This is a genomic window from Sphingomonas leidyi, from assembly GCF_011761945.1.
Taxonomy (GTDB): Bacteria; Pseudomonadota; Alphaproteobacteria; order Sphingomonadales; family Sphingomonadaceae; genus Sphingomonas; species Sphingomonas leidyi.
Genome location: NZ_JAASQV010000001.1, coordinates 1,973,079 through 2,030,749 on the forward strand (window position 1 = coordinate 1,973,079; position 57,671 = coordinate 2,030,749).

Consider the following 57,671-nt stretch of genomic DNA (forward strand, 5'->3'; position numbering starts at 1 on the left):
CCCTCCGCCGCGCCGTCACCCTATTCCGTGCGCTCGGGGGCGGCTGGCAGCCCTTGCCGAGCGCCGCCTCACTTCCCGGGGAATGATGATGAAACGGCCCCTGTTCGTCACCGCCATCGCACTGACGCTCTCCGCTTGTGCAAAGGAAGCGCCTCGCGCCGACGAGGCGGAAGCGCCGCCGACCGTCGGGGTCTTCCGCGTGGCGCTTCGGCCGATCAGCGCGGGTGTCGATGTTTCGGGAACCATCGTCGCGCGCGAGGAAGCTGCGATATTGCCCGAACTGTCGGGCTATCGGGTGCTGCGCGTGCTGGCCGATGAAGGCGATCAGGTGCGTCGCGGCCAGCCGGTGGCGCTGCTCGACGGCGCGTTGCTCGCCAGCGAGGAGGCGCGCCTCAGAGCGCAACGCACCAGCGCGCAGGTCGCGGCGGAACGCGCACGATCCGAGCATCTTCGCGTTGCGGATCTCACCGGACGCGGCGTGATCGCCGACGAGACGATCGTGCAGCGCGGCTTCGAAGCGCGCGCCGCACAGGCGCAATTGCAGTCGGCGCAGGCCGCCCTGCGCGAGATCGTCGTCCGCCGCGGCCGGCTGACGCTGCGCAGCCCCGTATCGGGGGTCATCGTCCAGCGTTCCCTGCGCCCCGGCGACGTCGCCGGGACGGGCACCGAGCCGCCCTTCCGCATCGCCCGCGACGGCCTGTTCGAACTCGACGCCGAAGCACCCGAACACCTCCTGTCCAGGCTCGCACCCGGCGCGACCGCCACCGTTACCCTGGCATCCGGCAGGCGACTGACCGGCACCGTCCGGCGGCTGGGCGAGCGGGTGGATCCCGCCACCCGTCTCGGCCGGGTCCGCATCCTCCTCCCCTTCCATCCCGGGCTTCGCCTGGGCGGCTTCGCCACCGCTTCGGTTGCGGGCGAAGCGCGGTCGGTCCGCTCGGTCCCGCTACGGGCACTCTCCTATGAGGGTGGGCCGTCGGTGATGACGGTGGACAAGGCGGGCCGTGTCGCGCGCGTGCCGGTGCGCACGGGCGCGCGGGGCGGCGGAATGGTGGAGCTGCTGGACGGGCCGCCGTCCGGCACGCCGGTCCTGCTGGGTGGAGGCGCCCTGGTCGTCCCCGGGCAGATCGTCAAGCCGGTGGAAGGCCAACCGTGAGCGTCGCCATTTCGGCCTGGTCGATCCGCAACCCGATTCCGGTCTGCGTCCTCTTCGCCCTTCTCACCCTGGCCGGCATCTGGGCGTATCTCGCGCTGCCGGTCAAGCAATTGCCCGACACCTCCTTTCCGATCGTCGCCGTCAACGTGACGCAGAGCGGGGCGGCCCCGGCGGAGCTGGAAACCCAGGTCGCCCGCGCGGTCGAGAATGCGGTTGCGGGCATTCCGGGGGTGAAGCACGTCTTCTCCGCCGTCACCAATGGCCATTCGGCCACTCTGGTCGAGTTCAGCATCGGCGAGAACCAGCAAAAGGCGATCGACGAAGTCCGCACCGCGATCGACCGCATCCGGGCGGACCTGCCGCGCGGCATCGATCCCCCGGTGGTCGAGCGGGTCGATATCGATGCCGTTCCGGTGCTGACCTATGCGGTCGCCGCTCCGATGTCCGACGTCGACCTCTCCTGGTACATCGACGACCGTGTCGCCAAGACGCTCCAGGCGGTTCCCGGCGTCTCGTCGATCCGCCGGCTGGGCGGTGCCAATCGCGAGATCGTCGTCTCGCTGCTGCCCGACCGCCTGGCCGCCTATGGACTCACCGCCTCGCAGGTCAGCCAGGCGCTACGCACCGCGCTGGGCGACAATGCCGGCGGCAGGGTGGAACTCGGCAAGAGCGAGCAGGCGGTGCGCGTCCTCGCATCGCCGCGCAGCGCCGAAGCCCTCCGCGCAGTCGAGCTGCCGCTCGACGGCGGGCGCAGCGTGCCGCTGTCCGCCGTGGCCGAAGTGGGCGACGGCGGCATCGAACCCCGATCCTTCGCGCGGCTCGACGGGCGTCCGGTCATCGGTTTCGAGATCATGAAGACCAAGCCCGCGAGCGACATCCGTGTCGAGGATGCGGCAAATGTCGCGATCGAGCGGCTGGCGCGCGAGAGCGGCGGCGTCCGCTTCACGCGGATCGTCTCCAGCGCGGACGAGACGCGCGCCGAATTCTCCGCGACGATCGAAGTGCTGGTCGAAGGGATGGCATTGGCGGCGCTCGTCGTCTGGCTGTTCCTGCGCACCTGGCGTTCGACGCTGATCGCGGCGGTGGCCATGCCGATCTCGCTCCTTCCCACCTTCGCGATCATGCTCGCACTGGGGTTCACGCTCAACCTGGTCTCGCTGCTGGCGCTGACGCTGGTGATCGGCATCCTCGTCGACGACGCCATCGTCGAGATCGAGAATATCGAGAAGCGGATCGAAGGCGGCGAGAGCCCCTATCGCGCATCGATGATCGGGGCGGACCAGATCGGCCTTGCCGTCATTGCCACCACCTTCGCGATCGTCGTGGTCTTCCTGCCGGTCTCGCTGATGGGCGGCATCGTCGGCCAGTATTTCCGCGAGTTCGGCATCACGGTCGCCGTCGCGGTGCTTTTCTCGCTGCTGGTCGCCCGCTTGCTGACGCCGCTGATGTGCGCCTATCTGCTGGTGCCGGCGCGAACGCCGCACGCGCGCAAGCCGATGCCCGGCTGGTATCGCCGCATCCTCGATTGGGCGCTCGATCATCCCGGCCTGTCGATCCTGCTCGCCTTCCTGTTCTTTGCCGGCTCGCTCGGGCTGGCTTCGCTGCTGCCGACGGCTTTCATCCCCGAGAGCAATCCGAAGACCATGGTCTTCAACATGGCGGCGGCACCGGGATCCACTCGCGCGGACCTCGACCGGGCCAGCGCCGAGGCGACGCGGATCCTGAAGGGGCATCCGGACGTCGCATCCGTCTTCACCCGCTTCGGCGGCGAGGCGATGCACAATGGTTCGCTGACCGTCGTCTTCAGGGAGGATCGCGCCGGCACCGCGGCTGGCTTCAAGCGCCGGATGGCTCCCGCGCTACGCGCCATTCGCGACGTTCGCATCACGCCGGGGGGCCAGAGCGGCACCGGCGCCGATCTCGAAGTCATTCTGGTCGGCAGCGATCCGCAGGCATTGGAGGCAGCCGCCCGGCGCATCCGGCACGAGATGCAGGGAATCGCCGGGCTGCGCAACGTGCGCGCCGCCGAGCCGCCTTCCTCCGCCGAACTGGTGATCCGGCCGCGCCTTGCCGAAGCGGCGCGTCTGGGCGTTACTGCCGAGGCCATCGCCGACACCGCGCGGGTCGCGACGATCGGCGATATCGACGCCAATCTGGCCAAGCTGCCGATCGATGGACGCAACCTGCCCGCCCGGGCGCTGCTGCCGGCCGCCGCGCGCCTGGATCTCGAGACGATCGCCGGACTGCGCGTGCCGGTCGCAGGCGGCGGCACGACCCGGCTGGACGCGGTTGCCGATATCGGCTTCGAGGCCGGCCCCGGCCGCATCGAACGCATCGACCGCGAACGCCGGGCAACGATCCAGGCGGATTTCTCCGGCCTGACCCTCGGCCAGGCGACCGATGCGGTGGCAGCGCTGCCAGGCATGAAGGCATTGCCCGCCGGCGTGCGGCAGCAGCTCTATGGCGACAGCGAGGCGATGGCCGAACTGTTCGGCGGTTTCATCGGCGCCATGATCGCCGGCGTCGGCATGATCTTCGCGGTGCTGGTCCTGCTGTTCCGCTCCTTCTTCAAGCCGGTCACGATCCTCACCGCATTGCCGCTCGCGGTCGGCGGCGCGTTCGCGGGCCTGTTGCTGGGCGGGTTCGCGCTGTCGCTGCCGGCGATGATCGGGTTCCTGATGCTGCTCGGCCTGGCCGCGAAGAACTCCATCCTGCTGGTGGAATATGCGATCGAGCGCGAACGGGACGGCGTGCCGCGCCGGGCCGCGCTGGTCGAGGCCTGCCACGAGCGCGCCCGGCCGATCGTGATGACGACCGTGGCGATGGCGGCGGGAATGGTGCCGACGGCCCTGGGCCTTGGCGAGGGATCGGAGTTCCGCCAGCCCATGGCGGTCGCCGTGATCGGCGGGCTGATCACCTCCACCGCGCTGTCGCTGGTGCTGGTGCCGGTCGTATACGAGACGATCGACCGGCTGGAGCGCTGGCTCGCTCCCAAATTCGGCCGGCTCGTCCGGCAGCCCGATCCTCGGGAAGTGGCCGCCCTCGAGGCTGGGGAAGTCCTGCCGGCGGCGGTGCCGACCCGACCATGACAACGGCATCGGCCCGCTCGACGGAACCACCATGTGCAGCGGGCGCGACATTCTTCATGTCCTGACGATAGGGGGCGAAATTGCGACTGCTTGTTCTGGGTGCCGGCGAAGTCGGCCGGGCCTTCGCCAGGGCCGTGAGGCTCTTCCACAGCTTCTCCGACGTCACCATCGCGGACCTGTCGGAAGACGCGGCCGCGCGGGCGGCCTCGCTGTGCGGTGCGCGCAGCATGAAGGTCGACATCGAGGATGCGGCCGCGCTGGGCGCGATACTGCGCCAGCACGACATCGTGGTATCGACCGTCGGCCCGGCGAGTCGCTTCGCGGTGCCGCTGCTCCGCCAGGTCATCGCGGCCGGTTGCCACTTCGTCGACGTGACCGACGATCCCCTGCCCACGCTCGACATGCTGGCGCTCGACGCAGCGGCCAGCGCGGCCGGCATCACTGCCATCATCGGCTGCGGCGCCAGCCCCGGCATCGCCAACCTGCTGGCCGTGCACGCAACTTCCCAGCTCGATCGGGTCGACCGCCTGATCACCATCTGGGGCAGCCGTGGCGACGAGAAGGAAAGTCCGGGCAATGGCGTGACCGCGGCGCTGCGGCACTGGGTCGAACAGATCAGCATGCCGATCCCGGTCTGGCGCAATGGCGGAATCGTCAGCGCCCGACCGCTCGAACGGGTCGAGGTGAACTATCCGGGAATTGGCCGCGTCTCCACGCGTCTCGTCGGCCATCCGGAGGCGATCACGCTGCCGCGAAAATATCCATCGCTGCAGGAATGCCTCAATGTCATGGATTTCTCGGGCTATGTGAACGCCGCGCTGGCAAGGGCCGCTCGCGGCATCCGCACCAGGGGCCTGACCATCGACGAAGCCGCCGCCCGGCTTGCCGCCGCGCTGGACGAACAGGGCGGCCGCTTCCGGCCGAGGGATGCGACGTCCTATATCTACCATGGCATCGCGGATGTCGTTCGAGGCAAGAAATGGCTTCCACCTCTCAGCGCGGTGGCGGAAGGCTGGCAGGGACGAAGGCAGATGGTCGTCGGCGCGGCATTGAACGGCGTCATCCCCGGCGGAACGGGCTTCCTGACGGCGCTGCCGGCGGTGATCGTGGCGGACATGATCGTCGGGAGAACGATCAAGCGATCCGGCGTCGCAACGCCCGAGCAACTGGTCGATCCCGAAGCCTTCTTCTTCGCAATCTGGCCATTTCTCATCGACGGCCAGGGCGCACCGCTGTCGACCGACGAACCCGCGATAGCCGTGACGACCGCAACGACATCTTCCCCGATCCGCCGATCCCGCATCGCCAATGCCCGAGAGTGACCGGCGCGAGACCGTCGCACCGCGATCTTCGGGGACGCGTCCTAGCGCAGGCCGTCAAGCTCCGCGGTTCGCCTGCTGCGTTTCCACTGCGCGATCGCCTCGCGCAGCGCGCGTACCCGTCCGGCGTCGGTCCGGTTCCGCGGTCCGCGCGCGAAGCCGAAGCCCAGGGCATCGGGATGCGGCGCCGGCCCGGGGCAACTCGCCGATGCATGGACTTCCCGGACGCCCGTATGCTCGAGCAACCAGGCGACATTGTCCGAAGTGATCCCGGATCCGGCGATGATGGATAGATGCTCTCCGGCCGCCTCGACCATCGCGGCAAGCGTCGCTGCACCGTCGATCGCCCGGGGCGCGCCACCTGAGCTCAGGATCTTGTCGTAGCCGAGTGCGGCGACGCGCCGCACGGCCTCGACCGGGTCCGCGACGAGATCGATCGCGCGGTGCAGCACGATCCGGACATCGCGCGCGGCTTCGCGAAAGCGTGCCAGCGCATCATAGTCGAGCCCGCCCTGCGGCCGCGTAGCGCCGAGGACCACCCCGGCGATGCCGCACCACGCGCCCAGGCGGATCTCCTCCCGCATCAATGCGATCGCCGCGCCATCGAGCACGAAATCCCCACTGACCGGCCGGATCATCATGTGCACGGGGCACCCCGTCGCGACCGCCCGCTCGACGAGCGCCGCGGACGGCGTCAGGCCACCCAGTTCGAGGCTCGCGCAGAGTTCGAGGCGATCGGCCCCGCCGGCCACCGCGGCATCGATGCCGGACACATCGTCGACGCAGATTTCCAGCAGCATATTCATGGACGGCCCCGACGCCGAGGGGGCGCACCCGCCAACGCGACCATCATCGCCTGCCGAACGCTCCGATATCCGCGATCGCCAGTTCGCGGGCCGGCACCGCCACCGCCTCGAAGACGAGACGAAGGAAGCGCGCGGGCCTGCCGCTCGAAAGCGCGATCCGCTGGGTTGCCAGCGCATAGGCGATGTTGGAGAATTCACCCTCGCCTCCCGCCTCCCAGGTTCGACCATCGAGACTGGTATCGACCCGATAGCCCCGGGGCGGCGCGGCATCGGCACTCGGCTCGCGGGCGGGCGTCAGCGTGAACCCGGCAAGCGGCTGCACCGCGCCCAGATCGATGACGATTTCGGCCGGGCGGCCCGGCGTCGGCGCGGGAACCGTCCAGAGCGAGCTCGCATCGTCGTCCAGCAGGCGCCGGGGATCGCCGCCGGCGCTTGCCCGGACGATCGTCCAGCGCGCGCGCGACAGGATCGACGGATCGCTCGGCGCGATGGCCGCGAGCCGTGCGGGCGCGACCTGGCGGAAGAGCGCGACTTCGCTGATCGCCGGACAGACCGGGGCATCGAGGATGCGCAGCCGGATGCGGCGCGCCGCGATCGGTTCGGAAAGCCGGATCAGGCGCTGCGCTCCGATGCAACTGTGGCTCGCCAGCGTCTGCCAGCGCCCCCCGATCTCGGCATCGACCGCGAAGCTGGTCACGCGGACGCCGAGCGGCAGATATTCGCGCAGCCGGATGAGGTCGAACACGGTGCCGGGCGCGAGATCCAGCGTGAGGACCGGAGTCCGCACCGCGTCCGGCGTCGACCAATAGCTGTTCCGATCGCCATCGAGCACCTTGCCGGCGCCGAAGGCCGCACCCCGCTCGTCGCTGGCATGCGCGACCGCCCCCTTGGCCAAATCGCGTGCGAAGGTGGCGCGCATGGCGTTACCAAAGGCGCGCAGCGACGCCAGGTCGGCGGCGGGGATCCGTCCGCTCCGGTCGGGCGGGATGTTGAGGTTGAGGTTGGTCCCGCGGCCGACGGACTCGTCATAGAGGCGGATCAGTCGCTCCGGATCCTTGACCTTGCCATCCTCGTCCGCATGATAGAACCAGCCCGGCCGTATCGAGACATCGGTCTCCGCCGGCCACCAGAGCGGCGCGCCCCGGACGCCGGAATTCCCCTCCGACTGCACATAGGGATGATCGGGCATGGTCGGCCAGCACGGATCGCCGGCGACTCCCTTCTCATTGCCCACCCAGCGCACATCCGCGCCCAGGGGATCGAAGGTGCAGGCCATGGGCTGATACCGGTGCACCAGCGCGACGATCGAGAGCCAGTTGTAATAGGCGGGCGCATCGATCTTCCGGGCCTCGCGCGCGCCGCCATAATAGCCGTCCCCGCCATTCGCCCCGTCGAACCAGAATTCGAAGAGCTCGCCATAGCGCGTGCACAGCTCGACCACCTGCTTGCGGAAATAGTCGATATAGGCCGGACGGCCATATTCGGCATGGTTCCGGTCCCATGGCGAGAGATAGATGCCGAATTTCAGCCCTGCCCGCCGAACCGCGCCTGCAAGCTCGCCGACGATATCGCCCCTGCCGCCCTTGTACGGCGCGTTGCGGATGCAATGCTCGGTCAGCATCGTCGGCCACAGGCAGAAGCCGTCATGGTGCTTCGCCGTCAGGATCAGGCCGCGCATCCCCGCCGCCTTCGCCGCCGCGGCGATCTGATCCGGATCGAAGCCCGACGGATCGAACAGGCGCGGGCTCTCGTCGCCATAGCCCCATTCCTTGTCGGTGAAGGTGTTGATCGAGAAATGGACGAATCCGAACATCTCATGGGCGTGCCAGGCGAGCTGTCGCGGCGACGGCGTCGCGCCCCAGGGCGCGGGCGGTGCGACCCGGCCCCGCGCCCCGACCGGCACCGCCGCCATCAGCAATCCCATGCCCGCAAGACCGCGGCGGGTGAGGTCGGTCATCTGTCAGGGCCCTTTCGAGAATGGCGCATGCGAGTGCGCGACCAAGCCGGCATCCGGGCTCATGCCGGGAACTTGCCGCCGGACGGCGGGCGATCCTTTGGCGCGCGCCCGAACGCGGGATTGGGCTTCGCGCTCATCGTGAAGCGCAGCGTTCCGCCCCGGACGAGATCGGCATGCGAAATCCAGCTCTTCGACCAGGGACGGCCGTTCCAGCTGACGGCGTGCACATAGGGCGTCGCCGCCGAGTTGCCGGGCGCCTCGATGGTGAGCGTGCGGCCCTGGGCCAGGGCGATGCTGGCGCGCGCGAAGAGTGGCGAGCCGAAGACATAGACCGCCTCGACAGGGTCCACGGGATAGAATCCCAGCGCCGAGAATATGAACCAGGCGCTCATCTGGCCGCAATCGTCATTGCCGATAATGCCCTTCGGCGCGTTCTGGTACATTTCGGTGCAAAGCCGGCGAACCATTGCCTGCGTCTTCCAGGGCGCGCCCGTGAACGCATAGAGATAGGGCGCATGCTGGTCCGGCTCGTTGCCATGGGCGTATTGCCCCACCAGCCCCGCAATGTCGGGCGGCGCATTCGCCGGCAGGGTCGACGGTGCGTCGAACAGCGCATCGAGCTTCGCTTCGAAGGCGGCATCGCCCCCCATGTGCGCGATCAGCCCATAGACGTCGTGCTGGTTGAGGAACGTCGCCTGCCAGCCATTCGCCTCGGTATAGTCGCGCCACCAGGGCTTGGGCATGTGCCCGAGCTGGATCGGATCATAGGGCTGCCACCAGCTGCCATCGTCGAACCGCGGACGAGCGAAGCCGATCTTGCCGTCGATCACGTTGCGCCAGTTCCCGGAGCGTCTGCGCAGCCGCTCCGCATCCTCCCCCGCCCCCACCGCGCGCGCGAGATGCGAGGACGCCCAATCGTCATAGGCATATTCCTGGGTCCGGCTCACGCTCTCGAAGACCTTGTCCGCCGGCACATATCCCTTGGCATCGTACAGGTCGCGGCCGAGGCTGTTGTCCTTGTCGGGCGCGGAGAAGTCGAAGCTGCGACGCCGGATCGCCGGCCATGCCGCGGCATAATCGGCGGAAATGCCCTTGGCCTGTGCCTCGGCGAGAGGCACCACGCCGTGCCAGCCGATCATGGTGCCGGTCTCCTTGCCCTGGAGCGGCCAGACGAGCGGGCCGAAGGGCGACTGCGCCGTCTGGCGGATTAGATCGTCGACGAAGTGCTTGCTCCGCTCCGGCGCGACAAGCGTGAGCAGCGGCAGCTGCGCGCGATAGACGTCCCAGAGCGAATAGCTGCTATAGGCAGCGGCATCGGCCGGCACTTGCTGGATCTTCCCGTCGAGCCCCGGATAGCGGCCATCGACGTCGGAAAGCAGCGTGGGCGCCAGCAGCGCGTGATAGAAGGCGGAAGCCATGACCACGCGCTGGTCCGGCGTGCCGCCCTCGACCGCGATCCCGCCCAGAGCCGCATTCCACCGCGCCGCCGCCGCGTTCCGCACCCGATCGAAATTCCAGTGCGTCGCGTGCGGCGCCAGGTTCGCCCGGGCCCCGGCGACGTCCACCGCCGAGATCCCGCAGCGGATCAGGATCGGCGCCGCGCCGGCATCGTCATAGAACAGCGCCGCCTTGACGCGCTTGCCGGCGACACGCTCGGCGCCGGCCGGCTGCTCGGCATCCTCGTCGCCATAGAATGCGATGCGATCGGGCTTGCGGGAGAATTGCATGGCGAAGAAGATCCGCCGCCCCTTGGCCCAGCGGAACACGCGGCGGCCGCCGGTAAGCGTGCCGTCGGCATCGAGGGCGAGATGCGCGTCGTCGACGAGCCACCCCTGGTCCGACTTGTCGCGAATCATATGCGACAGGTCGATCAGGATATGGCCGGGGCCCTTGGGGAAGCTGTGGCGATGCCAGCCGGTGCGCTCGGTGACGGTGAGCTCCGCCTGCACGCCGCTCTCGAGCGTCACCCGGTAATAGCCCGGCTCGGCATGCTCGGCGGAGAAGCGCTGGCGATAGCCGGCATCCGGATCGGCGAGCGGGCCCGGCAACAGATGCAGCGGCCCCCGGGTCGGCACCACGAGCACGTCGAGCATGTCGCCGATGCCGGTGCCCGACAAATGCGTGTGGCTGAAGCCCATGATCGAGGTGTCGCTGCGATGATAGCCCGAGCAGGTATCCCAACGCTCGACATCGGTGTCCGGCGAAAGCTGAACCATGCCGAACGGCAGCGTGGCGCCGGGATAGGTATGGCCATCGCCGCCGGTGCCGATGAAGAGGTTGGGCGTTGCCGGCGCGATCGCCGGGGCGGGCGGCAAGGCCGCGGCAACGGTCCCCAGGGCAGTGCCGGCGAAAAGCTGGCGGCGCGACAGGTTCATAGCGGTTCCTTCAATATCTGCGGGCGCACATCCGCCAGATGAACGATCAGCTCGCCGAAAAGGCCGTTGGCCCAGGCGAACCATTTGCGCGTGAAGATCGAGGGATCGTCCTTGTCGAAGGCTTCGTGCACGAAGCCGGTATCCGCATCCGTGTCGCGAAGCGTCTTCAGGCATCGCCGGATCGTCGCGTCATCCCTCGCGCTCAGCGCGCGGACGATCAGCGACATCGGCCAGACCTGGCCGCTTCCGACATGCGGCCCGCCAATGCCTTCGGCGGCGCGCCCCTTGAAGAACCAGGGATTGGCCGCGCTCCATGCCGCATCCGCCGTCCTGCGCCACAATGCGTCGTTCGGCTTCGCGCAGCCCAGATAGGCCAGGCCCGAAAGCGACGGGACATTGGCATCGTCCATGAAGACCGCATTGCCATAGCCATCGACTTCATAGGCCCAGACGCGCCGGCCGTCGGGCAGGCGCATGGTGCCATGCGCGCGCAAGGCGGCGGACACTTCCACGGCAAGCGCCAGGGCTTCGGCCGCGAGCGCAGGATCGGGGCGCGCTTCGGAACATAGCTCCGCCAGTTCGCGCAGCGCGGCAACTGCGAACAGGTTGGACGGGATCAGGAAGGGATAGAGGCAGGCATCGTCCGACGGACGGAAGCCGGAGTGGATCAGCCCGATCGGCCGCGTGGGATTGCCGGTGCCCCACAGCAAGGTCTCGGTCGGCTGCGGCGCCTGGCGGCGAAAGCGATAGGGGCCCGGATTCGACTTGCGTTGCTGCTCGCGAAAGGTGCGCACGATCGCCCGCATCGCCTGGGCCCAGGTCGCATCGAAGGGGCGCGTATCTCCGGTCGCGCGCCAATATTGATGGCCCAGCCGGATGACGTAGCAGAGCGAATCCACTTCCCATTTCCGCTCCGCGACGCCCGGCTTCATCTCGGTATCGTCGTCGACGGCCCAGGAAAGGCTGGTCCGCGCCAGCGGATCCTCCATGAACGCATTGGCATAGGGATCGATCAGCACCGACCGCGCATGCCGCGCGATCAGGCCGCGCAGGAGCATGGCGAGCCTGGCATCCTCCCTGGCCAGGTGGAGATAGGGCTTCATCTGCGCCGAGGAGTCGCGCAGCCAAAGGCAGGGGATGTCCCCGGTCACCACGAAGCTGTCCTGCTCGCCGGCACGCATGACCGTCGTGTCGAGCGTATTGGGCCAGGCGTTGGCGAACATCCAGGCGAGCTTGGGATCGCCGATCCGGGACGACACGCGCGCTATCTCGCGTTCCACCGCCGGGCTCGTGAAGCGACGCTCGCTTATGGGAGGGCGTTGCGAGGCGAAGGACGGGGCCATGGCCCAGGACGGGCGCGGCGCGGCGAACGCCAACCCCGCGCCAAGCATGCTGCGCCTGTCCATCATTTCGGGAGTTCCCGTGCACTGCCCGAAAGGATCGCCTCGACCCATTGCCCGGGTCCGTCGCCGGGCTGGCCGCCGCCGATCCAGACACGATATTTCCCCGGCAGGACGCGCCGGGTGCCGTCGCGCGCGACGCTCGACAAGCCGCGCGGATCGATCGCCAGGGAAACCGTCCGCCCCATGCCCGGCGCGAGCGACACGCGCGCGAAGCCAGCGAGCTGCCGTTGCAGGACGGGATCGGTCATCGTCGGCGCTTCGTCCTCGGCAGGCGGCACGACATAGGCCTGAACCACTTCCTCGCCCGGACGGCTCCCGGTATTGGCGACCCGGACGGTGACGGTCACGGGCTCGCCGGCCTTGCCGGCCCGCGCCGCGGCCCCGGAATAGTGGAACCGGGTGTAGCTGAGGCCATGGCCGAAGCCCCAGAGCGGCTGCCCGGTGAAATAGCGATAGGTACGCTCCTTCATGCCGTAGTCGATGAAGGCAGGCAGGTCGCCGGTCGAACGATAGAAGGTCACCGGCAGGCGCCCGCTGGGATTGTTCGCGCCGGCCAGCGTATCGGCCAGCGCCGTTCCCCCCGCTTCGCCGGGATACCAGAGCGCGAGGATCGCATCGGCCTGGCTCGGGTCCACCGACACGGCGCTGCCGCTCGCCAGGACGAGCACCATCGGCTTGCCGGTCGCCCGGATCGCCTCGACCAGGCGCGCCTGGGGCTGGGGCAAGCCGATGTCGGTGCGATCGCCGCCGACAAAGCCCGGCACCTGGACCTGCAGCGCCTCGCCTTCGAGATCGGGCGAGAGGCCGACGACCACCACTGCGACTTCCGCCGCCCTTGCCGCCCCAACCGCTTCGGCCAGCAGCGGCTCGGCCGGCGGCAACCAGAGGAGACGGATGCTCTCATCCTCGCTGCGATGATCGAGTTCGAGCGCGATCGGCTGGGGCGATCCGTCGCTGTCGATCGTCAGCTCCACGCGCCCCTTGGGCAGCGCTCCCGCATGGAGCACACGCCCGCCCAGGGCGAGCGTGGCCGTGTCGTGCAGCGTGCAGTCCTTCCAGCACTGGGCCTGGTCGAGCACCAGGCGGTAGCGGCCGGGGCCCGGCGGCGCGAAGCGCCCGGTCCAGCGGCCGCGCCAGCCGGTGACCGGAACGCCGGGGCCGGGCGCGGCGCGGTTGAGGTCCAGGTCGATCCTGGGTTCGGTGCGTGCCAGGACCGTCTTGCCATCGACCTGATATTCGGCGTGCAGGTCCCGCAGCGCGGTACCCGGCATCACCACCGGCGCGCCCTCCGCGAGGATCGAGCCCTGCGCATAGGAGACGCTGGCGAAGCGCTGCCGCAGGCCGGCCAGCGGCGTGACGGGATCTGCGGCGGTGCCGTGATAATTGCCCTGCAGCACGCCCAGATCGTCGGCATTGGCGCCGATGACCGCCAATCGGGTACGCGGATCGAGCGGCAGCAGCCCATGTTCGTTGCGCAGCAGCACGATCGACTTGCGCGCCGCTTCGAGCGCGACCGCGCGGTGGCCCGGCGTCGCGACTTCTTCCGGCCGGATGGCGGACCAGGGCGAGTGCGCGCCAAAGGCAATCCCCAGGTCGCGCCGCGCCGACAGAACCCGGACGAGGGCGCCATCCACTTCGGCCTCGCGCAGCAGGCCCTGGCGCACCGCGGTGGGCAACGCGCCATAGGCGGAGCCGCAATTGAGGTCGGTCCCGCCCGTCAGCGCGGCCGCGGATGCCGCGGCCCCGCCCAGGCGATAATGGTGGAACAGATGGATGTTGGCGACGGCATCGCAATCGGAGACGGAGAAGCCCTGGAACCCCCAGTCCCGCCGGACCCGTTCCACCATGAGCGACGGCAATGCGCAGACGGGGACCCCGTGCACGGCGTTGTAGGCGCACATCACCGATCGGGCCTTGCCTTCGGTGATCGCCATCCGAAAGGCGGGGAGATAGGTCGCCTCGAGATCGCGCGGCGAGGGATCCACGTCGAAGCCGTCGCGACCCGCCTCGGGACCGCTGTGCACCGCGAGGTGCTTGGGCGTGGCGATCACCTTGGGCGCGCGCGGATCGGGGCCCTGCAGGCCGCGGATGAAACCCACGGCCAGGCTGCCGCTCAGATAGGGGTCCTCGCCATAGGTTTCCTGCCCCCTGCCCCAGCGCGGATCGCGGAAGATGTTGATATTGGGCGACCAGATCGTCAGCCCTTCATAGATGCGGCGATCGGAGCCGGCCGGCCGCGCATTGAAGCGCGCCCGCGCCTCGGTGGACACCACGTCGCCCACCCGGCGCAGCAGATCGGCATCCCAGGTCGCCGCCAGCGCGATCGCCTGGGGAAACACCGTGGCCGGCCCGTTGCGCGCGAGGCCATGCAGGCCTTCGTTCCACCAGTCATAGGCCGGCAGCCCCGCCTCGGGCGCGGCGGGTGCCGTCGACTGGAGCTGCGCCGCCTTCTCCTCCAGCGTCATCGCCGCGACTGCCTCGACGACCGGATCGGGCGTAACCGGCGCGGCCTGGGCGAGCAGAAGCCAGATCATCGCGCAAGGCTCCTCAGGGTCAGGGCGCGGGCAAGCGCCGCGCGGCCGGCCCGCGACGCGATGGTGACGGTCACGGTCTCGCCTGGAAGCAAGTCGAATCCATTGTCGCTCGGCTGGGCAGCGATCGTACCGAAGTCGAGCATCACCGCGCGGGCGAGCCCGGTGGCCGACAGCGTGAGGCTGTCACCGCTCCAGCGCGCCTGCAGGCCCGGCGCGGGATAGGCCATCTCCCCGGGCGGCGCGCGCTCGACGATGGTGCGATGCACGACTTGTCCGCCGATCAGCAGCTCGGCCACCGCGAAGCTGGCGCGGGCCGGCGCGTCGCGGAACAATGCGGCATCGTCGATCCGTGCGACTTCGGTTGCTGCCAGCGGCGGCAGGTCGATCGCGGCGGCCCGCTCCCCGAGCGGCTGCCCGTCCATCGTCATCGCGCGCACGCGCCAGCGCGCCGCGATCGGCGCGGTCGCATCGGACACCAGGGTGACGCGCGTCGCCGCGTCCTTGTGCTCGGCGACGATCGCCTGGGGCGCGAAGAAGCGCCGCGCGGCGAAATGGAGCAGCTTCCAGCGGCCGGCATGGTCGATGCTCGACCAGGAAATCCCCGGCCAGCTGTCGTTGAGCTGCCAATAGAGCGATCCCATCGTCACCTGCCGGCAGGCACGGTGATGGAGCGCCGCCATGCCGATCGCCTGGGCCTGGTTCACCTGGCTGAGATAGACGAAATCGGCGAAGTCGCGGGCGGGGCGCAGACGCTGGTCGATATAGAATTGGAGCCGGGCATTGCCCTCCCCCGCCAGGAATTTCTGGTGCGCCTTGAGGACCGGGCTGTCGGGCGCCAGCGGCCCTTCCCCGGCAAATTCGCGGATCGTCGCGAGCCCGGGCATGGCCTGGAAGCCATATTCCGACATGAAGCGCGGGCAGGAATCGAGATAGCGCTCGAAGGGCTTGGATCCGGACCAGACATCCCAGAAATGCCGGTCGCCGCTCGCATCGGTGTCGACGGGCCCCCGATAGTCGGTCGAGGGCGAGCCCGGCCAATAGGGAATCCCCGGCGCGTTGCGCGTCACTGCGTCGCGCAGCACCCGGTCGAACAGCACCGCCATGCCGACGCCGATCCGCTCGCGCTCTTCCGGGCCCACGGCCTGCTTGAAAGCCTTGCGGTCCGACCAGTTCTCCCAGCCCGACAGGACTTCGTTGTTGCCCGCCCACAGGACGATCGACGCATGATTGGCCAGCCGGGCGACCTGCTCGTCGGCCTCCTTCGCCACGCTGTCCCGAAAGGCGGCGTCGGGCGGCGTCACCGCGCCGCCGAACATGAAGTCCTGCCAGACAAGGATCCCGAGCTCGTCCGCCGCGTCGTAAAAGGCGTCGTCGAGATAATAGCCGCCGCCCCAGATCCGGATCATGTTCATGTTGGCCGCCCGCGCATCGACGAGGATCGACCGCATCGTCCCGGCCGATACCCGGGCCGGGAAATTGTCGAACGGGATGAGGTTGGCGCCCTTGGCGAAGATCGGAATCCCGTTGATGCGAAAGCCGAAGGCGCCGCCCTCGCGCAGCAGCTCGACGGTGCGCAGGCCGATGCGGGTGGCGGCGCGGTCCGCGCCTTCCAGCTCCGCTTCGACGCGGTAGAGCGGCTGCTCGCCATAGCCGACCGGCTGCCAGCGCTTCGGATCGGCAAGGGCGACCGGGACGGAGACCAGGTTCCTTCCCGGCGCCAGGGCGATGGAACGATCGACCGTCACGGTCTCGCCGGCCGGCGTCGTCACCACCAACCGCACCCGCCGCGCACCAGGGGCTCCCGCAACCACCTCCAGCCGCACCAGCAGGCGCGCCTCGGCATCGGAAAGCGCCTCCTGCTCGACCCTGAATCGATCGATCCGGGCAGCGTCCCATTGCTCGAGCCGCACTTCCCGCCAGATGCCGGCGGTCACGATGCGCGGGGCCCAGTCCCAGCCATATTGATATTTGGGCTTGCGGATATAGGGCGAGGTCTGGCGCCCCTTCGGCTCGTCCCCGAACGCGCTGTCATACTCTCCGGGAAGCGGATGCGCCTCGGCCAGCACCATCGGCTGGAGCCGCCGTATCGGCGAGGCGATCACCACGGTGATCTCGTTGACGCCCGAACGCAGGAGCGGCTTCGCATCCGCGCGCCAGCGGCGATGGGCATTGTCCGCGGCAAGCAGCAGCGTGCCGTTGACCCGCACTTCGGCAAAGGTGTCGAGACCGTCGAAGACCAGGTCGAGATGGTCGGCCGCGAGCATCGCGGGCGTCACCGTCATGGTCCGCTTCCATTCCCAGTCGGTCAGGCCGGCCCATTGGATCGCGCCCTCGTTGGTGCCCCGATAGGGATCGGGCACCAGTCCGGCCGCGATCAGATCCTGCTGCACGCTGCCGGGCACCGTCGCGGGGATCCAGCGCGCCGCGCGGGGATGCGCCGCGGCGGCCGCCTTGTCCGAAGGCGCGATCCGCACCTGCCAGCCGGTGTCCAGCCGGGTTATCGCCTTCGGCGCGGCGAACGCTCCCGCCGGGGCCAGCGCGAGCAGGAGCGCGGCAAGCCACTTCATTCGCCCTGCTCCATCAGTTGCACCTTCTCGACGGCATAGAAGGGGCCGGAAGTCGGCGCAGTGAACTGGAAGCAGATGTCGCGATCGCCGGCGCCCTTGGGCAGCGCGCCACGGAAGGTAAAGCGCTGCGGCGCCTTGTCGGGATCCGGAAGCGGGAAGGTCCCCGCGACCACCGGCTTCGCATCCTTGTCCGTGCATCCCACCTGCACCACGAGCTCCCCGAAAGGCGTGACGTTATAGTGCGCGCGCACCGCCTTGAAATCATGGGCCAGGCCGTAATGGCGCGGCAGGCGGGCGACATCGACGACGAAGGCGCGCGCGATGTCGAGCGGCGCGGCGGGATAGGCCGTGCAAGTGTCGAACAGGTTCACGTTGAATGCCGGCTGGTTGGCCGTCGCCTCGGAGGCGAGCGGCACGCGCAGCCCGAGCGCGCCCTTGGGACAGGCGACCATTTCGGACGCGGTCCGGGCGAGCAAGGCGGCACGCGTCCCCTCGAAGCGGCGCGGCGCCGCAATCGGCGTGCCGTCCTCGCGGAAGCCGGCCGCGCGGATCGTCGTGCCGAAGGCGATGTCCAGCGGCTGCGCATAGGCGGGCGACGACGCCTGCGGCTCGCTGCCATCGACGGTGTAGCGGATCGCGCCGTACCGGATCTGGCTTGCCAGCGAGAGCCTGACCCTGCCCTTGCGCAGCGCCTCTCCGCGCGTGCCGTCGAGCTTGAAGCCGACCGCGAAGCCGCTGTCCGCGACTTCCACCCCGCCCCGGCGCCAACGCATCATCTGTACGTCGACCCGCGGCACGAAGTCCGCGAAATCGCGACGCTGCCTGGGGGTCCAGCCCATTTCGGCGATCGCGGCGGCGCGCGGAAACAGCATGTGCTGCACCTGATAGGGCGTCACCAGATATTCGCTCCATGCATTGCCCTGGGCACCCAGCACATGGTGCGCCTTGTCGGGCGCGACGCCCGCAGGCAGCGGCTCATAGGCATAGACCGTCTCGAGCGACTGGATGGTGATCCGGCCCGGAGGCTCGTCGCCGCGGTCGCTCTGCAGACTGTCCAGATAGAGTATCGGCGCGGGCGAGAGCACCACGTCGTGACCGGCATTGGCCGCCTCGACCGCTCCCTTCTCGCCCCGCCACGACATGATCGAGGCGGAAGGCGGAAGGCCGCCCTCCAATATCTCGTCCCAGCCGATCAGGCGCCGCCCCTTGCTCGCAAGATAGGCGCCGAACTGGTCGATCAGCCAGCTCTGCAGCGCATTCTCGTCCTTCAGGCCCAGCGCCGCGATCTGCGCCTGCACCGCCGGGCTGCGCTGCCACTGGTCCTTGATGGCCTCGTCGCCCCCGAGATGGATATAGGTCCCGGGAAAGACCGCCATGAGCTCGTCGAGCACCGTCTTGACGAACGCGACGCCTTCCGGACCCGGATTGAGCAGATAGGGATTGACGCCCCAGTCATGGCTCACCGGCGGCCGGTCGCCGAACACGCCGAATTCGGGATAGGCGGCGACCAGCGCCTGGGCATGGCCGGGCAGATCGATTTCCGGCACGATCGTGATGCCGCGCTCCGCGGCATAGGCGACGAGCGCCTTCAGTTGCGCCTGGCTGTAGAAGCCGCCGACCTTGTCGCCAGTCCGACCGCCGGCGGAAGGCGGCAGCCGCCATCCCCCGATCTCGGCCAGCTTGGGATAGCGCTTCACTTCGAAGCGCCAGCCCTGGTCGTCGGTCAGGTGCAGGTGCAGCGTGTTGAGCTTCACTGCCGCCATCTGGTCGACGATGATGTAGAGTTCCTCGATCGGCTGGAAATGGCGGGCGACGTCCACCATCAGGCCGCGCCAGGCGAAGCGCGGCATGTCCTCGATCACGATCCCGGCGATGGTGGCCGGCTGGCCGAAGCGCCCGTCCGGGCTCGCAAGCTGCGCCAGGGTCATCGCGCCCCAGACCAGGCCGGCATCGCCGGACGCGGCAATGGTGACGCCACTCGCATCCACGGTCAGCCGATAGGCCTCCTTCCCCCGTATCCGCCGGTCGCGGACGAAGCGCACCGCCGCCTTGCCGTTGACCTGGACCGGCGCAAACCCGCGGACGGCCTTCAGTTGCGCCGCAAGCAGGCGCGCGGCGGAGGCCGCTCCCCGATCGCCCGGTTCCGTCCCGATCCGCACGTCCGGACCCAGGGTGAAGCTCCCCTTGGCGGGAACCACCGACGCCGGCAGCGGCACCAGCGGCAGGGGATCCGCCGCCGCCACGCCCGGCATGCCGAGCGCCAGCGACGCGAGCAGGATCAGTCCGGCACGACGGCGTTCATTCATCGGGGAAAATCCTTTCCTGCGGCTGCGCCAGGATTCGCAGAGCATGCCGAGACGCACAAAAAGCCGCCCGCAGCGTACCGCGGGCGGCGAGGTTTGAATGCCAGACTTGGAGAGACACCGGCATCAGGGAACACCCAGGTAACGGGGCGCGGCAACGATGCCGCCGCGCCCGGAACGTGCCTACATGCGCAGCGACGCACTCAGCGAATATACGCGACCATTCTTGTACACCGCAGTCGGGAACTTCGGATCCGAACTGTACTGATAATAGGTTTCGTCGAGCAGGTTGGATGCCGAAGCGCTGACCTGCAGCTTGTCCGTCAGGTTGACCGAGACCGACGCATCGAGCTGGCGATAGCCGTCCGTATAGTCCTGCGACTGCTGCCGGCCGAAGCGATAGAAATATTTCGAACGCCGATTGTAGCTGACACGGGCCTGGAATGGCCCCTTCTCGAAATAGGGCACGATCGTGAAGACATCGCGCGAGAGGAACGGAAGGCCGGTCGGCAGGCCCGTATCCGCATCGGTGAAGGTATAGTTCGACTGGATGCCGAAGCCCCAGAACAGATTGGCATTGGCCGTCAGCGAGAAGCCGGTGACCTTCGCCTTGCCGCCGTTGACCGGGCGGGAGATCGAGTAGGTCAGCGTCCGGCCGGTGACGGTGTTCGTCATCTGGACGCCGTCCTGCGTCTCGTTGCCGATATAGTTCGAGACGTCGCGATAGAAGATCTCGGCGGAGATATAGCTCGCCCGCGCGAAATACCATTCCGCCGAGAGGCCGAAATTGGTCGCCGCATAGGGCTTCAGGCCCGGATTGCCGCCGCTGCCGCTGCGCGTGGTGTCGTCGAGCGAGAGCGAGCCGGCAAGGTCCGAATAGCGCGGGCGCGCGATCACCTTGGCGGCCGATCCGCGGAGCATGACGTTCTCGCCCGCCTGGAAGATCAGGTTGGCCGCCGGCAGGAAGCGGTTGTCGTCGGTGGTGACGATGGTCGGCGCGAAGATGCCGCCGCTCTGGACGTAGAATTGCGAGCGGTCGCGCGTGAAGACGTAGCGGCCGCCGATATTGCCCCGGAAGCGGCCCGCTTCGAAATTGGCCTGCACATAGCCGGAGAGGATATTCTCCTTGACCCGGAAATACCGGTCCTTGGCGAGGCCGCGATTCACGTTGATCGTGCCGTATTTCTCCAGCGTCCGCCGGATCGCGTCGCTGTCGAGCGTGGCATAGGGCGTGCCGTTCCCGCTCACGCCCAGGCCGTTGTACAGGTCGGCATCGAGGACATAGGGGTTCAGATCGGCGAGCGTGAAGTTCTGGTTCGTGAACGCGGCGCCGCCAAGGGTGGTGCTGCTGTTGGTGTGGCTGACGTAGCGGGCACCGAACAGGATGCGGTTGATCGGCCCCAGGCTGACATTGCGCGCAATATCCGCCTGGCCGAAGATCTCCGCGTCACGCGTCTTCTCGGCAAAGGTGATGCCGCCGATCTGCCGGCCGAAGAACGGGCGGCCGCCATTGGCCGCGAGCACCGCGGGCTCGCTCTGGTTCTCGCCGCCGAGCGCCGTGAAATTGCTCAGCCAGCGCGACGCGTCGCTCGCCGGGAACTGCCAGTTGACATAGGTATTCTTGCCGTTGGTGCCGGACGTGAAACCCTGTTTCGTGCGGAAGTCGAGCAGATATTCGGGATCCTTGCCGCCCGACGCACGGGTTGCGCCGAAATTGCCCGAAATCTCCCACGCGCCCGGCTTCCAGTCGAACATCAGCGCGATCGAGTCGTTCTTGACGCGGGTCCGGCGGAAATTGGTGTCGAGCTGGCCGGTGGCACCATTGCCGGTGATGCCGGCGAAAGTCGCCGAGGTCACCATCCCGTTCGCATAGGTCGCGCTCTGCAGGAGCGACCCTTCATAGCCATAGGTATATTCGGAGTTCGACAGATTGTCGTAATTGCCGCGAATGACGAGGCCGGTCGCGGTGAGCGTCAGATTGTCGGCCGGGCGGACCTGGAGCGCGCCGGAGAAGCCGATGCGCTCGCGCTCCTGCCGGAAGAATTCGCGGGCGAGGAACGACGCCACCCGCGCCTTGCCGAACTCGGCGATCATCGCCGCGTTCGGCAGCTGGCCGTTCAGCGTCGGACCGCCGGGGACGCGACCGTCCGTGCCATAGATGATGTTGCCCGAGCCGTCGCGCGCATAGCGTTCGAGAAGGGCATCACCGGTACGATACCAATAGACTGCGGAACCCGCCCGGCTGAGCTGCTCCTTGTCGTAATTGACCGCGCCCAGGAAACCGATCGTGTTGTCGGCATTGTGCCAGCTGTACAGCGCCGAGCCGCGGAAGCTGCCGCGCTTCGCCCGGCTGTTATACTCGCCGCCGCCCGTCACCGCGACGGTGTTCGGATCGAGGTCCAGCGGCTTGCGCGTGACGATGTCCACGCTGGCGCCGATCGCGCCTTCCTGAAGCCGCGCCTCGGGGGTCTTGTAGACCACCGCCTGGCTGATGATGGTGGGCGAGAGCAGCGAATAGTTGAACGAGCGGCTGGAGCGATCGGAGGGGTTGCCGCCCCAATCGGCGGAGGCGACGGAATGGCCGTCGATGGTCAAGCGGTTCAGCGCCGGCTCCACGCCCGCGATCGACAGCTGCTCGCCCTCGCCGAACTGGTGGTCGACGGTCACGCCGGGCAGGCGGGCAAGGGATTCGGCGACGTTGCTGTCGGCCAGCTTGCCGACATCCTCGGCGCTGATCACGTCGACGATGGAATCGGCGCGCCGCTTGGTCTCGATCGCGTCCTGAAGACTCTTGCGGATGCCATTGACGACGATCTCGCCGTTCGAACCGTCTTCACGCTGCGACGGCACGGCATCCTGCGCACAGGCAGGCATTGCGGCACAGGTCAGCGCCGTGCCGATCAGGAATTTCAGGCGTAGATTCATTGATATAACCCCCCTCGCTTGCATCGCAGGACTGGCAGCGCCAGCCCAGATTCCCTGCGGATACAGAACGTCTCTCTGACGCCTCTCCTGGTCGATTCTGCCGAATCCAACACCGGGACGCCTTGGGACCAGTGTGTAACCACGAACGAACCAATCACGCAACGGATTTCTGGAAATTTGTTTTGTGTATGAAAATGAAGCATGACATTTGCCCGGTTTCCCCTGATGTTGCGCCGGGCGATTCGAGCCGGATGAGAGGAAAAATGAACGACACGGGCATGTCTGCGCAGTTCCCGATCGCACGATCGCAGCGCATCCGCCGAGCGCCCGCGGGGCGCGCGATTGGTCTCTTGTCGAACCGCCCGCCGAGGATGTGCGAACGCCGGCCGGGCGGGTTCCGGGCATGACCGCCGGCATCGCCCTCCAGGGCTCCGGAGTGCACGCCGCGCCCGCGCCGGCATCCCTGGCCCAGCTGGATGGCAACGCGCGACTGGGCGAGCTCCTGCCGCGCGACCGCAAGCCGCTCTACGCGCAGTTCGCGCACCTGCTGCGCCGGGCCATCACGGAGGGGCGGCTGGAAGCGGGTGCCGCCCTCCCGCCCGAACGCGATCTCGCGGCCGAATATGGCGTGTCGCGCATCACCATCCGCAAGGCCATTGCCGAACTGGCGGAAGACGGATTGCTCACGCGCAAGCAAGGTGCGGGCACGACGGTAACCCGCCGCATCGAGCAGAACTTCTCCCGGATCAGTTCCTTTTCCGAGGAGATGACGGCGCGCGGCCAGTTGCCGAGCAGTGCCTGGATTCTCCGGGCCGCGGGAGCGGTTACCCCGGTGGAGGCGATGCAGCTCAACCTGTCGCCAGGCGCGCCCGTGATGCGGTTCCACCGCGTCCGGATCGCCGACGACGCGCCGATGGCGGTCGAATTCTCCACCGTCCCCAGCTATTGCCTGGGCGGGATCGATGACGTCTCGGAATCGCTCTATGCGGCCCTCGCCCTTACGGGCCATCGCCCCGTACGGGCGCTGCAGCGGCTGCGCGCGGTGCCGTTCACCGGTTCCCAGGCGCGCCTGCTCCGTGTCGAAGCCGGCACGCCCGGGCTGTTGATCGAGCGGTGCGGCTTCCTGCGCGACGGCCGGCCCGTCGAATACACGCAATCCTATTATCGCGGCGATACGTATGATTTCGTCGCCGAACTCACGGATCTCTAATCAGTGACGACCACCAGCATTTCGACGACGCCCAGCCTCATGTGGCAGGAAACTCAGGAAATTCCGATGGCCGTCGCGCGACAGCTCGCGGAAAATCGCGAGGCGTTCGGCGCATTGGGAGCACGGTTGCGCAACCGGCCGCTCCATCTCGTCGGAACCTGCGCGCGGGGATCCTCGGATCACGCGGCGACCTATGGGAAGTATCTGATCGAGACCATGATCGGCGTGCCGGTCGCTTCCCTGGCCCCTTCGGTGGCCTCGGTATTCGCGGCGCGGGTGGCGACGGACGACGCCTTGTGCCTCGCCATTTCGCAGTCCGGCCGCAGCCCCGATCTGCTCGCGACGGTGGATGCCTGGCGGGATGCCGGCATCCCTGTCGTCGCCATGGTCAATGATGCGGAATCCCCGCTTGCCCGGTGCGCCGACACGCTGCTGCCGCTATGGGCGGGGCCCGAGCGCTCCGTCGCCGCGACCAAGTCGTGCATCGCCGCCATGGTGGCCATGGCAGCATTGGTGTCGGCCTGGTCGGGCGATGCGGATTTCGCCGCCGGGGTGGAGGCGCTTCCCGCAGCATTGTCCCGCGCGGTGGCGCTGGACTGGAGCGCCGGCGTCGCCTCGCTTTCCGCCGCGCGGCAGATGTTCGTCCTCGGACGCGGCTATGGCTTCGCGGTCGCGCAGGAAGCCGCGCTCAAGTTCAAGGAGACCTGCGCGATCCAGGCGGAGGCGTTCAGTTCCGCGGAGGTCCGCCACGGACCGATGACCATCGTCGGTCCCGGCTTTCCGATCCTGGCGTTCGCGACCTCCGATGTCGCGGGCGATGGCGTCGCCGCGATGGCGGAGGAATTCCGGGCGCGCGGCGCGATCGTGCTGACGGCGCGCGCCGGAGGGACTTCGCCGCTCCCCGCCGAAGCGATGCATCCGGCGCTCGAGCCGATCCTCCAGCTCGCCAGCTTCTATGGCCTTGTCGAGCGGCTGTCCCGCGCGCGCGGGCTCGATCCCGACCAGCCGCCCTATCTCGCCAAGGTCACCCGGACCCAATGAGCCTCTATCGCTTCGGCAATGGCAATGTGGTCGTCGACGGGCTGATCTGGCAGGGCGCGGAAATCCATGTGGCGGACGGGCGCGTCGCAGCGCTCTCCCCCTTGCGGGGAACGGCCGGCGGCACCATCGACCTCGACGGCGGATGGCTGATGCCGGGCTTTGTCGACACCCAGGTCAATGGCGGCGGCGGAACGCTGTTCAACGACGATCCCAGCGTCGACGGCATCGCCAGGATCGCCGCAGCCCATGCCGCCTTCGGAACCACGGCCTTCCTGCCCACGCTGATCAGCGATCGCCCCGATCGCATTGCGCAGGCCCTTGCGGCGAGCGATGCGGCGATCGCCGCGGGCATAGCCGGCGTCGTCGGCATCCATATCGAAGGGCCGTGCCTTTCCCCCCGGCGCAAGGGCATCCATGATTCCGCGCATTTCCGTCGGCTCGATGCGGAAATGGTGGCGCTTCTCACCAGGCCGCATCGCGGCGTGGTCATGGTGACGCTCGCGCCCGAATGCGCGGATGCCGGCGCGATCGCGGCGCTCGTCGCCGCCGGAGTCAGGGTGAGCGCCGGCCATACCGACCTGGGCTATGCGGAAGCGCGTGTCGCATTCGGGGCGGGCGTGACGGGAGTCACCCACCTGTTCAATGCCATGCCGCCGCTGCATCATCGCGAGCCCGGAATTGCCGGCGCGGCGCTCGACGATCCCCGGCCCTGGTGCGGGCTGATCGTCGACGGCGTGCACGTGTCCCCCGCCATGCTGCGCATCGCGATCCGCGCGCGGGGACCCGAGCGGATGATGCTCGTCACCGACGCCATGCCTTCCGTCGGCGCGATCGAGAAGGATTTCGTCCTGCAGGGAAGGCAGATCCGCGTCGCCGATGGCAAGGCCCTCTACGACGACGGCACGCTTGCCGGCGCCGATCTCGACATGGCGAGCGCCGTCGCGAACAGCGTGGGAATGCTTGGCTTGAACGGCGAAACCGCCTCGGCGCTGGCATCGACCAATCCGGCAGCCTTTCTGGGCCTCGATCGCGAGCGGGGAACCCTGGCACCGGGCTTCCGCGCGGACTGGGTGCAGCTGGACCGCGACTTCAAGCCTTGCGGAACCTGGATCGACGGAAGGCGCGCCGCATGAACTGCACGCGGCGCGCCCTCCTCGGCGGCTCGGCCGGGATCGCGACGATCCTGGCCGGCGCACCGGCGGCGGCAATGCCGCGCGCTGCGCATGCCGGCTTCGGGCCGCCCATGCCGCCGCCGAGCGACTTGCTGCCCTCGCCCTTGCCGGAGACCGATCCCTCGCGGACCTGCTTCGATCTCGGCTGGCGCTTCCACGAAGGCGAAGTGCCGGCCGCCGCCCCGGTGACGCACAACGACACCTATCTGAGCGTGAAGGCCGGCACCGCGCCGGGCGCGGCGGCGCTCGATTTCGACGACAGCGACTGGCAGCAGGTCGGGCTGCCGCACGACTGGGCGTCCTTTCAGCCCGTCGTCGAGACCGCCAATGTCAGCCAGGGCTATCGCAAGCGCGGCATCGGCTGGTACCGGCGGACATTCCGGCTCGACGAGGCGGATCGCGGCAGGCGGCTGGAAGTGCAGTTCGGCGCGATCGCCACCAATGCCACCATCTGGGTCAACGGCAATGTCGTCGCCCATAGCTGGTCCGGCTATACCGGCATCCATGTCGACATCACGCCCTTCGCCCGGTTCGGCGATGCCCTGAACGTCATTGCCGTGCGGGTCGACGCCACCGTGATGGAAGGCTGGTGGTACGAAGGCGCCGGCATCTATCGGCATGTCTGGCTGGCCCGGCGCCCGGCGGTATCGATCGCCACGGACGGCATCCATGCGCGCCCGGTGCGCGGCAAGGACGGCCAATGGCAATTGCCCGTGTCGGTAACGCTCGAAAGCGTAGCGGCGGAAGAGGCCGATGTCGCGATCGAAGCGGTGTTGCTGGACCCGGAAGGCCAGGAGACCGCGCGCACCCGCATCGCGGCCCGCGTGGCTGCACTCGGGCACGGCGAGGCGAATCTGACGCTCGCCGCAGGCCAACCGCGCCTCTGGTCGCTGGAACGTCCGGCGCTCCATAGGCTCGTGGTTCGCGTCATCCGGGCCGGGTCTCCCGCCGATGAGCGCTATCTCGCCATCGGCTTTCGCACGATCGATTTCGATCCCGATCTGGGCGTGTCGCTCAACGGCCGGAGCATCAAGCTGAAGGGCGTCTGCCTCCACCAGGATCATGCCGGTGTCGGCGTGGCCGTGCCCGACGCCCTGCTCGCCTGGCGCCTGGCGCGGCTGAAGGACATGGGCTGCAACGCCATCCGCTGCTCGCACAACGCCTGCGCCGCCGAGTTGCTCGATCTCGCCGACCGGATGGGCTTCCTGGTGATGGCGGAGAACCGGAGATTCAATCCCGCGCCCGACTATCTCGCCCAGCTCGAATGGATGGTCCGGCGCGACCGCAATCACCCCAGCGTGATGCTCTGGTCGGTATTCAACGAGGAGCCGATGCAGGGCACCCATGCCGGCGTGGAAATGGTCCGCCGGATGGTCGCGGCCGTTCGGCGCCTCGATCCCGATCGCCCGACCACGGCCGCCATGAACGGCGCCTTCTACGATCCCGAGAATGTGTCGCAGGTCGTCGACGTCATGGGGTTCAACTATTATCCGAACGACTATGACCGCTATCATCGGTTGAACCCGGGCAAGCCGATCCTCAGTTCCGAGGATACCAGCGCGATGATGACGCGCGGCGCCTTTGCCAGCGATCCGGCGGCCCATGTCCTGTCCTCGCTCGACACCGAAGCCGCCGACTGGGGCGCGACCCATCGCCGAAGCTGGGCCGAGATCGCCGGCCGCCCCTTCGTCGCCGGCGGCTTTGTGTGGACCGGCTTCGACTATCATGGCGAACCGACGCCCTTCGCCTGGCCGACCACGTCGAGCTTCTTCGGCATCCTCGATCTGTGCGGCTTTCCCAAGACCGCGCATGACATCCGCCGTGCCCAATGGCGCGACGATGTCCCCGTCGTGGCGATCGCGCCCCATTGGACCTGGCCCGGCCGGGAAGGCCAGCCCATGAAGCTGCTGGTCACGAGCAATGCGGACAGCGTGACGCTGCGCCTGAATGGCCGGACGATCGGCGAGGCGCGCGTCGATCGCATCAACGGCAACGAATGGACATTGCCCTATGCGCCCGGGCGGATCGAGGCGATCGCCCATCGCGCCGGCCGCGAAGTCGCCCGCGCGGTGCACGAGACCGTGGGAAAGCCCGTTGCGCTCAGGCTGACGCCGGCGCGCCGGAAGATGGTGGCGGACGGCGAGGACGTCCAGCCGTTCACCGTCGATGCGGTCGACCGGCTCGGCCGGCACGTCCCCGATGCGGATTGCCTCGCCCACTTCACCGTGCACGGCGGCACGATCATCGGCGTCGGCAATGGCGACCCCAACAGCCATGCCTCCGAGAAGGCACCTTCCCGATCGCTCTTCCATGGGCTCGCACAGGTCATCGTGCGGGCGGATGCCGGCGCGGGCCCCCTGTCGGTGCGCGCGGAGGCGGCGTCGCTTCGCCCGGCGGGGGCGATCGTGGAGAAGGTGCCACGCGCGCCCCGCGCGCAAGTCGCGGCGGAGGAGCAGTTCCAGGCCATCGCGGCCTGGCGGCGATCGCCGGCACTGTCCGAGCGCCCCGATCCCTCGCTTGCACCACGCGACGGAGACAATAATGCATGGGCCTTCGTCACGCCGGGCGATAGTCTCGCACCCGAAGCGAGGGCGGGCTGGCGTGCCTATCGCGCGACCGTCACTCCGCGCCGCGCCGTTCGCCGCGCGGGTGGCGCACTTCGGTTCGCCGCCATCGTCGGCCGCGCGGAGGTCTGGATGGATGGCGCTCTTGCCGCGGAGAAACACGAACAGGCGCCGGGCCCCCTCGCCATGCCTTGGCACCCGGGAGAGGGACCGCGGACGGTGGTGCTGCTGGTCCAGTTCGCGCCCGGCCAGACCACCGGGCTGGCGGGCGCCGTGACCATCACCGAGGACAAGGGGAAACGATGATGATCGAAGTCGAGCTCGGCGCACCGCTCGCCGGGTGGGTGATCCCGCTGGAGAAGATCCCGGATCCGGTGTTCGCGCAGGGCATGGTCGGGGATGGGCTGGCGATCGAGCCGATCGGCGACATGCTGCACGCCCCTTGCGCCGGGACGATCTCGTCCGTTCATGCCGCCCGCCATGCCGTGACGCTCGCCCTTGCCGAAGGCGTGGAACTGCTGATGCACATCGGAATCGACAGCGTCGGCATGGCGGGCCGGGGGTTCGAAGCCCTGGTATCGCCCGGCGCCAGGGTTGCCGCCGGCGATCCGCTGGTCCGCTTCGATCTCGATCAGCTGGCTCTGCGGGCGAGCGCCGCCGCCACGCCGATCATCGTGACCGGCCCGGGCGTCGATATCCTGGCGCGGCATACCGGCGGCATGGTGGCGGTCGGCGAAACGGTGCTCCGGATCGGCGCGCGCGCGGCGGCCAACGGCATCGCCCGCCCACAGGCGGCAGCCGGCGAAGCGAGACGTCACGAAGCCGTCGTCGCGCTCGCGCACGGCCTGCACGCCCGTCCCGCCGCGCGGATCGCCACTGCGCTTCGCGAATTGCGGGCGGAAGTCTTCCTGGAGAGCGGCGACCAGCGGGCTTCCGCCGCGAGTTCGATCGCGATGCTCGGGCTGGGCCTGCGACATGGCGCCCCGGTAACCATCGTGGCGCACGGCGCAGATGCCGGCGAGGCGATCACCCGCGTCCTGGCGGTGCTGCAACACGATACGGACGTCCCCGCGGCCACTGTCGCGCCATCGCGGAGCATCGTGCCCGAAGGCGCTATCGGCGGCGTCGGCGCGGCACCGGGCCTGGCGATCGGCCCCGCCTGCTGGCTGCGCACCAATCGACCCGCCCCAACCCGCCTGGGCGCGGGCGTCATGACCGAGCGGAGCAACCTCGTGCAGGGGATCGGCATGGTATGGGCCGAGCTCGAGGCGGAGTCCCAGGGCGAAGGGCAGGCGGCGGACGTATTCACCGCACATCGGGCGATCCTGGAGGACCCCAGCCTCATCGATGCGGCATTGGCGCGGATCGACTCGGGCGAAAGCGCGGCATTCGCGATCCTGTCCGCAGCGGAAGCCCAGGCCGGCATCCTGCGCGCTTCGGGCGACGCCCGCATCGCGGAACGAGGCGCCGATCTCGTCGATGTCGGCGAGCGGATCGCCCATGCGATACTCGGGACCAGGGCGAACATGATCATGCCGCCGGAAGGCGCGATCCTGCTTGCCGACGATCTGCTGCCATCGCAGTTCGCGGCGCTCGACACCGATCGGATCGCCGGCATCGCGCTTGCCCGGGGCGGCCCCACCGCGCACGTCGCCATTCTCGCGGCCGGTATCGGCCTGCCGATGATCGTTGCGCTCGGCACGCCGCTCGAAGCCGTGGCCGAAGGCGCCAGCCTGCTGATCGATTGCGATTCGGGCTTCGTGCGTGTCGACCCGGATGCGCACGCACGCGAAGGATTGGCGGCCGCCAGGGCCCGCCGCGCCGCCGTAGAAGCCCGCGCGCGGACGATCGGCGCCGCGGCGGTGCATACTGCCGACGGCATATCGGTTTCGGTGCAGGCGAATTGCGGCTCCGTCGCCGATGCGCAGGCAGCGATGGCGGCCGGCGCCGACGGCTGCGGGCTGCTGCGAACCGAGTTTCTGTTCCTCGGGCGGGCAGCTGCCCCCGATATCGGCGAACAGCGCGCGACATACCGCGCCATTTTCGAGGCGCTGCCGGAACGGCCGATCACGGTGCGGCTCCTGGACGTGGGCGGCGACAAGCCCGCCCCCTATCTCAGCCTTCCGGCCGAGGAGAATCCGGCGCTGGGGCTTCGCGGAATCCGTGTCGCGCTGTCTCGCCCCGAGATACTGGAAGCCCAATTGTCGGCCATTCTCGGCCTGCCGGTTCCGGGGCCCTTGCGCATCATGGTCCCGATGGTTGCCAGCGCCCATGAGATGGCCGCGGTGCGCGCGGTGCTCGATCGGTTGCGCGGCGACACGGCGGTGGCCCTGGGCGCGATGGTCGAGACGCCCGCCGCCGCGATCGGCGCGGATCTCATCGCCGCCGAGGCGGATTTCCTGTCGATCGGCAGCAACGACCTCACCCAATATGCGCTGGCCGCGGATCGCGGCAATGCCGCGGTCGCCGCAATGCTCGATGGCCTTCATCCCGGGGTTCTGCGCCTGATCGCGGAAACCTGCACCCGCGCCGGTTCGACACCGGTCAGCGTGTGCGGCGGGCTCGCCGCCGATCCCATGGCGGCGCCCATCCTGATCGGATTGGGGGTGCGCACACTCTCCGTCCCCCCGGCACAGGTGGCGCTCACCAAGGCACTGGTCACCACCCTTACCGTCACGGCGGCCGCCAGCCATGCCCGGCAAGCGCTGGCCTGCGCATCCGCAGCCGAAGTCCGGGCGCTGGCGCGTCGGTTCGCCGAGGAGCTTTCCGCATGAAGTCCCCCCTCACCCTTCTCCAGCTTCTCCAGCCGCTCGGCCGCGCGCTCATGCTGCCGATCGCAGTGCTGCCGATCGCCGGGCTCCTGCTCCGGCTCGGCCAGGCCGACCTGCTCGACCTCCCCTTCATGAGTGCGGCGGGCGATGCCATCTTCGCGCATATCGGCCTGCTCTTCGCCGTCGGGGTCGCGACGGGCTTTGCGCGCGACGGCAATGGTGCGGCAGCCATGGCGGGCGTGGTCTGCTATCTGGTGATCGGCAATGCCGCCAAAGTGTTCCTTGCGGTACCGCCGGCAACGATCCCGCCCGGCACTGGCGAGGCGATCGCCGCCGCGCTCTCCGCTGCCTGGAAGGCCGCGACGATCGACAAGCTGCAGGTTCCGGTCGGCATCATCGCCGGGCTGGTCGGCGGCGCTTGCTACAATCGCTTCTCGACCACCAGGCTGCCAGACTATCTCGCATTCTTCGGCGGCCGGCGCCTGGTGCCGATCGTCGCCGGCGTCGCCGGTCTGGCGATCGGGGCGCTGCTCGGCCCGGCCTATGACTGGATCAGCGGAGGGATTGACGGGCTGAGCCGCGGCGTGGTCGCCGCAGGCGGCTGGGGCCTGTTTGCCTTCGGCGTGCTCAACAGGCTGCTGATCGTCACCGGCCTGCATCATATTCTCAACAACATCGCCTATTTCGTCGTCGGCGAATACGCCGGGAAGACCGGTGACCTGACGCGGTTCTTCGCGGGCGACCCCAGCGCCGGCGCTTTCATGAGCGGCTTCTTTCCGGTCATGATGTTCGGCCTGCCCGCCGCCTGCCTGGCCATGTACCACACCGCCGCGCCGGGACGGCGCAAGGCCGTCGGCGGGATGCTGCTCAGCCTTGCCCTCACCTCGTTCCTCACCGGGGTGACCGAGCCGATCGAGTTCAGCTTCATGTTCCTGGCACCGGCGCTCTACGTGGTGCACGCGGTGCTCACCGGTCTCGCCCATGTCGTGATGCACCTGCTCGGCGTGAAGCTGGGCTATGGGTTTTCCGCGGGCCTGTTCGACTATGTGCTGAACTATGGCCGCGCCACCCATCCGCTGCTCCTCCTTCCCGTGGGCCTGGCCTATGCGGCGATCTATTATGGGCTCTTCCGCTGGGCGATCCTGAAATTCGACCTGAAGACGCCAGGCCGGGAGCCTGCCGAGGAAGGGGCCGCACCGATGGCGGCGCCGGCAGGCGACAGGGCCGGCGCAATCATCGCCGCGCTGGGAGGCGTCAGCAACCTGCGCACCATCGACGCCTGCACCACGCGCTTGCGCCTGCGTGTCGAGGATATGGCGGCGCTGGACGAGCCGGGCTTGCGCGCGCTCGGGGCGCGCGGGATCCTGAAGCTGGCGGACAACAATCTCCAGGTCGTGGTGGGCGGGATCGCGGACACGCTGGCGATGGAGATGCGCGATCTCGTCGGGCGTCCGGCGCCGGCAGCACCTCTCCAGCCGGGCGCGGAAGCCGGGATTCCGCTTCCCGCCGCCATCGCCGCGGCCTTGGGAGGCGCGGCCAATCTGGTCGATGCATCGCGTCGGCCCGGTCGGATTCGCGTCGTCGTGCAGGATCCCGGGATCGTCGATCGAGATGCGCTGGCCGCCAACGCACGCGCCGTGATCATGCCCGCGGCAAGGACCTTCCATCTTCTCGTCGTCGACCCGGCGTGACGAAGGCACCCTCATGGGAGAATCTCCCTTGCGCGGGACATGACAAGCCGTCCGCGCTGCGCTAGCCTAGGCCGATGCCGCCGAAGCCCGCATCGCAGATCAAGCCCGTCGCCAAGAGGACCAAGTCGGACGGAGAGGCCGCCACGCCCAACTATAGCGCGCCTGCGCTGGAGAAGGGCATCGACGTGATCGAGCTGCTCGGCGACGAGCCGTTCGGGCTGACCATCACCGAGATATCCCAGCGGCTGGGCCGTTCGGTGAGCGAGCTGTTCCGCGTGGTCGTCGCCCTGGACCGCCGGGGGTGGCTGCACAAGGAGGCCGCGAGCGATCGATATCGCGTCACCTACAAGCTGCTCGAGCTGGCACACCGCGCCACGCCCGCGCAGGAGCTCACCTATGTGGCCGCATCCCGGATGCGCGCGCTTGCCGCGGCAACGATGCAGTCCTGCCATCTCGTGGTCGTCAATGGCGGCCGCGGATTGATCGTCGCACGCCAGGAAAGCCCGGGGCCGACCGGATTCGCGGTTCGCCTCGGCACCGATATCGCGCTGGAGACCAGCTGTTCGGGCCATGTGCTGCTGGCGTTCATGGACGAGGCGAGCTGGCCGGACGTGCTTGGCGAAGCGCCGTCGCGCAAGCTCGCCAAGCGGCTGGCCGCCGTGCGCGCGCAGGGACATGAATCCATCGCCAGCTCGCGGCTGGCCGCCGTCTCCGACCTTTCCTGCCCGATCTTCGGGTTCAGCGGCCAGGTGGTCGCGGCGCTCACCATTCCGTTCCTGGCGGCGATCGACGATGCCCCGCATCTGTCGATCGAGGAGACGCTGGCGCTCCTGAAGGCCACCGCGCTCGACATATCGACTGTCCTGGGCTGGTACGACCGGCAGGAGGCGCCCGTGGTACCGAGCCTTTCCGTACCCGAACCAAAGCGCCCGCGCAGGACCCGCAAGGCCAGCTAGGCCGGCGCGGCGCGAGGCCGCGCATCGCCGGGCATTTCCGGATTCCGTTCCCGCGCGTGGCTCGAACATCGCCACGCGCCGCCGCGCGCGCGCCCTCGCCGGCATGCCCCCGAGCACCTGCGCGAACACGGAATACCCATATCGAGCAGCGCCCGCGATGCCCCGCCAGCCCGGGTATCAAGGCCTTAAGCGGCGTAATTTTATCTAGAAATCATATTTCCATATACAAAATTACCATGGCCCAATATGAAAGGCTTCGTGCTCGACATATGATCTCCCCTGTCACGGAGAAAGCCAACCAATGACCGTGATCACCGGCCTGCGCGTGCTGGACATCAGATTTCCTACCAGCCTTTCCCTGGACGGCTCGGATGCGATGAATCCGGATCCCGACTATTCCGCGGCCTATGTGATCCTGGAAACGGACGTGCCGGACCTCTCCGGGCATGGCCTCACCTTCACTATCGGCCGCGGCAACGAGATTTGCGTCGCGGCAATCGAAGCGCTGCGCCCCCTGGTGGTCGGCCAGTCGCTCGATGCGATCCGCGCCGACCCTGCGGCTTTCTGGCGGCACATCACCGGGGACAGCCAGCTGCGGTGGATCGGCCCCGACAAGGGCGCCATCCATCTCGCGACGGGCGCGATCGTGAACGCGGTCTGGGATCTCTGGGCCAAGGCGGAAGGCAAGCCGGTATGGCGCCTGGTCGCGGACATGTCGCCGGCCGAGCTCGTCCGGGCGATCGACTTCCGATACATAACCGATTGCATCACGCCGGAAGAGGCACTCGCCCTCCTCGAAGCCCGCGCCGCCGACAAGGAGAAGCGCATCGGGTTGCTCCGGGCCGAGGGCTATCCCTGCTACACCACATCCGCCGGCTGGCTGGGCTATGACGACGAGAAGCTGCGCCGCCTGGCGCAGGAAGCCGTCGACGCGGGCTTCCGCCACATCAAGCTGAAGGTCGGCGTCGACCAGGCGGACGATGTGCGGCGCGTCGCGATCGCGCGCGACGTTCTGGGGCCCGAGGGCGTGCTGATGATCGACGCCAATCAGGTCTGGGAAGTCGAGCAGGCGATCGACTGGGTCAATGCCCTGGCCTTTGCCAAGCCCCTGTTCATCGAAGAGCCGACCAGCCCCGACGATGTGCTGGGGCACGTCCATATTCGTGCCGGCATCGCGCCCATCAAGGTCGCGACGGGCGAGATGTGCCAGAATCGCATTCTCTTCAAGCAGTTCATCATGAGCTACGCCATCGACGTGGTGCAGATCGACGCCTGTCGTCTGGGCGGTGTCAATGAAGTCCTGGCCGTCCTCCTGATGGCCGCGAAGTACGACTTGCCCGTATGGCCGCATGCGGGCGGCGTCGGCCTGTGCGAATATGTCCAGCATCTGGCGATGATCGACTATCTCTGCTTCGCCGGCACGCGCGATGGCCGCGTGATCGAATATGTCGATCATCTGCACGAGCATTTCATCGATCCCTGCGTGATCCGTTCGGCAGCCTATATGCCTCCCGAGAGGCCGGGCTTCTCGATCGAGATGAAGCCGGAAACGCTCACGCGCTACCGGTATGCGCCGGGTCGCGGGCAAGCGGCCTGAACGCGGGGCGAGGCGGGATCCGCCCGTCGCGCCTCTAGCGCAGGTCCAGCAGCGACATATCGACGTCCGCGATCGCGCGTGCGCCCGCCAGCGCCAATGTGGTGCGCATCTCCGCCGCGAAGAGGTCGAGCAGGCGCGCCACCCCCGCTTCGCCCGCAGCGGCCAGCGCATAGGCCCAGGCGCGCCCCAGCAGGACCCCGCGCGCGCCCAGCGCGAGCATGCGCACGACATCGGCGCCGGACCGTATGCCGGAATCGGCCAGGACGGCCAGCCGATCCCCGACCGCTTCCGCCACGGACGGCAACGCCCGCGCAGTCGATAGGGCGCCATCGAGCTGCCGCCCGCCATGGTTGGAGACGACGACGCCATCGGCCCCGAACCGTACGGCGTCCCTTGCATCTTCGGGGTCCAATATGCCCTTGACGATCAAGGGGCCATCCCAGGCCTCGCGAATCCATTCCAGGTCCCGCCACTCGACGGCGGGGTCGAAATTCGCGGCAAGCCAGCCCATGAAATCCTCCAATCCGCTCGCCTTGCCGAGCACCGGGGCGACGTTGCCGAGGATATGCGGCCGTCCACGGATGCCGACGTCCCACGCCCAGCCGGGACGCCCGGCCGCCTGCAGGAGCCGCCGGATTCCCGCCCAGGATCCGGACAGGCCGCTATGCGCATCCCGGCGCCGCATCCCGGGAACGGGCATGTCGACCGTGAACACCAATGCGCGCACGCCTTGCGCCTTGGCGCGGGCAAGCAGGTCCCGCATAAAGCCGCGGTCCCGAATGACATAGAGCTGGAACCAGATCGGTCTCGACGATGCCGCAACCACCTCGTCCAAAGCGCAAACCGAAACCGTGGAGAGGCAAAAGCCTATGTCTCGATCGGCGGCCGCGCGCGCGGCCTGCGCTTCGCCGCGACGTGCGTACATGCCCGCCAACCCGACCGGCCCCAGCACGATCGGCAACGAAAACCGTTGCGAGAACAGCGTGCAGGACAGATCGATCTCCCGCACGTCACGAAACACCCGCTGGCGAATTGCCAGGGCCTCCAGGTCGGCCTCATTGCGCCGCAGCGTCACCTCCGCCCCGGCTCCGCCATCGACATAGTCGAACAGGAAGCGCGGCAACCGCCGCCGCGCCGCCAGGCGGAAGTCACCGGTCGAAGTCGCGATCATCGGGTTATCCTGATATTGTTTTTCTCTATGAACTTGTATTTTAAATACGCAAATTTAAAAGAGCATATTCCGCTCTGCCTCGGGGGAGGAGATCTGAGATGGCCAGCCGCGCGTTCCTTGCCGCACCGCCGATAGTCGAGCGCCGCTATGCGGTCGCGTTCGCGCTCGTCACTTCGCTTTTCTTCTCCTGGGCATTGGCGGCGGCACTGAACGACGTGCTCATCCGGCAGTTCCAGAAGGCGCTGGACCTCACCCGCACGGAAGCGAGCCTGATCCAGTTCGCATTCTATATCGGCTATTTCTGCGCCGCCGTTCCCGCCGGCCTGCTCATCCGCCGCCTGGGGTACAAGAACACGATCCTGATCGGCCTGGCCTGTTACGCAGGCGGCGCGTTCCTCTTCTACCCGGCGGCATCCACCGAAATGTTCGGCCTGTTCCTCGCCGCCTTGTACGTGATCGCGATCGGGCTCGCCTTCCTCGAAACCGCCTCCAACCCCTATATAACGATCCTGGGCGCACGGGAGACGGCGTCGGCGAGGCTGAACCTGGCCCAGTCCTTCTACGGCGTCGGCGCGATCATAGGCCCGATCGTCGGCGGGTTGTTCATCTTCTCCACGGACGAACGGACCCAGGCCCAGATCGCCGCGATGGCACCGGCCGAACGCGCGGCATGGCGGTCCGCGGCGGCGGCGGCGGTGCAGGGTCCCTATGTCGCGATCGGCGTGGTGGTCTGCCTTCTCGCCCTGCTGATCGCCTGCACGCGCTTCCCGGTCCTCGATCGGGCCAAGGCAATGCCCGGCAACGGCCGCTCCATGTTCGCGGTGCTCCGCCATCGCAGGCTGCTCGCGGCCGTCGCGGCGCTCTTCCTCTATGTGGGAGCCCAGGTCGGCGTCTGGAGCTTCTTCATCGACTTCACCAAGATACAGGCCCCGCACCTGAGCGAGCGCGCCGCTGCGTTCCTGCTCTCCGGCAGCCTCGGCATGCTGATGATCGGCCGCTTCAGCGGCGCATTCCTGCAGAAGCGGATCGCGCCGGCGCGGCTGCTCGCGATCTACGCCGCGGCGAACATAATGCTGTGCGGCTTCGCCGCGATCGCCACCGGCATGCCCGCGGTGGGCGCGCTCTGGCTCACCAGCTTCTTCATGTCGATCATGTTCCCGACGATCTTCGCGCTCGGCGTCGAAGGGCTGGACGACGAGACCGAGAGCGGGGCGGCCTTTCTGGTGATGGCGATCATCGGCGGCGCGCTGCTCCCGCCCCTCATGGGCATCGTCTCCGAGGGCATCGGCGGCATCCACCATATGATGTTCGTCCCGATGCTCGCCTTTGTCGGCGTACTGGCCTTTGCCCTGCTGCGCCTTCACGAAGGGCGCGCCGCATGACGCGCGCCCTGTTCGTCCTCGACCTGGAAAATGATCCGGAGCTGATCTCCGCCTATGAGGCGCGTCACGCGCCCGGCGCCGTATGGCCGCAGGTCATTCGCGCCATCCATCAGCTTGGATATCGCGACATGGAGATCTGGCGCGCCGCAGACCGCCTGGTCATGCTCGCCGAAATCGCGCCGGCCGGCCTGGCTTCCCTCGATTCCGATCTCCAGCCAATCGTGACGCAGTGGGAAGCCGAGATGAGCGCCTATCAGCGACCCATCCTGCCCGACGGCCCGAAATGGCTGCCGATGACGCGGATCTTCGCGCTCGACGAGCAGCCGGCGCCATGATTCCGCGCCGGTCCATTCCCCGCGCGGGGATCGAAGTCAGCGAGATCGGATTCGGCGCAGCCCCGCTTGGCAATCTCTATCATCCGATCAGCGATCTCCAGGCGAAGACCACGCTCGAGTGCGCGCTCCAGGCGGGGATGCGCTATGTCGATACGGCACCGCATTATGGCCATGGCCTGAGCGAGCGGCGGACCGGCGACGCGCTACGCGAGCGGCCGGGCATCGTGCTGTCCACCAAGGTGGGGCGGTTGCTGCGCGCGGATTCCACGCTCCGGGGCAGCGCCGAACGACAGGGCTTCCGCTCCGCCCTGCCCTTTGTCGGTCATTATGACTATACATATGATGCCATTCTGCGTTCCTATGAGGACAGCCTCCAGCGGCTGGGCCTGGCCAGGATCGACTTGCTCTTCGTCCACGACATCGGCGCGAGAACGCACGGCGCGCGCAACGCGCATTATTTCGATCAGTTGACCAAGGGGCGCGGCTTCGAAGCGCTGCAGCGCCTGCGCGACGAGGGGGCCATTGCGGGCTTCGGCATCGGGGCAAATGAGTGGCAGGCCGGTCTGGACGCGCTTGCACGGGCGGACTGCGACGTGATGCTGCTGGCCGGCCGCTACACCTTGCTCGAGCAGGGTGCCCTAGACCAGTTCCTGCCGCGCTGCCTCGATCGGCAGGTCGCCGTCGTGATCGGCGGCGCCTATAATTCCGGCATTCTCGCAACCGGCACCATGCAGGGAGGGGAATTGCGCTACGATTATGGCGAAGCGCCGGCGGACATAGTGGCGCGCGTCGCCAGGCTCGAGGCCCATTGCCGGGACTTTCAGGTTCCGCTGGCGGCGGCGGCGCTGCAATTCCCGCTGGCCCATCCCGCCGTCGCGAGCGTGATCCTGGGCCTGGGAGCGCCCGCGCAGGTCGAGGAGACGATCCAGCTCCACCGGCTTCGCATTCCGTCGCAATTCTGGCTGGCCCTTCGCGACGCCGGCCTGATCGCCGAAGACGCGCCCGTTCCGGCGGATCGCTAGATGCGCATCGATTCGCACTTCCATCTCTGGCGGCCGGCACGCGGCGACTATGGCTGGCTGACCCCGGCAGCCGGCGGCCTCTATCGGGATCATGAGCCGGACGAATTCGCCCCCCTGCTGGCGGCGCATGGCATCGACGCCGCGATCCTTGTCCAGGCGGCCCCCAGCGCGGCGGAAACCGAATTTCTGCTCGCCCATGCCGAGCTGCATCCCTGGATCGCGGGCGTGGTCGGCTGGACCGACATGGCGGCCGGCGACGCCCCGGCCCGCATCGCCGCCCTGGCGGGAACGCCGAAATTGCTTGGCTTGCGTCCCATGCTGCAGGATCTGAGCGACCCGGCATGGATATTGGACGACAGGATCCGGCCCGCCCTTCAGGCGATGGCACGGCACAGCCTTGTCTTCGATGCGCTCGTCCGCGCGGCACAGCTGCCCGCGATCCGGGTGCTCGCGGCGCGCCATCCCGATCTCTCGATCGTGCTCGATCATTTCGGCAAACCGCAAATCGGCGATGCGCCCGGCAGCGCGTGGATGGACGCGATCTCCGCCCTGGCCGACGCCCCCAATGTCGCGGTCAAGTTCTCGGGGCTGCTCACCGAGTCCCCCGCGGGCGCCGACGCGACCACCCTCGCGCCATTCTTCGACCATGTCGTGCGCCGGTTCGGCGCCGGCCGGATGATCTGGGGGAGCGACTGGCCGATCCTGACCATGGCGGGCACCTATGCGGACTGGCTCGCCATCTCGCACGCGCTGCTCGCCCCGTTCGGCAGCGGTGCGCGCAAGGCAATTCTCGGTGCCAACGCGGCACGCATCTACAAGATCTGACGGAGGCAATCATGACGAAGCCTGGCCGGCTGGCAGGGAAAACCGCGCTCGTGACCGCGGCGGCACAGGGCATCGGCCGGGCAACCGCGGAACGCTTCGCCGCCGAAGGGGCCATGGTCTGGGCAACGGACGTGAATCTGGCGGGCCTGTCCGGCATTGCCGGCTGCGAGACGGCGCAGCTGGACGTTCGCGACGGGGCGTCGATCGCCGAGGCGCTCGAGCGCACCGGCCCACTCGACATCCTGTTCAATTGCGCGGGGACGGTGCCCGGCGGAACGATCCTCGATTGCTCGCCGGATGACTGGGCCCTGGCCCATGACCTCAACCTTGCGAGCATGTATCGGATCGTTCGCGCCACATTGCCCGCCATGATCGCGCGCGGCGGCGGGAGCATCCTCAACATGTCCTCGGTCGCCAGTTCCATCAAGGGCGTCCCCAATCGGTTCGCCTATGGCGTCACCAAGGCCGGAGTCATCGGCCTGACCAAGGCCGTCGCGGCCGACTTTGTCGGCCACGGCATCCGGTGCAACGCGATCTGTCCCGGCACCATCGAAACGCCGTCCCTGCACGAGCGCCTGCGCGCGACGGGAGACTATGATGCAGCGCTGGCCGCCTTCGTCGCGCGCCAGCCGATGGCCAGGCTCGGCCTGGCTTCCGAAGTCGCCGCCCTGGCGCTCTATCTGGCTTCGCCGGAAGCCGCGTTCACGACGGGCCAGATCCATGTGATCGATGGGGGCTGGACCAACTGATCAAGCGTTCAAAGGAGCTTTGCGTATGAAATTGCTGCGTTTCGGCCCGATCGGCAGCGAGAAACCGGGCCTTCTCGATGCCGCGGGCAATATCCGCGATCTGAGCGGCGTTATCCCCGACATCGATGGGAGCACCGTCACGCCCGAAAGCCTGGCGCGGCTGCGCGCGCTCGATCCGGCAAGCCTCCCCCGGGTCGAGGGAACCGCGAGGCTGGGCGCCTGCGTCGCGCGCCCGGGCAAGTTCGTCTGCATCGGGCTCAACTATGCCGATCATGCCGCCGAAACCGGCGCGGCGATTCCGGACGAGCCGATCGTGTTCATGAAAGCGACCAGCGCGCTTTCCGGACCGAACGACCCGATCCTGAAGCCCAGGGGGTCGACCAAGCTCGATTGGGAAGTCGAGCTGGCATTCGTCGTCGGAAGCGATTGTCGCTATGTCGACGAGGCCGAAGCCGCGGCCGCGATCGCCGGCTATTTCGTCTGCAACGATGTTTCCGAACGCGCCTTCCAGCTGCAATCCTCGCAATGGGACAAAGGGAAGGGCTGTGACAGCTTCGGTCCGATCGGGCCCTGGCTGGTGACGCCGGACGAGATTGGCGACATCGGAAACCTGCACATGTGGCTGGAAGTCAACGGGAAGCGATTCCAGAATGGCTCGACTTCGACGATGATCTTCCGCCCGGCTTTCATCCTGTCCTATCTGAGCCGTTTCATGAGCCTGCAACCGGGCGACATCGTCACCACGGGTACGCCTCCGGGGGTCGGCCTCGGGCAAAACCCCAATGTCTGGCTCAACAGCGGCGACAGGGTCTCCCTGGGGATCGCGGGCCTGGGCGAGCAGCATCAGCAAGTCGTCGACGCCTAGCTCCGATGTGCGCGATCGATCCCGGGCCACCGTCCCTCTCGACGCGGCCCGGGATTGCCGCCGCGTTCAAGCGAAGCGCCTGGCACCCGCCACGCAGAGAATGACGATCACGGTCGATGCGACCATCGTCCATGCAACGGGCTCGCCGAGCAACAGGCCCGCAAGCAGCAAGCCGAAAAACGGCTGCATCAGCTGAAGCTGGCCGACGCCCGCGATGCCGCCGAGCGCGAGGCCGCGATACCAGAACACGAAGCCCAGCATCATCGAGAACACCGAGACATAGGCGAACCCCGTCCAGGCGCGCCAGCCGATGTCCGCGAAACTCGCAGGCATGGTGGCGAGCGCGATCACCGCCATGACGGGCAACGAAAGGAGCAGCGCCCAGCTGATGACCTGCCATCCGCCCAGGCGCCGCGAGAGCGTCGCGCCTTCGGCATAGCCGAGCCCGCACAACAGGATCGCAGCGACCATCAACAGGTCGCCAGCCATCGAACCGCCACCGCTATGATAGAGCGCGAAGCCCGCAACCGTCGCTGCGCCGATGGAGGAGAATATCCAGAAGATGGGCTTGGGCCGCTCGCCGCCCCGCAGAACCCCGAAGACGGCGGTGGACAGCGGCAGCAGGCCGATGAACACCACCGAATGCGCCGCGGTGATATGCTGCAGGGCGAACCCGGTCAGCAGCGGGAAGCCGACGACCACGCCGATCGCGACGATAAGAAGCGGCAGGAGGTCTCCACGCGCCGGCATGTCCTGGCGAAGCCCCAGCAGGAACGCCGCCCCCAGCAGTGCCGCGATGGCCGCACGGCCGGAAGTCACGAACAGCGGCGTGAACTCGGCAACCGCGACGCGGGTCGCCGGCAAGGACCCGCTGAAGATGACGACGCCCAGCAGCCCGCTTCCCCAGCCGGCGGTAGTTCTTTCCATCATTCCCTCGCTTTCGGCGCGTGGAATAGGACGCCACTACTGGCCACGACAGCAACAATGCCCTACAATATACAGAAACCGTATGGTTGAATTGATCCATACACATGCATGAGCCAGGCCATTGAAACCGCATCGGCGCATCGGCACGCGCACGGAAGAGCTGATGGATGCGATCCGCACCAGGATTGCGAGCCGCGCGCTCGCGACCGGCGATCGCCTGCCGTCGGTACGGGCATTTGCCGAGACGATGGGCGTATCGCCGTCCACCGTCGTCGAAGCCTATGACCGGCTGGCGGCGGAGGGAGTCATCCGGGCGCGCCGGGGTTCGGGTTTCTATGTAACCGGCGCGAACATGCCGCCCTTGTCGGTGGGCGAAATCGGGCCGCGGCGCGACCGCGCGGTGGACCCGTTCTGGGTATCCCGCCAGTCGCTGGACGCCGACGGGACGATGGCGATGCCGGGATGCGGCTGGCTTCCCGCCGAATGGATGCCGAATGCGGCGCTCCGGCGCGGGCTACGCGAGCTCGCCCGCTCCGATTCCTCCATATTGTGCGACTATGGCAGCACGCGCGGATCGCTGAAGCTGCGCCGCCTCCTCCTCGGCCTCTTCGCCGACGAAGGCATCGAAGCCGGCGCGAACCAGCTACTCCTGACCGGATCCGGCACCCAGGCGATCGATCTGATCTGCCGCTATCTGCTGCATCCCGGCGATACGGTGCTGATCGACGATCCCGGTTACTTCAATTTCCAGGCGCTGCTTCGCGCGCATCGGGTCGAGATCGTCGGCATCCCCCATATGCGGTCGGGCCCGGATATCGCCGCATTCGAAGCGGCGCTGCACGCATATCGGCCGCGGCTCTACATCACCAATTCCGCACTGCACAATCCGACGGGCGCGACCATGTCGCCCCAGACCGCGCATCGATTGCTGAGCGCCGCGGCCGCCCATGATCTGGTGATCGTCGAGGACGATATCCTCGTCGAATTCGAACCCTCCCCCTCGCCTCGCCTCGCCGTTCTCGACGGGCTCGATCGCGTCATCCGGATCGGCAGCTTCTCGAAGACGCTCTCCGCATCCGCGCGCTGCGGCTATGTCGCGGCCCGTGCCGACTGGATCGACGGCTTGGTCGACCTCCAGGTAGCGACGAGCTTCGGGGGCCCCAGCCCCATGGCAACCGAATTGCTCGCGGATGTCCTCGCGGGCGGAAGCTATCGCAAGCATATCGGCGAGTTGCGGCAGCGCCTCGCGCGTTCGCGCGATCAGGCGGCCCAGCGCCTGGCGAGCCTTGGCATCGTTCCATGGACCATGCCAAGGGGTGGCTTCTACCTGTGGTGCCGCCTGCCCGACGGGCTGGACTCCGCCGATATCGCCCGCCGCTGCATGGACGAGGGCGTGATACTCGCTCCCGGCAATGTATTCAGCATCTCGCAATCCGCGGCCCCGTTCCTCCGCTTCAATGTCGCGCAAATGGAGGGCGACCGAGTCTATGAGGCGCTTCGCATCGCCATGGCGGCCACGCGCTAGGCTGGCTGCGCAGGCAGGAGCGCCGCTGGACCGACGACGCTTCGCGACCACCCCGCATGGGCCGGTGACGCATGCGGATCAGTTCGGCGCCGGGGATCCCATGCGCGCCGCGGTGAGCACTGCATGGCGCGTGACCTTGCCGGCATCGTCCTTGTAGACGACGTCCGTCGAGAAACCGTCCGGGCCAAGCGTATCGGTCAACACGCCCGTACGGCCCGGGCCAGGGTTGAGCAGCGTCCAGGTCATCGTCTTCGCCGTGCCGTCCCAACGGCCCACGAACTCGCTGGCAAGGCCGATCGACGAGAAATACCAGCGCCGGTAGACGCGCTGGGTGGAGTCATACCGGTACAGCACGACATATTCCTCACGCTCCTTGCCGTTCGAGGCACTGCCGTCGAGCTGGATGAACTGGCCGTTATAGGCCAGCCGCGCCCTGGCCTGCCCGGCAAAGCGAAGCTCCTGTCCCGGGGACTCGGCGGATTGCACGCGCGTGGCAATGCTCCAGTCCCCCAGCAGCGGCGTCAGCACCTGCAGCTCTGCCGGAGCGGGGCTCCCCATATAGGGCAACCCTGTCTCCTGCGCGGGGGTCGCTTGCGGCGGGGACGGGACATCGCCCCATGCGGGGACGGGAAAGGCCGCCAGAACCAGAAAAGCGTGCAGCAACACGGTACGAGACATCCGCCGGCTCCCTGATGGCCAGCCCCATCATGGCGGTCCACCGGTTCAACTAGAGTCCGGCGATGATGGCCGCCTTGGTGGATTCCTCAAGCATGGTTAGGGCAAGGAATCGAAGCTAGGCAAGCCGGCTCCGGCGCTCGAAGATACGATGATCTCTTTGGGCAGCCTGTTGTCGCCGCCCGCACGAAATGCCGCGAATTCCCGAGATGGCGACCAATCGCCGCCAATGGCCGCTCGTCCCCGCCGGGCTCGTTTCGCACCGACATGGTTTCGTCTCCTGCCCCTTCTATGCCGAATGCGGCAATGTCGGGATCTGAGGAGCTGCCATCATGAGCATCGCGAGCGACGCCCGTTTCTGGGATCGGGCCGCACGGAAATACGCCGGAAGCCCGATCGCGGACCAGGCCGGCTATGAGCGGACGCTGGAGCGGACCCGCTCCCTGTTGAGGCCGCGTGACAGCGTGCTGGAGCTGGGCTGCGGAACGGGAACGACGGCACTGCTGCTCGCGGGCGCGGTGCAAGACTATCTTGCGACGGATATTTCCGCGGAAATGATCGCGATCGCCAGCGGGAAACATGCCGCCGCCGCTGCCCCTCTCCTGGCCCTTGTCTTCCGCCCCACGACCGCGGAAGCGCTCGCATCCGGTGCCGTGCGGTTCGACGAGGTTCTCGGCTTCAACTATCTCCATATGGTCCGCGACCTGCCTGGGACCTTGCGCGACATCCACGCCCTGCTCGCGCCCGAAGGCCTGTTCATTTCGAAGACCCCGTGCGTCGGAGACATGAACCCGCTCATCCGGCTTGCCCTGCCGGCCATGCGCGCAATCGGAAAGGCACCCTATGCGGGTGTATTTCGCGCAGAGGAACTGAGCCGGCACATAAGCGCCGCAGGCTTCGACATTCTCGTCACCGAGAACCATGCGACAAGGGGCAACGACAATCGCCCCTATATCGTGGCGCGGAGGAAATGACGGGCGGCGGCGCCTGCCGTCAGCCGCTCCGGAACTGCTTGACTGCATGGTCTGCAGCCCGCGCCGTCAGCGCCATGAAGGTGAGAGACGGGTTCACGCAGGAGACGGATGCCATCTGCGCGCCGTCGGTGACGAACAGGTTGGCGGCATCATGCGCCTGGCTCCATTTGTTCAGGACGGAGGAACGAGGGTCCGCGCCCATGCGCGCACCGCCCATTTCGTGGATGGCGTCGCCGGGCACATGCTCGTCTTCATAGCTCCTGACATTGGCCAGGCCCGCGGCCCTGAGCATCGCTTCGCCCTGCATGCGCGCATCGGACATCATCCGCAGCTCGTTCTCGCGGAATCGCACGTCGAAGCGCATCAGGGGCACACCGAAGCGATCGACCTTGTCCGGATGCAGCGACACGCGATTGTCTTCATAGGGAAGGCATTCGCCGAACGCGCCCATGCCGAACTTCCAGCCGCCATATTTGCGCATCCCGTGCTTCATCGACGCGCCGAAGCCGACCGGCGGCGCCGGGTCGCGCCGGGCGCTGCCCTGATAGCCATAGCCCCGCTTGAAGCCCGCCCCCTCGTCCCCGTCGAGATTGCGGAAACGGGGAATGTAGACGCCCCCGGGCCGGCGGCCATATTCGATGAACTCCTCCATCCCCGGTATGTCGCCGTCGATCGACACCCGGAAGATATGGTCCATCACATATTTGCCGAGCGTCCCGCTGGCATCGAAATGGCTGCGCCCGTTGCCGGCCGGGCGTGAATTCAGCAGGATCTGGTTCGAGGCCATCGCCGACGCGCAGAGGAACACCAGCCCGGCATCGACCACTTCCGCCTTTCCGGTCTTCGCATCGATGAACCGGACCCCCGTCACGCGCTTCTTCGCGGCGTCATATTCGAGGTTGGTCACCACCGCATCCGCACGCAAGGTCAGCCGACCGGTCGCGCGCGCGGCCGGCAGCGTCACTGCCTGGGTCGAGAAATAGGCGCCGAACGAGCATCCGTTGCCGCACTGGTTGCGGAACTGGCATTTCGTCCGGTTCTGGTCCGGCTTGTCCTCGGTCAGGTTGGACAGGCGCGTATGGATGAGCTTGCGGCCGGGAAACTGCGTCTCGAGCCGCTGCTTGAGCCATTTCTCGGCGATGTTCATCGGCATCGGCGGCTGGAATTCGCTGTCCGGCAGATAGGGCAGGTTCTCGCGCGAGCCCGACACGCCGATATATTTCTCGACATAGCTGTACCAGGGCGCAAGGTCGTCATAACGGATCGGCCAGTCCCCATCGATCCCTTCGCGCTTGTTCGCCTCGAAGTCCGCGGGGCTCCAGCGGAAGCTCCAGCGCCCCCAGATCAGCGACTTGCCGCCCACTGCGCCGGGCCGGATCCAGTAGAACTTGCTGCCTTCGTCAAAGGCATAGGGATTCAGCCGATCGTCGTTGTAGAAGGCTCGGTTGCTCGGCGAAACATAGCCGTGCTTCGCGATGAAATAATCGCTCTCGAGCAGGCCCGCGGGCATCATGTTGCGCGCCGGAATCTCATAGGCCGGCTTGCCGTCATAGGCATAGCCTTCGCCATGTTCGACCATCACGCCGCGATCGAGCATGAGAACGCGCAGCCCCTTTTCGGTGAGTTCCTTGGCGGCGAACCCGCCACTCACTCCCGATCCGATGACGATCGCGTCGAACCTGTTGGTCGCCACCATGATTCCCCCTCTCCGTCCGGTCAGAAACGCAGCGCGCGCAGCGCCTGGTAGCTTGTCGTGATGTCGGGAATATAGGGCGCGGGCGCCCGATCATTCTCGACATAGAAGTGCCGGACGCCGGCACTTCCCTTCCGCTTGAAGAGCCCGGCGAAATCGATGGTGCCCTGCCCCACCGCGGCCATGCTGCGATCCGCGCGCATGTCCTTGACGTGATAGGCGTAGAGCCGCTGCGACAGCCGATCGATCAGCGACGCCGGATCCTCGCCGGCATGCGCCGCCCAATAGAGATCGAGTTCGACCTTCACGAGCGCGGCGTCGGTCTCTCCGAGGAAGCGATCGTACAGGCTGGTGCCACCGGGCCGGTTCGTGAACTCGAAATCGTGATTGTGATAGGCGAAGCCGAGCCCGGCCTTCTTCAGCTCTGCGGCGAAGCGATTGAAGTTCGGCAACGCCGCCCGCCAGCCCTGCTCGGTGCGGTGCTCGTCGGTCATATAGGGCAGCACGACCGTGTCGGCCCCAAGCGCCTTCGCCATCGTCACGGATCGGTCGAACTGCCCGAGCAGCGCGTCATAGCCGATATGGAGCGACGGGGCCTTCAGGCCGAGCCGGTCCATCGTCCCGCGCAACAGCGCGTGATCCATGGCGTCATAGCCGCCGCCGCCGAATTCCACTTCGCGATAGCCGATGCGCGCGACTTGCTCGAGCGTGCCGACCGGATCCTTCGCGAAGATGTCGCGGACCGTGTAGAGTTGGAGCCCGATCGCCTCGATCTGCGCGGCAGATGCCGGTGCGATCATGGCGTCGGCAAGGGAAAGCGCGGCGACACCGCCGGCGCCCGCGAGCAGGTTTCTACGGCTGACGATCATGCGGAATACACCTTGTTGACCTGGGAATAGGGGAAGGCGCCGTCATACTCGCCCGGCACCGGCAGATATTCGCGCTCCTGGGTGATGCCGATCTCGGACGTGTAGTAGCCGGCGATGACGAGCTGCCGGAACGCTTCGAAAAAGGCCTTGCCCAATGGCAGCTGGCCGTTCATCGCAAGGGTCAGGAGCGCATCCTGCTGCTCCGCGGTCGCCTGTGCGCCCGCGACCGCATAGTCCTGCAGGCTCCGTGCCTCGATCGCGTCGAGCCCGGCCAGGATCGGAACCCGGTCTGCCGGCTTCGCCCAGTCGGCGAGCAGCTTCTCGATAAAGGCGGGCACGCCCGCCGCGATCGCTCCCGGCGTGTCGGTCGTGGGAAGGACACGCTCGCTGAGCGCGGTCATCAGCGCGCGCTGGGGCGGCGTGAACACCGCTACGCTCGGCGGCCCTTCGCTGATCGCGGGCACGTTCGACCCTCTGCCCGCACGGGCGGCGCGGGCGAGCGGCGCGAACGCCGCCGCGCCGAACATGCCTACGACCCCGGCGAGCGCCGTCCGGCGATCGATCATTTCGCCTCTCCCGGAAGGTCCTGCGCGATCGCGGCCTCGGGCAATGGGCGCACCCAGATGTTGCGGAACGAAACCGGCGAACCATGATCCTGCAACAGCAGCGGCGCCGCGTCGCCATGCGCCTGATAGCCGGCGACCTTGCGCCAGACCGTGGTGCCCAGCAGCGCCTGATGGTTCTGCACCAGCACGCCGTTCAGCAGAACCGTGACATAGGCGGGGCGCAGCAGCTTCCCGTCCGCCGCGAAGCGCGGACGCTCGAACAGGATGTCGTAGCTCTGCCACGCGCCGGGCTTGCGCGCGGCGTTCACCAGCGGCGGCTTCCAGCCATAGACGGCCCCCACCGTCCCGTCGGCATAGGTCGGGTTCCGATAGCCGTCGAGGATCTGGACCTCATAGCGCTGCATGAACCAGACGCCGCTGTTGCCCCGGTCCTGCGACGTGCCCGACGGCGGGTTGGGCGCGCGGAACTCGAGGTGAAGCTGGACGTCGCCAAAGCCTTGGCGCGAGACGAGATTGCTCTCCCTGGCGCCCTGTGCCCGGGCCGGAACCGTCATCACGCCATTCTCGACGTGCCAGGGCGCGGCTTCGGCCTGCCATGCGTCGGCCGCGAGCACGACCGCATCGGAAGGCGCCCCGCCCGGCATCGCGGCCGGCGTGGTCACCGCCGGCGCCGGCCGGTCGGCGTCATGGACCCGCCATTTGCCGTCCGGCAGCATCGGCGTATCCCTGAAGCCGGGCTTCTCCTGGGCAAAGGCCAGCACCCCCGTCATCGCGACCAGCCCCGCCGCAAGGCATCCCGCCAAGCGCATACGCGTCATACGTCCCCTCCTTGTCGATCGATTTGGCGATAGGCTGCGATCAGGCGATCCTCACCCGCCCGGCCCGGCAGCGAATTGCCATGCTCCATGCCGATCACGCCGGCATAGCGCCGGGAGCGGAGCCAGCGGACGATTGAGGCATAGTTGATTTCGCCGGTCCCCGGCTCGTTGCGGCCGGGATTGTCGCCGAACTGGATATAGCCGACCTCGTTCCAGCACATCTCGAGCGTCGGGATCAGATTCCCCGACTGGATCTGCTCGTGATAGAGATCCGCCAGGATTTTCACGGCCGGGCTGTTCACGCCCCGCGCGACGGCATAGCCCTGCGCGACCGTCTGCATGTACACGCCCGGATGATTGGTCCGCGTGTTCAGCGGTTCCATCACCATCGCGATCCCGTGCGGCACGACGATGTCGCCGGCCCGGCGCATCACGTCGATGACGCGGGCGGTCTGGATATCGACCGGCACCTTCGGATCCATGAAGCCCGTGACCACGGTCATGCGCGTGGCGTCGAGGCGCTTGGCGACCTCGATCGACGTGCGGATGTCCGCCAGGAACGCCTCGCGCTCGGCATCGTCATTTGCGCCGAGCAGCGGCCGCGACTGCGCCCATTTCGGCATGCTGGCGACGAACACGCCCATCTTCATGCCGCGCCGGGACAGCGCCCTCGCCATCTTCTCCTGCTCGGCAATCGGGCGGCTGCGCGCCTCATTGTCCTCCCAGGCGGTGAAACCCTGATCGGCGGCATAGGCGATCTGCTCGATCAGCCCGCCACGACTGGCGAAGCTGCCCTCGTGCGGCGCAAAGCCGAGCGAGAAGCGCGCCGCGTTCGAGCCCTGGCCGCCCCTGCCCCCGGTCATCGCCATCGCCGATGAGGCCGCGCCCGCCGCGCCTGTGGCGAGCACCGTCCTGCGGGTGACGGCACCGGTCACTTGCCGCTCCCGGCCTTGAGATATGCGATGATCGCCGCGCGCTTCACCGGATCGGTCATGCCGATGGGCATGCGCGATCCGGGGATCTTCTTGCCCGGCGCGGCGAGATACTCGTCGAGCGTCTTCTCATCCCAGCGCAGCTTCGAGTTCTTCATCGCCGGCGAATAGTTGAAGTCGGGCCCGGTACCGGCCATCCGCCCCACCACGCCATGGAGATTGGGCCCAACGCCGTTCTTGCCGCCCTTCTCGACGGTATGGCAGGCGCGGCAGGCATTGAATGCAGGCGGCGGCGTGGGGGCCGCGGTCTGCGCGACGGTGGGAACGCTCGCGATCGTCAGCGCCGCTGCAGCGACGCTTCCCGCTCCCAGGCACACGAGAAGCTTCATTCTTTCTCTCCCGGATCAATCCTTGTCCATTTCCGGTCCGATGCCGCATTGGCGACTACCGCCTCGATGAACCGCATCGTGCGCAGCCCATCGGCAACACCGGGAAACCAGCGATCCCCGCCGCCACGGATCGCCGCGGCAAGGGCGCGATACAGGTTGGCGAAAGCCTCGACATAGCCTTCGGGATGGCCGGACGGGGTGCGCAGCAGACGCATCGTGCAGACGTCCAGCTCCGGCCCGCCGGCACGCAGGATCTCGGTCGGGCGGTCGAGCCAGCGCAGGATCAGCGTATTGGGCTCCATCTGCGCCCATTCGATGCCGCCGCGCTCGCCATGGATGCGCAGCTTCAGTCCATTCTCCTCGCCCGCCGCCACCTGGCTGGCCTTGAGCAGGCCACGCGCCCCGCCCGCGAAACGCAGCAGGGCGCCGACATCGTCGTCGAGCCGGCGGCCCGGCACATGGGTGGCGAGATCGGCGGACACCGCCTCCACCCGCAATCCGGAGACATGCTCGGCAAGCTGGAAGGCATGCGTGCCGATATCGCCAAGACATCCGCCAGGCCCGGCGCGCGCCGGATCCGTCCGCCATTCGGCCTGCTTGTTGCCATCGCCGTCGATGGGCAGGCTGAGCCAGCCTTGCAGATACTCGACCTGGACGAGCCGGATCGCGCCCAGATCGCCCCGCGCGATCCTGACGCGCGCCTCCTCGACGAGCGGATAGCCGCTATAGGTGAAGGCCAGCGCGAAGCGGCACCCGCTCCTCCCGGCGGCTTCGCCGATGGCCTGGGCTTCCGCGACGCTCATCGCCATCGGCTTCTCGCAGAAGACATGGAAACCGGCATCGAGCGCGGCGATCGCCATCGGCGCGTGGAGATGGTTGGGCGTCACGATCGCCAGCGCATCCATGCGCTCCCCGGCAGGCAGCGCGCGTTCCCGCGCGATCATCGCCGCGATCGATGCGTAGACGCGCCGCGGGTCGAGCCCCAGTGCCTCGCCGGTCCGCGCACTGCGCCCTTCGTCCGTGCTAAAGGCTCCGGCGACCAGCCGCCAATCGCCGTCAAGCGCCGCGGCCATCCGGTGGACCGCGCCGATAAAGGCGCCTTCCCCGCCACCCACCATGCCAAGTCGAAGCGCGTGCCGAGCCATGAAACGCCTATTCCCAACCGACGAGTTCGAATTCAGTCCTGCCGCGGTGAAAGCCCCAGCAGCGCACGGATCGCGTCCCGATCGACACCGCTCGCCGCGAAATCGTCGAACGGACGCTCGGTCACGCGAATGATGTGATCGCGAATGAAGGGCGCGCCTTCGCGCGCGCCGTCCTCGGACCGCTTGAGCGCGCATTCCCATTCGAGCACGGCCCAGCCCGCATAGCCATATTGCGCCAGCTTGCTGAAGATGCCGACGAAATCGACCTGTCCGTCGCCCAGCGAGCGGAAGCGGCCGGCGCGGTTCACCCAGCTCTCATAGCCGCCATAGACGCCCGTCCGCCCGGTCGGGTTGAACTCGGCATCCTTCACATGGAAGCATGCGATGCGGTCATGATAGCGGTCGATGAAGTCGAGATAGTCGAGCTGCTGCAATACATAGTGCGACGGATCGAACAGGATGCGCGCGCGGGGATGGTTGCCGACCGCCTCGAGGAAACGCTCCCAGGTCGCACCGTCATGGATATCCTCGCCCGGATGGATCTCGAAGGCGCAGTCGACCCCCGCTTCCTCGAACACATCGAGGATCGGCCTCCAGCGCCGCGCAAGCTCGGCAAACGCTTCCTCGACCAGCCCCGCCGGTCGCTGCGGCCAGGGATAGACATAGGGCCAGGCCAGCGCGCCCGAAAAGGTCGCATGCGCGCCCAGCCCGAGATTGGCGCTTGCCCTTGCCGCGAGCTTGACCTGCTCGACCGCCCAGGCCTGGCGCTCCGCCGACTTGCCGCGCAGCTCGGCCGGCGCGAACCCGTCGAAGAGCGAGTCATAGGCTGGATGGACCGCGACGAGCTGCCCCTGCAGGTGTGTCGAAAGCTCGGTCGGCTCCACACCGAACCGGGCGAGCCCGCCGCGCAGGTCGTCGCAATAGGCCTTGCTCTCGGCAGCCAGGCGCAGGTCGATCAGCCGTGGATCGCAGGGAATCTGGATTCCGGCATAGCCGAGATCCCCCGCCCATTTCGCCAGCCCGTCCAGCGTATCGAACGGCGCCGTATCGCCCAGGAACTGGGCGAGGAAGATCGCCGGCCCCTGCATCCCGCTCACGCCGCGGCCTCCCCTCGGCTGTCGTCCTGGAAGAAGAGCTGGAACAGCACGGCGATGACGGCAGCCGCGATCGCCGGATACCACCACATGTGCTGCCAGTCGGCGATGGTCTGCGCCGCCGGCAACTGCGCATAGAGCAGCCCGCCGATCTGCGAGCCGAGCAGCATGCCGACGCCATAGGTGAACAGCGTCAGCATGCCCTGCGCCTGGGCGTTGACGCCCTTGGGCGAGGCGATGGTGCCGGTATAGATCGCGCCGGCAACGAAGAAGAAGTCGTAGCACACGCCGTGCAGCGCCACGCCGAGATAGATGGCCCAGAGCGAACCGCCGCCGTCACCGATCGCGAACAACGCGTAGCGCAGGGCCCAGGCCGCCATGCCGACCAGCAGCAGCGGCTTCACGCCGAACCGGCGATAGAGCCAGGGCATGGAGAACATGAAGACCAGCTCGGACATCTGCCCGATGGCCATCGTACCGCCGACATTCTCGATGCCCGCCGCACCAAGATAGGCAGAGGCATAGGCGTAGTACATTGCCAGCGGGACCGAGATCAGCGTCGCCGCGAGGATGAAGATCAGATAGGATCGCTGCCGCATCAGGCCGAACGCTTCGACGCACAGCACTTGACGTACCAGCCCCGCATCGCGCGGCGCGTCGGGCTCGACGTTCGGCAGGGTCAGGCTGTAGAGGCCGAGCGCGATGGAGACGATGGCGGCAACGCGGAATATCTCCGGGCTGGCCGACAGGCCCATCCAGCCGATGATCAGGCCCGCGACGATCCAGCCCAGCGTGCCGAACGCGCGGACGAAGGGAAACCGGTCCGCACGCTCGCCGAAGCTCTTCAGCGCGATCGTGTTCGCGAGGCCGACCGTCGGCATGTAGAGGATCATATAGCCGAGCAGCAGCCAGACGAAGGTGCCGCCGGTTTCCGGCTTCACCAGCAACGGCATCGCCAGCAGGATCGCACCGCCGACCAGATGAAGCGCTACCATCAGCGCCCTGGGACTCAGATAGCGAGTCGCGGCCATGCCGAGCAGGAAGGATCCGGCGATCGACGCGATCGGCCCTACCGAAAAGGCATTGGCGATGAGGCTGCCGATCCCGACGGTCTGCATCACCAGGCCAAGCGTAACGTTCCAGGCGCCCCAGACGAAGAACTGCATGAACATGAGTGCGCTCAGGCGCCCCATCAGCATGCCCGATGCCGGACGCCGCGACGCATCCAGCGCATCCTTGCCCAAGCTGGCCATGCGCCCCTCTCCCCTTGCCGCAGTCTTCCTGCCTGCGCCCAGGCTACGCAGGTCAAAAGTCTGTGTAAAGGATTACACGCCGAAATCGCGGCAGGGCGCGCCGGTTCGCGCATCGAGCGCGGCGAGCCGGGCATCGATCGCATCCCTGCCATCGGCGTCCCTCCCCCCGGCCAGACCGCATTGGCTAATAGCCGCCGGGTGCGAGCCGCTGGGAGAGCCACCAGACATTGCCCGACGGATCGCCAAGGCCACCCTGGCGCTCGCCATAGGGGCGGAAGCCCACCGGACTGACCTCGGTCCCGCCGGCGGCGAGCCCGCGTGCCATCGCGGCATCGGCATCGGCGACGTAGAGGTACAGGGTCATGTAGGTGACGGCACGGCCCCTTGCGGCCTCGCTCACCATGATGGTGGTGTCGCCGAAGCGAACATGCGCATTGAGCACGGTGCCGTCGCGCGCGGCGTGAATGTCGATGATCTCGCCGTCCAGCCCCTCCTCGAGAAAGCCGAGATACGCCCTGGCATTCTCGACAAACAGATAGGGAAACACGCGCGTGAATCCGGGCGGGACAAGAGGCGACGCCTTCGATCCCGTGCCCGATCCCTCAGCCATTGGTTCTCGCATCCCGGCCTCCCTGGGCGCTTGTGCATCTGCCGGCATGCCCGGCCAGTCCAGCAGATCCTGCCTTCGCGCCATCTCGAGCTTGAGCAGGATGTTCGCGATGTGAAACTTGACCGCCTCGACACCGATTTCGAACCGCTCGGCGATCTGGCGGTTGGTCATGCCGAAGCGTGCGGCCTTGGCGACGCGCCATTCGCCCGGCGTCAATATGTCGGGATGCGCGGGGCGTCCTCGGGGCCGATGGTCGGTCATTCCCGCAACCTATCGGCGGGATGCCCGAATTTCACTCCCCGCCGACGATCAAGGTTCCAGATCCTGGTACGGGTCGGGAGGGATACGGGCGAACTGGTTGGCGGTGAGGCGCCAGCGCTCCCCATCGCGACGCCATATGTTGAGAAAGCGAACGCGCCATGCCGGGGCATCGGGCGGTGCCGCCCGCGCGCGGATATCCGCGGCCCCGATCACGATGGCGGCATTGCAGCCATAGACGCGGATCTCCAGCTCGGTGATGTCGAAGCTTCGTGCGAAGCCGGCATTGCGGCCGTCGGCAAAGGCCGTCAGCACCTTGTCGAGCCGCGTGACGCTTCCGTCGGGCTGGATCGATACGAAATCGGGCGCAAAGAAGCTGCGCGCCTCCTCGATCGACCAGCCATCGACATTCGCGCGGGCGCCGCGCAATTCCAGCGCCCGGATCGCCTCGACTGCAGGTCCCGCGGTCGCGGCATGGGGGCATCGCGCATCGGATGACGTCGCGGCGGCCTGGCCGGAGACTGTCGAGATGGCCGTTGCAAGGATCGCGACGCGCAACAGCATGCCCCGCAGCCCGTTCCGCCCGCCCGTTCTCGTGTGGCTGGGATGCGGCACGCGCATGTCAGGAAGCTGGCTCGCCCGCCACGCGCGCGAGGATCGCGAGCGTGCGGTCTTCATTGTCCTTGAAGAAGGCCATCCACTCCTCCGTACCGTCCTGGTGCCGATGGATCAGATGCGGCGCGGCCGAAAACTCGATGCCGGCGGATTCAAGCGCGCAATGGGCGAGCCGGATGTCGCTCACCGTGAAGTAAATCACGGATTCGCCTTCGGCACCGTCGCCTTCCTGCGTGAGGAACAGGCGAACGCCGCCACAGTCGAAGAAGGCGATGTCGCCGAACGAATAGAGGTGTTCCAGGCCGAGCACGTCGCCATACCAATGGCGGGCCGCAGCGATATCGCCGACGCGACGCGAGATCTGGCCGACCGGCCCGATCAGCAACGATTCCATTTGATCCTCCCACACTGACAGGCACTAGCGCGGTGGAACAGATAGCCGGTCGCAGCCGTATTTTCCCTCCCCGTTCCAATGTTCCTTGAGTCATTCGCTGATAATAGCCTCGGCCACCGTCTTTCGATGGCGCTCGACTTTACGACATGTGCGGCATACGCTTCCGGGGATCTTGCTGGGGGCAATCCGTGAGAGTCGCGAAGAACATCGATTTACTAGCAGAAAGCGGTTCGACACCTCTTCATCCTGTGGCTCATCGCTGCATGCTTCGCGACTCTATGCGTCTGCCTGCAGATCCTGGGCGGGCGCTATGGCGGCGATGGTCAGATCGCACTCAATTGGCTTCTTGGCCAATACACGCCCGTACTATCGATATTGCTCGCGGCGGCCTTTTCCGAGCCAAGCAAGAAGTGGCGCGAGCACCCCGTGAACCAGTGGAAGTTCCGTTGGTCCGTGGCGATCAGTGCATTCCAGATTTTCCTGATGATCTCCTTCATCGTCTTCCAGCCTGCGCTGAACGCCTTAGGAATAACCGCCTACTCGCTGTTCGAGAGCACACAGGCAATCCTTCTGGTGCTGCAGAGCGTGGCCGTGGCGGCCATCGGTTCAGTTATCTTCGACGGACGATAGGGACGATCATTCCGAAAACACATGATACGCGCTCCGAACGGGTGCTGGGGCGCTATCCACTGGCGGATTTTGCCAAGCTGCCCGGCCGACAATGGGCCGATAGCAGCCACTCCGCTTTGGACATCTCCGATCGATCAGATAGAGGCGTGGCTGCCGCCTGACTCGCATTTCTGCACCTGCTCGCGAAGATGCGCGATCAGCCATCGCCCGGCGGGGCCCGGCGGCGCATCGCGGCGATGCAGCGCGTGCATCGCCATCTGATCGCCTTCGGGCCAGACATCGCTCTCGGTCCGGAGCTCGACCAGCCGGCCCGCGGCCAGATCGGCCTGGATCATCCAGAGCGGCATGCTGCCCCAACCCAGGCCGGCCTTCAGAAAGGCATGTTTGGCGCCCAGGTCGGCGAGGCGCCATGCCCGCGGTGCCAGCACTCCGAACTGCCGCCCCTGGGAAAGCTCCGAACGGTCCGACAGCACAAGTTGCGTATGGACCGAAAGCTGTTCCGCGGAGAGCGGGTCGGAT

Annotated in this window: 45 protein-coding genes (2 of these 45 cut by a window edge); 21 read left to right on the top strand and 24 right to left on the bottom strand. The window is 67.7% G+C overall.

Annotated features, from left to right (window positions below; all coding sequences use genetic code 11):
- The 4 genes from FHR20_RS09360 to FHR20_RS09375 all read left to right on the top strand — a co-directional run.
- Positions 1 to 86, top strand: partial view of an efflux transporter outer membrane subunit gene (locus FHR20_RS09360; protein ID WP_167299241.1) — the 3' end only. Its footprint begins 1,372 nt before the window's first position; only the last 86 of its 1,458 coding nucleotides appear in the window; its start codon lies beyond the left edge, outside the window; the stop codon is at positions 84 to 86.
- A gap of 2 nt (positions 87 to 88) precedes the next feature.
- On the top strand, positions 89 to 1,156 hold the full coding sequence (locus FHR20_RS09365; protein ID WP_167299242.1) for an efflux RND transporter periplasmic adaptor subunit: 1,068 nt from the start codon (positions 89 to 91) through the stop codon (positions 1,154 to 1,156).
- Entirely contained in the window at positions 1,153 to 4,245 is a 3,093-nt protein-coding gene (locus FHR20_RS09370; protein WP_167299243.1) for an efflux RND transporter permease subunit, read from the top strand. The genes FHR20_RS09365 and FHR20_RS09370 overlap by 4 nt, the downstream gene beginning before the upstream one ends.
- An 80-nt stretch (positions 4,246 to 4,325) precedes the next feature.
- Positions 4,326 to 5,567: a saccharopine dehydrogenase family protein gene (locus FHR20_RS09375; protein ID WP_167299244.1), complete on the top strand. Its 1,242-nt coding sequence runs from the start codon at positions 4,326 to 4,328 to the stop codon at positions 5,565 to 5,567.
- Positions 5,568 to 5,608: 41 nt separating this feature from the next.
- Here the strand turns inward: FHR20_RS09375 and FHR20_RS09380 are convergent, their stop codons facing one another.
- The 8 genes from FHR20_RS09380 to FHR20_RS09415 all read right to left on the bottom strand — a co-directional run bounded on the left by FHR20_RS09380 (position 5,609) and on the right by FHR20_RS09415 (position 22,434).
- A complete protein-coding gene (locus FHR20_RS09380; RefSeq protein ID WP_167299245.1) occupies positions 5,609 to 6,370 on the bottom strand; it encodes a copper homeostasis protein CutC in 762 nt (253 codons plus the stop codon).
- A 43-nt stretch (positions 6,371 to 6,413) separates the two neighbouring features.
- Positions 6,414 to 8,327: an alpha-L-fucosidase gene (locus FHR20_RS09385; protein WP_167299246.1), complete on the bottom strand. Its 1,914-nt coding sequence runs from the start codon at positions 8,325 to 8,327 to the stop codon at positions 6,414 to 6,416.
- 59 nt (positions 8,328 to 8,386) lie between these two features.
- A complete protein-coding gene (locus tag FHR20_RS09390; protein ID WP_167299247.1) occupies positions 8,387 to 10,702 on the bottom strand; it encodes a GH92 family glycosyl hydrolase in 2,316 nt (771 codons plus the stop codon).
- Positions 10,699 to 12,111, bottom strand: coding sequence for a glycoside hydrolase family 125 protein (locus FHR20_RS09395; protein ID WP_167299248.1), 1,413 nt, complete (start codon positions 12,109 to 12,111; stop codon positions 10,699 to 10,701). Before FHR20_RS09395 ends, FHR20_RS09390 begins: the two co-directional genes overlap by 4 nt.
- Positions 12,108 to 14,639 carry a glycoside hydrolase family 3 C-terminal domain-containing protein gene (locus tag FHR20_RS09400; RefSeq protein ID WP_167299249.1) on the bottom strand — a complete coding sequence of 844 codons (2,532 nt, stop codon included), beginning with the start codon at positions 14,637 to 14,639 and terminating at the stop codon, positions 12,108 to 12,110. Before FHR20_RS09400 ends, FHR20_RS09395 begins: the two co-directional genes overlap by 4 nt.
- Positions 14,636 to 17,206 (bottom strand): beta-mannosidase, encoded by a 2,571-nt coding sequence (locus tag FHR20_RS09405; RefSeq protein ID WP_167299250.1) that lies wholly within the window; start codon positions 17,204 to 17,206, stop codon positions 14,636 to 14,638. Before FHR20_RS09405 ends, FHR20_RS09400 begins: the two co-directional genes overlap by 4 nt.
- A complete protein-coding gene (locus FHR20_RS09410) occupies positions 17,203 to 19,512 on the bottom strand; it encodes a beta-N-acetylhexosaminidase (RefSeq protein ID WP_167299251.1) in 2,310 nt (769 codons plus the stop codon). Before FHR20_RS09410 ends, FHR20_RS09405 begins: the two co-directional genes overlap by 4 nt.
- Positions 19,513 to 19,692: 180 nt before the next feature.
- Positions 19,693 to 22,434: a TonB-dependent receptor gene (locus tag FHR20_RS09415; protein WP_167299252.1), complete on the bottom strand. Its 2,742-nt coding sequence runs from the start codon at positions 22,432 to 22,434 to the stop codon at positions 19,693 to 19,695.
- A 403-nt stretch (positions 22,435 to 22,837) separates the two neighbouring features.
- Between FHR20_RS09415 and FHR20_RS09420 the strand changes: the two genes are divergently transcribed.
- The 8 genes from FHR20_RS09420 (at position 22,838) to FHR20_RS09455 (ending at position 35,436) form a co-directional block, all read left to right on the top strand.
- Positions 22,838 to 23,644 carry a GntR family transcriptional regulator gene (locus FHR20_RS09420; protein ID WP_167299253.1) on the top strand — a complete coding sequence of 269 codons (807 nt, stop codon included), beginning with the start codon at positions 22,838 to 22,840 and terminating at the stop codon, positions 23,642 to 23,644.
- Positions 23,645 to 23,710: 66 nt separating this feature from the next.
- Positions 23,711 to 24,685 carry an SIS domain-containing protein gene (locus tag FHR20_RS09425; RefSeq protein ID WP_243857166.1) on the top strand — a complete coding sequence of 325 codons (975 nt, stop codon included), beginning with the start codon at positions 23,711 to 23,713 and terminating at the stop codon, positions 24,683 to 24,685.
- Positions 24,682 to 25,818 (top strand): N-acetylglucosamine-6-phosphate deacetylase, encoded by a 1,137-nt coding sequence (gene nagA, locus FHR20_RS09430; protein WP_167299254.1) that lies wholly within the window; start codon positions 24,682 to 24,684, stop codon positions 25,816 to 25,818. Before FHR20_RS09425 ends, nagA begins: the two co-directional genes overlap by 4 nt.
- Entirely contained in the window at positions 25,815 to 28,727 is a 2,913-nt protein-coding gene (gene galA / locus FHR20_RS09435) for a beta-galactosidase GalA (RefSeq protein ID WP_167299255.1), read from the top strand. The genes nagA and galA overlap by 4 nt, the downstream gene beginning before the upstream one ends.
- Positions 28,724 to 31,195: a phosphoenolpyruvate--protein phosphotransferase gene (ptsP, locus tag FHR20_RS09440; RefSeq protein ID WP_243857167.1), complete on the top strand. Its 2,472-nt coding sequence runs from the start codon at positions 28,724 to 28,726 to the stop codon at positions 31,193 to 31,195. The genes galA and ptsP overlap by 4 nt, the downstream gene beginning before the upstream one ends.
- Positions 31,192 to 32,883: an N-acetylglucosamine-specific PTS transporter subunit IIBC gene (gene nagE / locus FHR20_RS09445; RefSeq protein WP_167299257.1), complete on the top strand. Its 1,692-nt coding sequence runs from the start codon at positions 31,192 to 31,194 to the stop codon at positions 32,881 to 32,883. The genes ptsP and nagE overlap by 4 nt, the downstream gene beginning before the upstream one ends.
- A gap of 74 nt (positions 32,884 to 32,957) precedes the next feature.
- Positions 32,958 to 33,839, top strand: coding sequence for an IclR family transcriptional regulator (locus tag FHR20_RS09450; protein ID WP_167299258.1), 882 nt, complete (start codon positions 32,958 to 32,960; stop codon positions 33,837 to 33,839).
- A gap of 301 nt (positions 33,840 to 34,140) precedes the next feature.
- Positions 34,141 to 35,436, top strand: a complete 1,296-nt coding sequence (locus FHR20_RS09455; RefSeq protein WP_167299259.1) for an L-fuconate dehydratase — start codon at positions 34,141 to 34,143, stop codon at positions 35,434 to 35,436.
- A gap of 34 nt (positions 35,437 to 35,470) precedes the next feature.
- Here FHR20_RS09455 and lldD read toward each other — a convergent pair whose 3' ends face one another.
- A complete protein-coding gene (gene lldD, locus FHR20_RS09460) occupies positions 35,471 to 36,607 on the bottom strand; it encodes an FMN-dependent L-lactate dehydrogenase LldD (RefSeq protein ID WP_167299260.1) in 1,137 nt (378 codons plus the stop codon).
- Positions 36,608 to 36,705: 98 nt separating this feature from the next.
- Here lldD and fucP point away from each other — a divergent pair, with 98 nt between their 5' ends.
- The 6 genes from fucP to FHR20_RS09490 are packed head-to-tail and all read left to right on the top strand — an operon-like array spanning position 36,706 to position 41,785.
- Positions 36,706 to 37,989 (top strand): L-fucose:H+ symporter permease, encoded by a 1,284-nt coding sequence (gene fucP / locus FHR20_RS09465; protein WP_167299261.1) that lies wholly within the window; start codon positions 36,706 to 36,708, stop codon positions 37,987 to 37,989.
- Positions 37,986 to 38,324, top strand: a complete 339-nt coding sequence (locus tag FHR20_RS09470; protein WP_167299262.1) for an L-rhamnose mutarotase — start codon at positions 37,986 to 37,988, stop codon at positions 38,322 to 38,324. The genes fucP and FHR20_RS09470 overlap by 4 nt, the downstream gene beginning before the upstream one ends.
- Entirely contained in the window at positions 38,321 to 39,346 is a 1,026-nt protein-coding gene (locus FHR20_RS09475; RefSeq protein WP_167299263.1) for an aldo/keto reductase, read from the top strand. Before FHR20_RS09470 ends, FHR20_RS09475 begins: the two co-directional genes overlap by 4 nt.
- Positions 39,347 to 40,171, top strand: coding sequence for an amidohydrolase family protein (locus FHR20_RS09480; RefSeq protein WP_167299264.1), 825 nt, complete (start codon positions 39,347 to 39,349; stop codon positions 40,169 to 40,171). It begins immediately after the preceding gene.
- An 11-nt stretch (positions 40,172 to 40,182) separates the two neighbouring features.
- Positions 40,183 to 40,920 carry an SDR family oxidoreductase gene (locus FHR20_RS09485; protein ID WP_167299265.1) on the top strand — a complete coding sequence of 246 codons (738 nt, stop codon included), beginning with the start codon at positions 40,183 to 40,185 and terminating at the stop codon, positions 40,918 to 40,920.
- A gap of 25 nt (positions 40,921 to 40,945) precedes the next feature.
- Positions 40,946 to 41,785, top strand: coding sequence for a fumarylacetoacetate hydrolase family protein (locus FHR20_RS09490; protein ID WP_167299266.1), 840 nt, complete (start codon positions 40,946 to 40,948; stop codon positions 41,783 to 41,785).
- A 66-nt stretch (positions 41,786 to 41,851) separates the two neighbouring features.
- Here FHR20_RS09490 and FHR20_RS09495 read toward each other — a convergent pair whose 3' ends face one another.
- A complete protein-coding gene (locus FHR20_RS09495) occupies positions 41,852 to 42,712 on the bottom strand; it encodes a DMT family transporter (protein WP_167299267.1) in 861 nt (286 codons plus the stop codon).
- A gap of 121 nt (positions 42,713 to 42,833) precedes the next feature.
- On the opposite strand from FHR20_RS09495, the gene FHR20_RS09500 reads away from it, so the two are divergent.
- Positions 42,834 to 44,237, top strand: coding sequence for an aminotransferase-like domain-containing protein (locus tag FHR20_RS09500; RefSeq protein ID WP_243857168.1), 1,404 nt, complete (start codon positions 42,834 to 42,836; stop codon positions 44,235 to 44,237).
- Between the two features lie 78 nt (positions 44,238 to 44,315).
- On the opposite strand, the gene FHR20_RS09505 is transcribed toward FHR20_RS09500, so the two are convergent.
- Entirely contained in the window at positions 44,316 to 44,915 is a 600-nt protein-coding gene (locus tag FHR20_RS09505; RefSeq protein WP_208413460.1) for a hypothetical protein, read from the bottom strand.
- Between the two features lie 329 nt (positions 44,916 to 45,244).
- Between FHR20_RS09505 and FHR20_RS09510 the strand changes: the two genes are divergently transcribed.
- Positions 45,245 to 45,886, top strand: a complete 642-nt coding sequence (locus FHR20_RS09510; protein ID WP_167299269.1) for a class I SAM-dependent methyltransferase — start codon at positions 45,245 to 45,247, stop codon at positions 45,884 to 45,886.
- Positions 45,887 to 45,905: 19 nt separating this feature from the next.
- On the opposite strand, the gene FHR20_RS09515 is transcribed toward FHR20_RS09510, so the two are convergent.
- From FHR20_RS09515 to FHR20_RS09570, 12 genes are all read right to left on the bottom strand, one after another.
- The gene (locus tag FHR20_RS09515) at positions 45,906 to 47,582 is read right to left on the bottom strand and encodes a GMC oxidoreductase (RefSeq protein WP_167299270.1); all 1,677 of its coding nucleotides are present in this window, start codon (positions 47,580 to 47,582) and stop codon (positions 45,906 to 45,908) included.
- Positions 47,583 to 47,602: 20 nt separating this feature from the next.
- Entirely contained in the window at positions 47,603 to 48,448 is an 846-nt protein-coding gene (locus tag FHR20_RS09520) for a sugar phosphate isomerase/epimerase family protein (RefSeq protein ID WP_167299271.1), read from the bottom strand.
- Positions 48,445 to 49,014: a gluconate 2-dehydrogenase subunit 3 family protein gene (locus FHR20_RS09525; protein ID WP_167299272.1), complete on the bottom strand. Its 570-nt coding sequence runs from the start codon at positions 49,012 to 49,014 to the stop codon at positions 48,445 to 48,447. The genes FHR20_RS09520 and FHR20_RS09525 overlap by 4 nt, the downstream gene beginning before the upstream one ends.
- Positions 49,011 to 49,832, bottom strand: coding sequence for a 3-keto-disaccharide hydrolase (locus FHR20_RS09530; RefSeq protein WP_243857169.1), 822 nt, complete (start codon positions 49,830 to 49,832; stop codon positions 49,011 to 49,013). Before FHR20_RS09530 ends, FHR20_RS09525 begins: the two co-directional genes overlap by 4 nt.
- Positions 49,829 to 50,767, bottom strand: coding sequence for a hydroxypyruvate isomerase family protein (locus tag FHR20_RS09535; RefSeq protein ID WP_341786425.1), 939 nt, complete (start codon positions 50,765 to 50,767; stop codon positions 49,829 to 49,831). Before FHR20_RS09535 ends, FHR20_RS09530 begins: the two co-directional genes overlap by 4 nt.
- The gene (locus tag FHR20_RS09540; protein WP_208413461.1) at positions 50,764 to 51,153 is read right to left on the bottom strand and encodes a c-type cytochrome; all 390 of its coding nucleotides are present in this window, start codon (positions 51,151 to 51,153) and stop codon (positions 50,764 to 50,766) included. The genes FHR20_RS09535 and FHR20_RS09540 overlap by 4 nt, the downstream gene beginning before the upstream one ends.
- Positions 51,150 to 52,298 carry a Gfo/Idh/MocA family protein gene (locus FHR20_RS09545; protein WP_167299273.1) on the bottom strand — a complete coding sequence of 383 codons (1,149 nt, stop codon included), beginning with the start codon at positions 52,296 to 52,298 and terminating at the stop codon, positions 51,150 to 51,152. Before FHR20_RS09545 ends, FHR20_RS09540 begins: the two co-directional genes overlap by 4 nt.
- A gap of 32 nt (positions 52,299 to 52,330) precedes the next feature.
- Complete coding sequence (locus FHR20_RS09550; protein ID WP_208413549.1) at positions 52,331 to 53,386, bottom strand: sugar phosphate isomerase/epimerase family protein; 1,056 nt, start codon at positions 53,384 to 53,386, stop codon at positions 52,331 to 52,333.
- A 5-nt stretch (positions 53,387 to 53,391) separates the two neighbouring features.
- Positions 53,392 to 54,645, bottom strand: coding sequence for an MFS transporter (locus tag FHR20_RS09555; protein ID WP_243857170.1), 1,254 nt, complete (start codon positions 54,643 to 54,645; stop codon positions 53,392 to 53,394).
- A 184-nt stretch (positions 54,646 to 54,829) separates the two neighbouring features.
- Positions 54,830 to 55,516 carry a LuxR C-terminal-related transcriptional regulator gene (locus FHR20_RS09560; protein WP_167299275.1) on the bottom strand — a complete coding sequence of 229 codons (687 nt, stop codon included), beginning with the start codon at positions 55,514 to 55,516 and terminating at the stop codon, positions 54,830 to 54,832.
- Between the two features lie 48 nt (positions 55,517 to 55,564).
- Positions 55,565 to 56,077, bottom strand: a complete 513-nt coding sequence (locus FHR20_RS09565) for a nuclear transport factor 2 family protein (protein ID WP_167299276.1) — start codon at positions 56,075 to 56,077, stop codon at positions 55,565 to 55,567.
- Positions 56,078 to 56,135: 58 nt separating this feature from the next.
- The gene (locus FHR20_RS09570) at positions 56,136 to 56,522 is read right to left on the bottom strand and encodes a VOC family protein (protein ID WP_167299277.1); all 387 of its coding nucleotides are present in this window, start codon (positions 56,520 to 56,522) and stop codon (positions 56,136 to 56,138) included.
- 426 nt (positions 56,523 to 56,948) lie between these two features.
- Between FHR20_RS09570 and FHR20_RS09575 the strand changes: the two genes are divergently transcribed.
- Positions 56,949 to 57,152, top strand: coding sequence for a hypothetical protein (locus FHR20_RS09575; protein ID WP_167299278.1), 204 nt, complete (start codon positions 56,949 to 56,951; stop codon positions 57,150 to 57,152).
- A 134-nt stretch (positions 57,153 to 57,286) separates the two neighbouring features.
- Here the strand turns inward: FHR20_RS09575 and FHR20_RS09580 are convergent, their stop codons facing one another.
- Positions 57,287 to 57,671, bottom strand: the end of a protein-coding gene (locus tag FHR20_RS09580) for a LysR family transcriptional regulator (RefSeq protein WP_167299279.1). The gene runs 548 nt beyond the window's last position; only the last 385 of its 933 coding nucleotides appear in the window; its start codon lies beyond the right edge, outside the window — the gene reads right to left on this strand; the stop codon is at positions 57,287 to 57,289.

Coding starts and splice junctions, on each gene's coding strand:
- FHR20_RS09365 (WP_167299242.1), top strand. CDS start 89: ATGAAACGGCCCCTGTTCGTCACCGCCATCGCACTGACGCTCTCCGCT.
- FHR20_RS09380 (WP_167299245.1), bottom strand. CDS start 6,370: ATGAATATGCTGCTGGAAATCTGCGTCGACGATGTGTCCGGCATCGAT.
- FHR20_RS09385 (WP_167299246.1), bottom strand. CDS start 8,327: ATGACCGACCTCACCCGCCGCGGTCTTGCGGGCATGGGATTGCTGATG.
- FHR20_RS09390 (WP_167299247.1), bottom strand. CDS start 10,702: ATGAACCTGTCGCGCCGCCAGCTTTTCGCCGGCACTGCCCTGGGGACC.
- FHR20_RS09395 (WP_167299248.1), bottom strand. CDS start 12,111: ATGATGGACAGGCGCAGCATGCTTGGCGCGGGGTTGGCGTTCGCCGCG.
- FHR20_RS09400 (WP_167299249.1), bottom strand. CDS start 14,639: ATGATCTGGCTTCTGCTCGCCCAGGCCGCGCCGGTTACGCCCGATCCG.
- FHR20_RS09405 (WP_167299250.1), bottom strand. CDS start 17,206: ATGAAGTGGCTTGCCGCGCTCCTGCTCGCGCTGGCCCCGGCGGGAGCG.
- FHR20_RS09410 (WP_167299251.1), bottom strand. CDS start 19,512: ATGAATGAACGCCGTCGTGCCGGACTGATCCTGCTCGCGTCGCTGGCG.
- FHR20_RS09415 (WP_167299252.1), bottom strand. CDS start 22,434: ATGAATCTACGCCTGAAATTCCTGATCGGCACGGCGCTGACCTGTGCC.
- FHR20_RS09420 (WP_167299253.1), top strand. CDS start 22,838: ATGACCGCCGGCATCGCCCTCCAGGGCTCCGGAGTGCACGCCGCGCCC.
- FHR20_RS09425 (WP_243857166.1), top strand. CDS start 23,711: ATGGCCGTCGCGCGACAGCTCGCGGAAAATCGCGAGGCGTTCGGCGCA.
- nagA (WP_167299254.1), top strand. CDS start 24,682: ATGAGCCTCTATCGCTTCGGCAATGGCAATGTGGTCGTCGACGGGCTG.
- galA (WP_167299255.1), top strand. CDS start 25,815: ATGAACTGCACGCGGCGCGCCCTCCTCGGCGGCTCGGCCGGGATCGCG.
- ptsP (WP_243857167.1), top strand. CDS start 28,724: ATGATGATCGAAGTCGAGCTCGGCGCACCGCTCGCCGGGTGGGTGATC.
- nagE (WP_167299257.1), top strand. CDS start 31,192: ATGAAGTCCCCCCTCACCCTTCTCCAGCTTCTCCAGCCGCTCGGCCGC.
- FHR20_RS09450 (WP_167299258.1), top strand. CDS start 32,958: ATGCCGCCGAAGCCCGCATCGCAGATCAAGCCCGTCGCCAAGAGGACC.
- FHR20_RS09455 (WP_167299259.1), top strand. CDS start 34,141: ATGACCGTGATCACCGGCCTGCGCGTGCTGGACATCAGATTTCCTACC.
- lldD (WP_167299260.1), bottom strand. CDS start 36,607: ATGATCGCGACTTCGACCGGTGACTTCCGCCTGGCGGCGCGGCGGCGG.
- fucP (WP_167299261.1), top strand. CDS start 36,706: ATGGCCAGCCGCGCGTTCCTTGCCGCACCGCCGATAGTCGAGCGCCGC.
- FHR20_RS09470 (WP_167299262.1), top strand. CDS start 37,986: ATGACGCGCGCCCTGTTCGTCCTCGACCTGGAAAATGATCCGGAGCTG.
- FHR20_RS09475 (WP_167299263.1), top strand. CDS start 38,321: ATGATTCCGCGCCGGTCCATTCCCCGCGCGGGGATCGAAGTCAGCGAG.
- FHR20_RS09480 (WP_167299264.1), top strand. CDS start 39,347: ATGCGCATCGATTCGCACTTCCATCTCTGGCGGCCGGCACGCGGCGAC.
- FHR20_RS09485 (WP_167299265.1), top strand. CDS start 40,183: ATGACGAAGCCTGGCCGGCTGGCAGGGAAAACCGCGCTCGTGACCGCG.
- FHR20_RS09490 (WP_167299266.1), top strand. CDS start 40,946: ATGAAATTGCTGCGTTTCGGCCCGATCGGCAGCGAGAAACCGGGCCTT.
- FHR20_RS09495 (WP_167299267.1), bottom strand. CDS start 42,712: ATGGAAAGAACTACCGCCGGCTGGGGAAGCGGGCTGCTGGGCGTCGTC.
- FHR20_RS09505 (WP_208413460.1), bottom strand. CDS start 44,915: ATGTCTCGTACCGTGTTGCTGCACGCTTTTCTGGTTCTGGCGGCCTTT.
- FHR20_RS09510 (WP_167299269.1), top strand. CDS start 45,245: ATGAGCATCGCGAGCGACGCCCGTTTCTGGGATCGGGCCGCACGGAAA.
- FHR20_RS09515 (WP_167299270.1), bottom strand. CDS start 47,582: ATGGTGGCGACCAACAGGTTCGACGCGATCGTCATCGGATCGGGAGTG.
- FHR20_RS09520 (WP_167299271.1), bottom strand. CDS start 48,448: ATGATCGTCAGCCGTAGAAACCTGCTCGCGGGCGCCGGCGGTGTCGCC.
- FHR20_RS09525 (WP_167299272.1), bottom strand. CDS start 49,014: ATGATCGATCGCCGGACGGCGCTCGCCGGGGTCGTAGGCATGTTCGGC.
- FHR20_RS09530 (WP_243857169.1), bottom strand. CDS start 49,832: ATGACGCGTATGCGCTTGGCGGGATGCCTTGCGGCGGGGCTGGTCGCG.
- FHR20_RS09540 (WP_208413461.1), bottom strand. CDS start 51,153: ATGAAGCTTCTCGTGTGCCTGGGAGCGGGAAGCGTCGCTGCAGCGGCG.
- FHR20_RS09545 (WP_167299273.1), bottom strand. CDS start 52,298: ATGGCTCGGCACGCGCTTCGACTTGGCATGGTGGGTGGCGGGGAAGGC.
- FHR20_RS09550 (WP_208413549.1), bottom strand. CDS start 53,386: ATGCAGGGGCCGGCGATCTTCCTCGCCCAGTTCCTGGGCGATACGGCG.
- FHR20_RS09555 (WP_243857170.1), bottom strand. CDS start 54,645: ATGGCCAGCTTGGGCAAGGATGCGCTGGATGCGTCGCGGCGTCCGGCA.
- FHR20_RS09560 (WP_167299275.1), bottom strand. CDS start 55,516: ATGACCGACCATCGGCCCCGAGGACGCCCCGCGCATCCCGACATATTG.
- FHR20_RS09565 (WP_167299276.1), bottom strand. CDS start 56,077: ATGCTGTTGCGCGTCGCGATCCTTGCAACGGCCATCTCGACAGTCTCC.
- FHR20_RS09570 (WP_167299277.1), bottom strand. CDS start 56,522: ATGGAATCGTTGCTGATCGGGCCGGTCGGCCAGATCTCGCGTCGCGTC.